At 42.3% G+C, this 57,671-nt stretch carries 42 protein-coding genes and 1 pseudogene (2 of these 43 running past the window's edge); 5 read left to right on the top strand and 38 right to left on the bottom strand.

Going from position 1 to position 57,671, the window contains the following annotated elements:
* The 8 genes from ATB74_RS09210 to ATB74_RS09245 all read right to left on the bottom strand — a co-directional run.
* A protein-coding gene (locus tag ATB74_RS09210) for a type II secretion system F family protein (protein WP_061018105.1) crosses the window boundary here: on the bottom strand, positions 1-605 show its 5' portion. Its footprint begins 298 nt before the window's first position; only the first 605 of its 903 coding nucleotides appear in the window; the start codon lies at positions 603-605; its stop codon lies beyond the left edge, outside the window.
* A gap of 1 nt (position 606) precedes the next feature.
* Complete coding sequence (locus tag ATB74_RS09215) at positions 607-1,878, bottom strand: CpaF family protein (protein ID WP_061018108.1); 1,272 nt, start codon at positions 1,876-1,878, stop codon at positions 607-609.
* A complete protein-coding gene (locus ATB74_RS09220) occupies positions 1,875-3,116 on the bottom strand; it encodes an AAA family ATPase (protein WP_061018110.1) in 1,242 nt (413 codons plus the stop codon). The genes ATB74_RS09215 and ATB74_RS09220 overlap by 4 nt, the downstream gene beginning before the upstream one ends.
* The gene (locus ATB74_RS09225) at positions 3,116-3,595 is read right to left on the bottom strand and encodes a hypothetical protein (protein ID WP_061018112.1); all 480 of its coding nucleotides are present in this window, start codon (positions 3,593-3,595) and stop codon (positions 3,116-3,118) included. Before ATB74_RS09225 ends, ATB74_RS09220 begins: the two co-directional genes overlap by 1 nt.
* Positions 3,592-4,962 carry a type II and III secretion system protein family protein gene (locus ATB74_RS09230; RefSeq protein WP_061018114.1) on the bottom strand — a complete coding sequence of 457 codons (1,371 nt, stop codon included), beginning with the start codon at positions 4,960-4,962 and terminating at the stop codon, positions 3,592-3,594. The genes ATB74_RS09225 and ATB74_RS09230 overlap by 4 nt, the downstream gene beginning before the upstream one ends.
* Positions 4,962-5,786 (bottom strand): Flp pilus assembly protein CpaB, encoded by an 825-nt coding sequence (gene cpaB / locus ATB74_RS09235; RefSeq protein WP_061018116.1) that lies wholly within the window; start codon positions 5,784-5,786, stop codon positions 4,962-4,964. The genes ATB74_RS09230 and cpaB overlap by 1 nt, the downstream gene beginning before the upstream one ends.
* Positions 5,787-5,808: 22 nt before the next feature.
* Entirely contained in the window at positions 5,809-6,234 is a 426-nt protein-coding gene (locus ATB74_RS09240) for a prepilin peptidase (protein ID WP_061018118.1), read from the bottom strand.
* 148 nt (positions 6,235-6,382) lie between these two features.
* On the bottom strand, positions 6,383-6,589 hold the full coding sequence (locus ATB74_RS09245) for a Flp family type IVb pilin (RefSeq protein ID WP_061018120.1): 207 nt from the start codon (positions 6,587-6,589) through the stop codon (positions 6,383-6,385).
* A gap of 427 nt (positions 6,590-7,016) precedes the next feature.
* On the opposite strand from ATB74_RS09245, the gene ATB74_RS09250 reads away from it, so the two are divergent.
* Both ATB74_RS09250 and ATB74_RS09255 read left to right on the top strand, forming a co-directional pair.
* Positions 7,017-7,910, top strand: a complete 894-nt coding sequence (locus ATB74_RS09250; protein WP_061018122.1) for a LysR family transcriptional regulator — start codon at positions 7,017-7,019, stop codon at positions 7,908-7,910.
* 587 nt (positions 7,911-8,497) lie between these two features.
* A complete protein-coding gene (locus ATB74_RS09255; protein ID WP_061018123.1) occupies positions 8,498-9,967 on the top strand; it encodes a hypothetical protein in 1,470 nt (489 codons plus the stop codon).
* A gap of 6 nt (positions 9,968-9,973) precedes the next feature.
* On the opposite strand, the gene ATB74_RS09260 is transcribed toward ATB74_RS09255, so the two are convergent.
* The 27 genes from ATB74_RS09260 to ATB74_RS09390 form a co-directional block, all read right to left on the bottom strand.
* A complete protein-coding gene (locus tag ATB74_RS09260) occupies positions 9,974-10,150 on the bottom strand; it encodes an AlpA family transcriptional regulator (RefSeq protein ID WP_060981908.1) in 177 nt (58 codons plus the stop codon).
* Positions 10,151-10,279: 129 nt separating this feature from the next.
* Complete coding sequence (csm6, locus tag ATB74_RS09265) at positions 10,280-11,410, bottom strand: CRISPR-associated ring nuclease Csm6 (RefSeq protein ID WP_061018125.1); 1,131 nt, start codon at positions 11,408-11,410, stop codon at positions 10,280-10,282.
* A 200-nt stretch (positions 11,411-11,610) separates the two neighbouring features.
* Positions 11,611-11,940, bottom strand: a complete 330-nt coding sequence (locus ATB74_RS09270) for a hypothetical protein (protein WP_061018127.1) — start codon at positions 11,938-11,940, stop codon at positions 11,611-11,613.
* 94 nt (positions 11,941-12,034) lie between these two features.
* Complete coding sequence (locus ATB74_RS09275; protein WP_061018129.1) at positions 12,035-12,463, bottom strand: hypothetical protein; 429 nt, start codon at positions 12,461-12,463, stop codon at positions 12,035-12,037.
* An 8-nt stretch (positions 12,464-12,471) separates the two neighbouring features.
* Positions 12,472-13,398, bottom strand: a complete 927-nt coding sequence (locus tag ATB74_RS09280; RefSeq protein WP_061018131.1) for a DUF726 domain-containing protein — start codon at positions 13,396-13,398, stop codon at positions 12,472-12,474.
* A gap of 107 nt (positions 13,399-13,505) precedes the next feature.
* Positions 13,506-14,315, bottom strand: a complete 810-nt coding sequence (locus tag ATB74_RS09285; protein WP_061018133.1) for an EcsC family protein — start codon at positions 14,313-14,315, stop codon at positions 13,506-13,508.
* 163 nt (positions 14,316-14,478) lie between these two features.
* Positions 14,479-20,679: a DEAD/DEAH box helicase gene (locus tag ATB74_RS09290; RefSeq protein WP_061018134.1), complete on the bottom strand. Its 6,201-nt coding sequence runs from the start codon at positions 20,677-20,679 to the stop codon at positions 14,479-14,481.
* Positions 20,680-20,695: 16 nt separating this feature from the next.
* Positions 20,696-24,064, bottom strand: a complete 3,369-nt coding sequence (locus tag ATB74_RS09295; protein ID WP_061018136.1) for an STY4851/ECs_5259 family protein — start codon at positions 24,062-24,064, stop codon at positions 20,696-20,698.
* A gap of 103 nt (positions 24,065-24,167) precedes the next feature.
* On the bottom strand, positions 24,168-25,505 hold the full coding sequence (locus tag ATB74_RS09300; RefSeq protein WP_061018137.1) for an McrC family protein: 1,338 nt from the start codon (positions 25,503-25,505) through the stop codon (positions 24,168-24,170).
* Positions 25,502-28,114, bottom strand: coding sequence for an AAA family ATPase (locus ATB74_RS09305; RefSeq protein WP_061018139.1), 2,613 nt, complete (start codon positions 28,112-28,114; stop codon positions 25,502-25,504). The genes ATB74_RS09300 and ATB74_RS09305 overlap by 4 nt, the downstream gene beginning before the upstream one ends.
* Before the next feature lie 49 nt (positions 28,115-28,163).
* Entirely contained in the window at positions 28,164-29,504 is a 1,341-nt protein-coding gene (locus ATB74_RS09310) for a restriction endonuclease subunit S (protein WP_061018141.1), read from the bottom strand.
* Complete coding sequence (locus ATB74_RS09315; protein ID WP_061018143.1) at positions 29,504-31,090, bottom strand: N-6 DNA methylase; 1,587 nt, start codon at positions 31,088-31,090, stop codon at positions 29,504-29,506. Before ATB74_RS09315 ends, ATB74_RS09310 begins: the two co-directional genes overlap by 1 nt.
* Before the next feature lie 177 nt (positions 31,091-31,267).
* Positions 31,268-34,831 (bottom strand): type I restriction-modification system endonuclease, encoded by a 3,564-nt coding sequence (gene hsdR / locus ATB74_RS09320; protein ID WP_061018145.1) that lies wholly within the window; start codon positions 34,829-34,831, stop codon positions 31,268-31,270.
* A 224-nt stretch (positions 34,832-35,055) separates the two neighbouring features.
* Complete coding sequence (locus ATB74_RS09325) at positions 35,056-35,397, bottom strand: hypothetical protein (RefSeq protein ID WP_061018147.1); 342 nt, start codon at positions 35,395-35,397, stop codon at positions 35,056-35,058.
* An 80-nt stretch (positions 35,398-35,477) separates the two neighbouring features.
* Positions 35,478-37,874, bottom strand: a complete 2,397-nt coding sequence (locus ATB74_RS09330) for an EH signature domain-containing protein (RefSeq protein ID WP_061018149.1) — start codon at positions 37,872-37,874, stop codon at positions 35,478-35,480.
* Positions 37,867-38,523 (bottom strand): OmpA/MotB family protein, encoded by a 657-nt coding sequence (locus tag ATB74_RS09335; RefSeq protein ID WP_061018150.1) that lies wholly within the window; start codon positions 38,521-38,523, stop codon positions 37,867-37,869. The genes ATB74_RS09330 and ATB74_RS09335 overlap by 8 nt, the downstream gene beginning before the upstream one ends.
* A complete protein-coding gene (locus tag ATB74_RS09340) occupies positions 38,523-41,111 on the bottom strand; it encodes a hypothetical protein (RefSeq protein ID WP_061018151.1) in 2,589 nt (862 codons plus the stop codon). Before ATB74_RS09340 ends, ATB74_RS09335 begins: the two co-directional genes overlap by 1 nt.
* 9 nt (positions 41,112-41,120) lie before the next feature.
* The gene (locus ATB74_RS09345; RefSeq protein ID WP_061018154.1) at positions 41,121-41,459 is read right to left on the bottom strand and encodes a hypothetical protein; all 339 of its coding nucleotides are present in this window, start codon (positions 41,457-41,459) and stop codon (positions 41,121-41,123) included.
* Between the two features lie 3 nt (positions 41,460-41,462).
* Positions 41,463-42,548 carry an HNH endonuclease gene (locus ATB74_RS09350; protein WP_061018156.1) on the bottom strand — a complete coding sequence of 362 codons (1,086 nt, stop codon included), beginning with the start codon at positions 42,546-42,548 and terminating at the stop codon, positions 41,463-41,465.
* Complete coding sequence (locus ATB74_RS09355; RefSeq protein WP_060467617.1) at positions 42,545-43,255, bottom strand: OmpA family protein; 711 nt, start codon at positions 43,253-43,255, stop codon at positions 42,545-42,547. Before ATB74_RS09355 ends, ATB74_RS09350 begins: the two co-directional genes overlap by 4 nt.
* A gap of 2 nt (positions 43,256-43,257) precedes the next feature.
* Positions 43,258-45,291 (bottom strand): apolipoprotein A1/A4/E domain-containing protein, encoded by a 2,034-nt coding sequence (locus ATB74_RS09360; RefSeq protein WP_061018157.1) that lies wholly within the window; start codon positions 45,289-45,291, stop codon positions 43,258-43,260.
* 264 nt (positions 45,292-45,555) lie between these two features.
* Positions 45,556-46,371 carry a hypothetical protein gene (locus tag ATB74_RS09365; RefSeq protein ID WP_061018159.1) on the bottom strand — a complete coding sequence of 272 codons (816 nt, stop codon included), beginning with the start codon at positions 46,369-46,371 and terminating at the stop codon, positions 45,556-45,558.
* A 108-nt stretch (positions 46,372-46,479) separates the two neighbouring features.
* Positions 46,480-47,442, bottom strand: a complete 963-nt coding sequence (locus tag ATB74_RS09370) for a hypothetical protein (protein WP_061018160.1) — start codon at positions 47,440-47,442, stop codon at positions 46,480-46,482.
* A 135-nt stretch (positions 47,443-47,577) separates the two neighbouring features.
* Entirely contained in the window at positions 47,578-47,868 is a 291-nt protein-coding gene (locus ATB74_RS09375; RefSeq protein ID WP_061018162.1) for a hypothetical protein, read from the bottom strand.
* Between the two features lie 137 nt (positions 47,869-48,005).
* Complete coding sequence (locus ATB74_RS09380) at positions 48,006-48,317, bottom strand: hypothetical protein (RefSeq protein WP_061018163.1); 312 nt, start codon at positions 48,315-48,317, stop codon at positions 48,006-48,008.
* A complete protein-coding gene (locus ATB74_RS09385) occupies positions 48,314-49,534 on the bottom strand; it encodes a site-specific integrase (RefSeq protein ID WP_061018165.1) in 1,221 nt (406 codons plus the stop codon). Before ATB74_RS09385 ends, ATB74_RS09380 begins: the two co-directional genes overlap by 4 nt.
* Positions 49,527-49,763 carry a hypothetical protein gene (locus ATB74_RS09390; RefSeq protein WP_017070423.1) on the bottom strand — a complete coding sequence of 79 codons (237 nt, stop codon included), beginning with the start codon at positions 49,761-49,763 and terminating at the stop codon, positions 49,527-49,529. Before ATB74_RS09390 ends, ATB74_RS09385 begins: the two co-directional genes overlap by 8 nt.
* Positions 49,764-49,874: 111 nt before the next feature.
* Here ATB74_RS09390 and ATB74_RS09395 point away from each other — a divergent pair, with 111 nt between their 5' ends.
* Entirely contained in the window at positions 49,875-50,096 is a 222-nt protein-coding gene (locus ATB74_RS09395; protein ID WP_061018166.1) for a helix-turn-helix domain-containing protein, read from the top strand.
* A gap of 1,437 nt (positions 50,097-51,533) precedes the next feature.
* On the opposite strand, the gene ATB74_RS09405 is transcribed toward ATB74_RS09395, so the two are convergent.
* The 3 genes and pseudogenes from ATB74_RS09405 to ATB74_RS09415 all read right to left on the bottom strand — a co-directional run.
* Positions 51,534-53,639, bottom strand: coding sequence for a hypothetical protein (locus ATB74_RS09405; RefSeq protein ID WP_061018169.1), 2,106 nt, complete (start codon positions 53,637-53,639; stop codon positions 51,534-51,536).
* A 308-nt stretch (positions 53,640-53,947) separates the two neighbouring features.
* A complete protein-coding gene (locus ATB74_RS24410) occupies positions 53,948-55,492 on the bottom strand; it encodes a ParB-like protein (RefSeq protein ID WP_244270919.1) in 1,545 nt (514 codons plus the stop codon).
* A gap of 103 nt (positions 55,493-55,595) precedes the next feature.
* Positions 55,596-55,852: pseudogene (locus ATB74_RS09415) on the bottom strand (alpha/beta fold hydrolase); the annotation flags it as partial.
* Between the two features lie 430 nt (positions 55,853-56,282).
* Here ATB74_RS09415 and ATB74_RS09420 point away from each other — a divergent pair.
* On the top strand, positions 56,283-57,509 hold the full coding sequence (locus ATB74_RS09420; RefSeq protein ID WP_061018173.1) for an ankyrin repeat domain-containing protein: 1,227 nt from the start codon (positions 56,283-56,285) through the stop codon (positions 57,507-57,509).
* Positions 57,506-57,671, top strand: the 5' end (the start) of a protein-coding gene (locus ATB74_RS09425; protein WP_061018174.1) for a hypothetical protein. Its footprint extends 416 nt past the window's final position; only the first 166 of its 582 coding nucleotides appear in the window; the start codon lies at positions 57,506-57,508; its stop codon lies beyond the right edge, outside the window. The genes ATB74_RS09420 and ATB74_RS09425 overlap by 4 nt, the downstream gene beginning before the upstream one ends.

A 57,671-nucleotide genomic window follows, 5' to 3' on the forward strand; every position in this document is an offset into this window, starting at 1 on the left:
GCCCTGATCGTCACGGTAAAGAACAGAAACTCTGGGTACGGGTAATTTTTACACGATCGTTGAAGTACAACTTCGGGAGATTCGCCTAACTTCAGTCGCTCTCCCATTAGCTTAAACTCGCGGCCAATTGGGTTGTGCATGACATCGCCGACATAACTGATGGCTTGCATTAAGCTGTCACCCGCGGTGACGGCACTCATTAGAATATTCAACGCGTCAGGGAACGTATTCTCAAAGTCTCGACGCCTTCTTGTTACCAGAAAACGATAGCCGAAAACGGTCAACATCAAAGACGAACCCAGTACCAACCAAGAATTTGTGATTGATAGTAGATCAGTAACGATGTACCAAGACGCGATAAGGCTGCCCGTTATATATAAGGCGATGTACAACGACGATCTCGGGCCCAACACCATTAATGTTGGTGAGATGGAATCTTTGAACTTTTGCCAGCCTTGCTTGCGTACCAATGACTTCACGTTAATCGCATTAAAGTTTTCAGCTTCTGCTTCTTCGATATTGAAAAATTGGTAGACCTTTTTGACCTTTGAATCTCGGATCAAAAGCAGCACAAACGCAAATAGGATTAATGAAATCCAAAGCATGCTATGCCCCCTTAAACGCGGCGATGAGCTCATCATAGAGCCCGAAAAATTGCGCTTTTTTCACAAGCTCAGATCGTTGCATAATGCCGTCGGTGACGAATTCGCCTTTAACAGTTTCTCCGTAATGCGCATCGTCATAACGAAAGCGATAAATCTCTTCCATCACTACGCTCTCGCCTTCAAGACCCACGATTTCAGAGATGCTCGTGATCTTACGAGACCCATCGCGCAATCTGTTGACTTGGACAATCATCTGAACGGCACTCACGATCGTTCTTCGAATCGCATCTAGAGGCTGATTCAAGTTCGCCATCATCACCATGGATTCAACACGGGCAATCGCATCGCGCGGCGTGTTGGCGTGCAACGTAGACATCGAGCCATCGTGCCCCGTATTCATGGCTTGCAGCATTTCAAACGCTTCAGAGCCACGACACTCGCCCAGAATAATGCGGTCTGGACGCATACGAAGCGCGTTGATAACCAACTCACGCTGCGTTACTGCTCCGGTTTGCTCAACACTTGAGGTGCGCGTTTCTAGTCGGACCAAGTTGGGTTGTTGCAGGCGCAGTTCAGCCGCATCTTCAATCGTCACGATACGTTCGTCTTCAGCAATGTATTGAGACAGCGCGTTGAGCAACGTGGTTTTCCCTGAGCCTGTGCCACCAGAAATCAATACATTGATGCGGCAGCGAGAAGCGATCATCAACACTCGCGCCATATCTGGAGACATCGAACCAAAGCCAATCAAATCTTCGAAGCCAATCTGCTGCTCTCTAAACTTACGAATAGAAATCGATGTGCCATCCAGTGAAATCGGCGGAATCACAATATTCACACGGCTGCCATCTTCAAGCCTGGCATCGACTGTTGGAGAAAGCTCATCCACTCGTCTTCCAACACGTGAAGCAATACGCTTTGCTATGGCTAGCAACTGCTCTTCATTCACAAACGAGACCTCGGACTTTTTAACCTTGCCGTGTCGTTCGAAAAAGATGTTGTTGGGCCCGTTCACCATGATGTCTGAGATAGACTGATCTTCGACCAAAGGCTGCAAAGGCCCCAAACCAAACAGTTCATCGATTAAGCTTTTCACCAAACCTGACTTCATCATCGAAGTGATCGGTCTTTGGTAGCTATTAGCGAGTAGATCAACCGCTGCTTGTATCTGAGATTCAAGGTCTCGGCGGCTCATTTTCTGAACCGCTTCTGCATCTAGGGCTTCAAATATTTGGCCACGAAACGCGAGGTATAAGTCTTTGTTAGAACTCATTTAGCACGCACCTTTTTCAACCAAGAATTCATGCCCTTCTGATCCATAGGTTGGCCATTAATCAGCTTCACTAGCTGCTCCATCGAGCGGCTAATGTGGCGGTCATGCTTATGGCCTCGTTTGCCATCGATGATGATGTGTGCCAACGCTTTGCAGTAGTCGACTTCGAGATCAACCTCTGCGCCTAAATACTTAGTCAGATCGGGCTTTTGTAAAACGTAAGCGTTTTCCGGTCGATGGTAGTTCACCACGGTAATCACACGTGTACGCGACGATAACGAAAGCTGTAAGTTGGACACTTTCTCAAACAATCGCTTCGCACTTCTTACCGAAGACACCGACGCATCTAAAACCAGTACCACCACATCAAAGTTTTCTACCAAGAGTTGAGGTTCAACTTTGAAATCCACACCACCTGAAAAGTCTTCAATAATGAAGTTAGCGTTACGCGCTAACAACTCACACAAAGTTTGGTTGTAATTAAGAACATCGGTTTGACTCATGTCGCCATCAATCGCCAACAGACGTAAATTCTTGCGAGCGTTAATTAAGTAACTCAGCGCTCCTTCTTCATCCATTTCATGCAATGGCGCAGTAAACTCATCAATGGTTCTCGGCTTAAAGTCTTTTAGCCCAAGCAAAACGTCAATATTGGTATCGGCATATTGATGGTCGACAAGAATCGTGTCCGAGCCTTGAGTCGACAACAGTGAACCCAACTCAGTAGTGATAAACGACGCACCTACGCCACCTTTAGCGCCGACAATCGCTACTCGCTTAGCTTTACGTTTTTGGCTCACACCAGAGAAAGTCTTAAGGTTCTTGCTCACGTGAGTTAAGAAGTCCGCAAACTCCTGCTTGTTCACCGGCCAGAAAACGTAGTAAAAACCCATGTCTTTGAGCGAACGCAGCGTAGAAATGGCGTCCTCTTTGCCAATCACCACGACCCCTTTGTGTGTAGGCAGTTTGCTAGCAAAAGATTTAGCATCTTCAACAACATTGGTTGATTCATTAAGTTCCAGAATAACGATATGACTACTCTGTTGTTCTGTTAGTTTGGTCAAGCCCGCTTTGGCTTTGACGCATGCAGGATCACTCCACCCTTCAAAACGGAATACTTCTTGAACAAGGTCTAAACACTCTTGAGATTGATAGAACAAAGTACACCCGGCAACGCCTGTTGTTGCTGTCGGAGTTGGCTTGGCCTTTGTTGTTAATGCTTTCGTCAGGTCAAACATTATTGTTCTCCTACCAATCTTGATTTGTAGGCCACTTGCTTCAAGCGCATCGACTCAGCAAAACAGTCTGGCTGCCTCAAACGAACATGGATCTGTGCTGGCGTGCATTCTTGAGTCTTCAAACGTGTTAGCGTCACCTGGATATTTAAGTCGCTAGGCAACAGCTGAGCACTTCGGTACACCACTCTTTGTGGTGCGATAACATGCGATGGATATTGCTTGAAAATATCTTGCAACATCGCTTTGCTACGAATTGATTTGTAATCCACGATATACGTAGCTTCTTTGTCCATGGATTCAATATCTTGAATTAACCCTTTAAGCTGCTTGGCCGTTTCGCCACGGTTTTTCATCGCAAACTCAAAGCTGTGATGCTCTTTGTACACCAAGGCTTCAGAACCATGCCCGACAAAGTATTGCTCCGAGGCGCAGCCCAAAAGTGAAGAGGTAAATAACGCCATCAATAATAATTTCTTCATTGGATAAACCCTCCTTGCGACAACAAACGAATCGTTGCATCAGAAGACGTCACCGCCTTGCCATCCCATTTGACATTGAGCCAACGCGCTAATGTAGAGGTCTTCTTGATGTAAGGCAGTTGAATGTCTTTCGGTTTCATCGGTTCCACAAGGTTCACGGTCGCAACAATGATCAATTCAGTGCGCTTTCTTTCTGTGGTTGCTTTTCGGAATGCAGCACCAAGTACTGGAATATCGCCAACAAAAGGGATTTTTTGCATTTTTTCCAAGTCAGCACTGCTCATCAAGCCACCAAGAACGAAACTGTCGCCATCGGCCAGTTCAACGGTTGTCATGGCACGTCGTGAAGCCAATTGTGGGACTTTGATTCCTGCAGCTTCGACATAGCCCTCAACTTCGCTCACTTCCGGCGCTAACTGCATGCGGATCTTATCTTGGCTCAGCACTTTGGCAGTAAGGTCGAGTTTGATGCCGAACTCTTTGAATGAAATGTTCACGTTACTGCTGGTAGAAACGATAACGGGTACTTCACCACCCACAAGGAAACTTGCAGATTCACCAGATAACACGGTTAAGTTAGGCTCAGCCAAAACTTCTGCAATCTGATCGTTACCTAACGCAGTGATTAATGTACTTAGGTTAGCTGCATCGAACTGGTCGAAAACAAACTCGCCAACACTCGAGCCCACTGAGCTCCAATCGACTCCAACGGTTTGACCAAAAGATTCTGTTACTTGAGCCACCGATATTTTGACGTTCACCTGCTGGGTGGTCGCGACTTCAATACGTTCGATGATCCCTTCCCATGTCATATTGCGGGCAAAGACCATGCTTTCCGGCTCTTCATAATCAGAGTTGTCGGATTTAAACTCTAGCTTCTCAGTTTTATCCCACTTCTCGGTCTTTTCTCGTCCTAGCAGAGTAGCAACTAAACGATAGATGTCGTCACGAGTTGCTTCCGAATCCACAAGGCCACTAACCGCGACTTGCTCTCCCACTGATTGAACCTTGACCTTGGCATCAGGGAAATGAAATCTGAGTTGACGCCTAATATCCGTCAGATTCAAATCAACAATGATGCGATCGGATAGCAATACCTCGTCGTCAATTCCGTAGACGATCAGGCGTGACTGCCCAATACCATTGGCGAACACGACTAGGGTGTTGTCATTGATTACCTTGTAGTCAACGATATCAGGGTTATTAATGAACACTTGGCCAATCGAGCTGTTGAATTTGATGTGCTGACCATCGTTGAGCGTAATGGAGCGATCGGCAGCAAAACTGTTTGTTATAAAAAGTAAGCCAATCAGCGGTGCTAAGATGGAAACACGCAGTGCTTGCTTGATTCGATGATGGATCATCATTACAACGCCTCTCTAGAGTTATTCTCATTGCCACGTAGCTCAGCAATACCGGTATAGTTATCGATAATGTTGCGTACCTCCACGACCTCAGGTTGCGTATAGGTTTGGCTTCGATAAATTTCGATGTGCATTGTGCGTTGTGCTAGCGCGAGTTTTGGTAATTCATCAGGCTTAACTTCGATGACCACCGTAGTCAAACCGTCCTCTTTGCTCGGCGCTCGAGCGGTAATTGAACTGTCACCAGTTTCGTCATTTCCGATGTTGAGAACTTTGACATTTTTAAGAAACATCGAGGCCTTCACCCCTCGAAAGCGCTTTGGCTTATCGATATTTCCAGCCAAATTGGCATTAGGAGAACTCACTGTGAGGATATCGATATACGAACCCGGTCGGATGTAATCGTTGATTAGGTTTTTGTCACTGACTTTAAGTGGGTATAGCGTCATGCCTTCCGTTATCAAAAGATCGACATATCCTGGCTGTCCTGGTGTCACTTGATATTCAGGCATTACCACCTCACTGGCGTTAAGGTTTCGATTTAACAAAGTGGAAGGTGCAAAGCTGATTTGAGCGTCTTCTCTAACACCCAGTGTTAATGCTTCACTCAAAGGAATCTGTTTCTTGACGACCCCTTGTGCATCGATCGCACGCCCTTTTTCGTAGGTTTTGGTGGTCATCCACACCGCAACATGTTCTTCATTTTTTTCAACGACCACTTCAGCCGCCACTTTCGGTTGGGGCTCACTCTTGAACAGGTCGATAACGCCTAGCGCACCCACGATTAAGGCAGCAATGGCCACAAGTAATACCAGTCGGGATCTCATAATGTGCTCATTTTTTGGAGGTTCATATATGTGGCGTAGATTGAGTTAAAATTACTAAGTAAAATCCAATGCTAATTGCTATTCCATATGGAATACCCTCTTGGTTATGGGCATTCCCTCTTATTAATTTTTTACTTATTAGATAAGTAAGTGCTAAAATACCACCAGCAAAAGCCGTCAGAATATACGCCAATAACAAGTCATTAACAGGGATGACAAGTGACAAAATAACGGCGTATTTAATATCACCCGCTCCAATCCAAATCAGCTTATAAAGAATAAGCCCTCCACCTAACATCAGTAAAAAACTCATAATTTGGATATCTAATGGGGATATGAAACACTGCAAGAAGAGTAGTACGAGCAAGGCGTAATTTTGTATCTTACGATAGAGAAAATCAGTAGCCGACACATATATACTCAATATTGCCAAAGTCACTAAATACAATTCATGACTAAAAATTGGAAATACCACCTAAGTTTGGTTAAAACAAAACTTATTTTACATCGTAAATTAACCAAGCCAGACCAATGTAAACACAGGTCTGGCATGAATATCTCTCGATATCTTCTACACTAGCCAATAAGGCTTGATGCTAGCTGCTAGCAGTATCAATAGCCGTAGCTACATCTTCAAAAGCACCTTCTAGCTTGCCTATGAAGCCATCAGCACCTACCGCTGTAGTCACTAACACAGCCATTGCAACAGCAATAAGACCATATTCAATCGCAGTTACGCCGCGCTCATCGTTCTTGAATTGTGATATAAACATGCTTGTTTTCACGTATAGCTTAGTAATCATTATTTGTTCCTATAAGGGCTATTGAAAATTCGTCGCCATTATAATTATCCCACCCACTCAGGGGAAAATACCCCCTATCGACTTTATCAATAGATAGAGCAAAAATTGATCAAAACAAAAAGATTAAAATTAAACAAAAATACAACAAACCCTTACTCAACAAAGAGTTACAATAAAAAACACTGTCCATTAACTATATTAATTTAAATTTATAAACTTTAAAAAGTAAGATATAGCTCAATCTTTTTACTTATATAAATCTTATATAAATCTTATATAACCTTTAGCTATAATCCCCTTTGAAATTTACCAAACTTTATTACTCATTATAAAACCTGTTGAAATACAATTATCATCACGCTATTGTTCTTCGAATCAACAAACAATAATAAATATAACTTCTTTGTGTCAAAAGGTTAGTCGAATCATGAAACTACATTTCGAAAATATTGTTTCGTTCATAGCAGTAGTTGAAGAAGGTTCATTTAGCTCTGCTGCACGCAAGCTTGGAAAATCACAGTCAACAGTTAGCACTGCTGTCCAAAATCTTGAGTCAGACTTAGGTTTCAATGTATTTAATAGAGAGCACTCTAAAGTCTGGTTAACAGAGAAAGGGGAACGCCTATTCCAATTATCTTTACCCGTGGTGTCAAAATATCGGGAATTAATAACCGTTGCCCAACAGATGAATATATCTGACCAGATAGTTTACCGAGTGGGTATCGATCCATTAGTGTTCAATAAAAACGTAAAGAAGACACTACTAGCATTCTCAGAAGCATTCCCGAATGTTGACCTACTTGTCGTGACGAAACCCAGCTTCGTGTTAGGTAACTATATAAACGAAGGGAAGATAGACCTAGCGCTAGGTAACCCGTATCACAAGACAAATTACGACTTCAACATCGAGGAACTATTCCACGTTAACTGTTGGTGGGTGGCTCATGAAGACTTAGTAACCTTAAAGTCCCAAGCACCATCACAGCGAGTTCTATTAATGGATGGTTGTGAAGAGCTACTTAACTTGTCAAACATCGCAGCATATAACCTATGGCGACTGGATGATTTAGGAACCATCATCGATTTATGTAAAGCTCAAAAAGGCATCGCCTTTCTGCCAGGGTTTCTCATCGAAGGTAACATCAAAGAACATAAGCTTAAGGTTATTACAGATCACCCTGACTTTTTTGGTAAACGAGTTATTGCATCCCTCTTCTGGCAAATACATTCTGATTTTAGCTTGTTTAATCAGTGGATCAAAAAGGAGCTACAAACCAGCACTCAATATAAACAAACATTTGTTGCTGATTTAGCTCAATAACGTTCTATTAAAATCTGGCAATCACGCTCTATTACACTCACCAATATCGGGCGTGATACATAATAAATCAACACATCTTGATATATCTCTGAAACGAACCATAGATAATAGATATAACTAACATCGTTATATTTTGTTTATTCTATAGCTCACCAATTAAAACTCAACGGTACCTATAACCTTTTATTGTTTCGATTTAATTGATAAAAATAACTTAAGAGTATTTATCGCCTTACTCGTCATTTACTGCGCGCTGGTTTATCCCCGTCTAGTCGATCTGGGGCGACTTAGCTTTCGCTTAACCTCATACAAACGATGTAGATGACTAGAAGAAAGGCTGATGATGGTAACTACACTCATCCCAGATTGCAGAGACACGCGAAGCCTCATTAAGTCTACAACGCCGACTGGCAAGACATACAGAGGCTCATCATAACTGGAAGGTTGTATCGGAATTACAGACACAAAAAAGCCCACATGACTTTCATTTGAACAACCACGGCTACCTTCAAGTACATATCAGACTCAATAAGTATCGATCCTTAAAAACTGGAAACAGTGCTCGCAACTTACCACTAGATTGCTTGATGCCTATTCACTGGCAAAAGAAGCTCATATCATTTATCGACAAATCTAAACTTAGCTCTCAAAAGACAAATGCTTTAATTTTTCAGGATCCTAAAAGACTAAAAAACGCATTTACATTACTTACTGTCGTCTTAAAAGAGATCACCCAAGACGATAAACTTAGGTTTCATCACTTACGGCACAGCTTTGCAAATTGGAATTGGTTATTAATCAATTTCAATCGCTACCCTACTAATAACCTCCCTCTGCCGTTGCAGCACAATTTCTTCTCGGCAGATAGGCAAAACCAGCTATTTCATCGCTTGGGTGTGTGCACTAATACAAGGAAAAAGGCATTTGTACTATCACGTTTACTTGGACATGGCACCATTGAAACGACATTCAGGTCTTATATACACCTAGCCGCCCTTCATATTTACTTATTAAATAGGAGTCGAAATGAGTCTCCCCTTCACTTATTGCAGTATAGTATTGATTACACAGTAAAACTCGATAACAAGAGTATGAGGCCAATCCGAAATGACAAACCGCTGGCTCTTTATCATGACGCACTACCAATGACTATGGTTGGAAAATCCAAACCCGACCTTGAACGATCTCTTGAGCTACTTATTAACAAAGAAGAGAGAAAACCTTCGTCGAACAGTGTTCCCATTGCTGACGTTTTTAAATGCACTTCCCTATTAAGTTATGGTTACTCTATAAAACAAGCCGCAGAATTAACAAAGATATCTGCACAGCTCATAACTCGGATTGCACTTAGGCTGGAATCACATCGCGAGATTTACACGAGAAGATCCAAAAACACCCTTCCTGAGTTTTGCGGCATAAACAGGCTAAATCAATATCAAATAGATCAACTCAACTTTTTTATGCAGCAATTTGATAAATCGTTGCAATCAGAGGCGCTACGTAATGTCAAGATCAACCTATCCCAAGTCACCAAAGCGCTTCACCATTGTGTAGGGGCTAAAGGACACTTAGTTCGAACGCATGATATAAAGACCGTCGCATTCTTACTCAAAACCATGAAAGTGATTGGCATTAAGGATGAGCACGTAAGAATTAAATGGCATTTTTCTCATAAACTAGCGTCCGATGAAATAACGATTGATAAAGTCATTTCTCATTACCGATATTGGGAACAGTTAGTGCAAAGCCGAGTTGGCTTTAATGCCACAACTATTGAAGCAGTTATCCCACATAGATATGATCGGTTATCTCAAAAAATGACAGCAATTGGTGTCGATATACACCGTTCGGATGAAGCTAAGTTTCTTGGCTATCATGAAAAAGGAAACATTAGCATCCACCTGCTTCAGACCAAAAAAGAGAACCGTGATTCACTCACAAAAGAATTTAGGAAACTGGTGCCGATGAGCCCACAGCGAAGCAGGTCATACATTACGTTTCTTCAATTACTGGATGTTTATTTGGATGTGATCCCGTTACCTTTAAACATCGACTAGCTGCAATCATCGCTGCTTTACACACTCTTTCATCCACTCTTCTACATCACTGTCGATCCAAGCAACGGCCCTCTCCCCTATAGGTACGGGCTTAGGAAATGAGCCCTCACTCATCTTTCGATAAATAGAAGACCTACTTAAAGCGGTCTTTGTCATGACTTCTTTTATTTTCAGAAATCTCATTGGTATACCTTACTTATACTGACTCACAAAGAAGATACACCATGCCATCAAAAATCCTATGATCACACCTGCGTTAACGCACTAATGTTAAATGGGTCCAAGGTTTTCAGACCAAACATTTGTTGAGCGTCAGACAACCAGCCCATCCACCTCAATAGTAATACCACTATTGACACTATAACTCGCACCGGCTTTGGCACCATCAGAGTGCACTTTGATTTTTTCCACGATATCTGGAACTAAACGCCCTTCTAACGTTTTATGGAATGCACTTAATGACTGACGTACGAAGTCTTTCGTCAATTTAGGTGTCAATTCAAAATCATTCTGACGCCACTGCCCCTCGTCTTCTAAACCCATGCTTTTGTACAAACGCACGTCGGCTTTCATTGAGTCTAATACTTCTAAATATTCACGCGTTTGGTCAACGTCTTCTTCAAATATTCGCCCCAACGTTTCCGTTCTCATGGCTTTTTTGACGAAGAATAAGTAAATCGCTAGCGCTTTAGCTGTAAGTTTTACAGGTACACCAGCCACATCTAATGTCTTATCCTTAGTCGAAATTTTTACTTTAATTTCCGAGCTATGTGCACTATTCAAAGCTGATACAGTTTTTGAAAACGAATGGCTTTGCATTTGGTTGTAAATTGACTCATCAACTTGACGACGCATTCTTACAAACGGGATTTCAGCCAGGGTGACATTAGCGTCCTTGGTGTTTACGACCTTTTTTTTATCTCTCCCGACGATGTACTTGTCGTAAGGAGTTGGGTAATAAAATTCACTCACAAACTCAAAATCATCGTCTACGAACACATGACTCAGCACATCTTGCTCACGGCCATACAAAGACATTGCGTAGCCCATGTAAAAAGCCATTGTCTTTCGTCCGCCAGCAATTGAAGCATGAATCGCAACATCGTCATTGCGAGTCAACTCCTCTACTTTCTGTGTAATAAAGTCAGCCATGACGACTTGGTCTGCTTCGGCCTTTGCATCATCTAACACATTGCCCTCTTCATCAGAGATCAACCAAATATTCTCAGAACTAAACTCAATGTCTGGAAGTTGATAATCTTCTATTAACTTGTTCCAATAACCATCTTGAAACAACCCTTCTTCTAACGTTAGCTTAGAGTTAGCGGTAGTAATCACAAATACTTCATCAGGCATTGTTTTACCTTGATGATTCAATGCAAACAGCGTTTCAGTTAGGACTTGAGGGCTTGCGCCTGTCACGGCTACCAAAATATTTTTCAAAATAGGCTCACTAAGTTATTTGGTCTTGTATGAAAAAGAAGGACTTAATAGTTATGCTATCGTCTAGATACCATAAAATTCGTCATCATCTGTTTGGTCTGTCTCCTGATTGATAATCTTTCCACAGCCTAAACAATCTGGGGTTAAGTCAGTTGGCATCATAATTATCAAACCACAGTGTGGGCATAGATCACCTTGTGTTAGCATTCACTTAGCTCCCCAAACGCTACAATATAGCTACCGCCCCAGCCAGTATTGTGCTCTATACAAACACCATTGCGAACTTTCAGCATGCTACAAAGCAGCTCTACCGTAAGTTCAACATCAGAAATATCAAAACCAACAGCTTGAGATAATTCATTGTTGATATAAACAAACTCACCAGCTTCTAAACAAAAACCGAATAGAAACGTCGGATCTTCCTCAAGCTTATCCCAACTCTGCACGCCCTCTCCTGCAATTTGAACTCCAGAAAACGGGGCGAACAGCGGTGTCTCATCACCTTGAATTTTTACCAATTGTATCGTCATATGCGCTAAACCCTTGTTTGTTCGAACGCTATGATAAAAGTTAGATAATTCAGATTGGTATTCTTAAGCTTATGAACTCGCCCATACACTGTAATTAATGTACTTCAAAACCCTCTGCCGCTGGCTCACCTTGATACAAGCTCTCAGATATCATTTTATCGAACTCATCGGCATCAACATCGAACAAGCTCCAAAATGTGTTGAACGACTCTCTAGAATAAGGAAATAGATACAGAGCACTCATTGTGGCGAGGTCACCGTCGTCCGTATGAGACAAGATTGACTTACAGACAGATAACTCTGAATTCAATAAGTTAATTTTTGTGTCATTTAAATCTGATTCATTAACACCTAACGAATAGTACATAGAGACTCGAGCTGTATAGTTAGTCGATGACACACTAATCCGGCGCTCCGTCATTGGGTTATCGAGTACCAGACCACCGTCATCACTTAATTCAGAGTTCAGAATGAAATGATTAAACTCTAAATGTTCAACTATAGATTGTACTTGTGGAATCATTTCGTGCCTCAATAACTGATATGTAGCATTGCTAACTTATCCTTTTCCAACAGGCTAAGTTCGCTTTTTAAGTATTGGCCGAGTTCTTTTTGTTTAAACTCTGTGTGGCCTTGAGCGTATTTTGTTACGTCTAGATTGAGCGTGTGACAGTGAAGATCCATCACAGGACTTAACCCTGCGGGCTCATGATCCCATAAAGTCCCTAATTTGTAGGAACTTTTTAAGACATAATCCTTTTGGGACGTGCAATTGATTAGCTTTAAGTTGTCATTCCTATCAAGAATAGCTTGCCACTGTTCATCTTCACTTGAGACAGCGCCAGCGAAAATATAAGCAACCGAAACTAGATTACGTGTCGTTAACTCATTTAGAGTATGCCTGACTATACGACCACCTAAAGAGTGTCCCATTAAAATACAGTTTTCAAACTCTGACTGCTGCTCTAGATAGTTCGCAAACCCTCTTCCGACATGGCGAGTTTCATGAAAGCACGTCTTCCAATGTCCCGCTACTTTATCGACAACAATTGCACCCACAGTACTCGCTATACCTAGAATGGTACTACGTGCAGCAACCATAGCAGCAAAACCAAGCTTTCCGTTACTTGATGCTGGTATATTTGGTACCGCACCTTTATCAAAAACCATATCGGTAAAGTTGCCTGCTTTCCAATCAACACGAATAACTTTATTGGTTGGATAAAGCTCATCAACCACTTCTAACCAATCTTTTGAGCATTTACTGTTTTCAGACAGAAATCCGTTGATAATAAAAACAGCAGGAAGCTTGCCTTCACGTACTTGAACAAGTTCACAAGATTCTTCATCTCGTGGTTCTAAGTCCTGTGCACTTGGCTCGGTTAATGAATCCTTGAGGCTTTTGAGCAGAGGGTTGATGTCAAAGCTAGGCAATGACGCTTTGAATTTGTTAAACATAGCTATTTACCCTTGATTACTTTACGCGCTTTGAACACGGTTGAAATAACGCCCACGAGGAACATAACGAATACAAACAGGACAAGAAGTTTGATCATCACTTAACCTTAAATCGAAAGTAGATCGTATTGTTGTTTTACTAACTCTTGTCCGTATTGGCGTTCAAGTCGGCGAACAATAAAGTGCCCTTTTGCCATGTCTTGGAAGTGGTCAATAAACATCGTATTGATAGCTGCGCCACCAACAGCACCAATGGCAGGAACTGCCTGAGCTGCTGCTTTTTGAGTAATCTGAACGCCAAAACGTTCCGCAATTAAAGTCATAAAGCGAACTAACACTGGTGCTGCTTCCTGAGCCAAACCATGTTTCGCAATATGTTCCACAGCTTCAGTAGTTGCTCGTGCTAGCATTGCACGAATAGCAAAGTAACCCGACTCTGCGCCATCATCATCTTTACTATTTCCACCTAATGCAAACACCTGTAAGCACGCAAGCTTTGTCTCGTCATCATTTATCGATTCACCTTGCTCTCGGGCAATATCACCAATAGAGCGCAGCATCAGCGTCGTTGAGACAGGCAATTCAATAGATAATGCTGCAATACCAAAGAAACCACCTATTGCCCCGCTGGTTGCCGCGCCAAGCTTATGCCAAATATTAGATGACTCTTCTCCGGGAGTATCTTTCATTGTATAGAGCGCTGCAGAAGCCGACTTATCAAGCGCTGTGTGTGTCACACGACCAATCTTCTTATTCCAATCTTCTGGAAGCTTTTCAATAAGAAGCTCTATTGGTGTTCCAACAAAGTCGGTAACTTTGGCGGCTAGGCCAGGGTTTTCTAAAAGAGATTTCGCAGTTTTGAGTTCAGAAAGGTGTTGAGAGCGAATTGTTTGTTGAGTAAAGTTTGATTGAGACATTATTTAACCTGTTAAATAGATTCACATATTCCATTCGTTCGTTAGACTTCCTTTCCCATTTCAATGAATTATAACAAGCCACATCCAACAAACAACACATCATTCCATTTATATAAAAAAGGAGAGCTAATCCAACGTGGGACTCACTCTCCATTCATTTCAATCAACTAAATGACACAAATACATCGGTTGGGAATGTACCGGACGAGATCTGAGCTTGCCCCTCAACAATGATATTTGCGTGTTCTTCATCATCAAGATGATATGGTAAGTGGTTCTCAGGTAAACGTTTATCAGCAAACCAGTAACCAAATCCTTGATCAAGCCATAACGTCACTTCCCTGCCGTTATCAAAAGATAAAACGAGCGTTCGCGAGTGAGGTAACTTATATTTCGAAGTCGTTTTAAAACTCATATTTGCTGTCGAGCTTTCAAATGCCAAACCAACTACCTTGTCACGTGAGTAATCATCGAAAAAATTGTCTTGTACTGTCGTTGGCTTGTAACCTCGACTTAACTCCCCTGTGTGAATCTCGACCTGGCAGCTTTTGTAATGCTCCCCTAAAAACTTCAAGGTATTAAAGCATAGAGAAACAGGTAAAGTTGCGGCCAGATAACGATCAGAATAAGTAGCAGATTCGATAACTTGGTCTTGCATCAACGCCATTAATGCTGGTGAGCGTTTAAACACAAGAGTCCAAAACTTGAATCCGAACTCAGAAGCTTTTCCGTCCAGTTCATTATCAATCACTATTTTTTCTACATCAGAACTTTGACGCAAACGCGTAGGATCAAAGTCCACCAACTCACCCAAAGAACCAATACCAACCACTAAAGTTTCAAGATCATCGATACGGTTTCCCCATTGGTAACAATATGACTCATTAGCCACCGATGCTAACACCTGATGATTAGCATGATCATTTAGTAGTTTACTCATTAGCTTCACATTTGGGTGGTTCTGATACCAAGACAACGTCACTTTTTGCTCAAGTGACAACTCTTGCACTTGAACCTCTGTCAATATCAAGTTTACCTTTCGCTCGGCAACCCAGCGACTAAATGCTTGATACAGTTGCCAATCGCCTAAGTCGCTTAATTGACTTATAGGAAGCTCAACATAGAGGTCTGAGTCCTCATGTTTAGCCAACGTTTTTTCTATTGCGATCATTAACGGACGTAGTTCACGCCTATTGTGATGGTCGAACAATTCATATTCCACTGGCAAGCTAAGATTGTTAAAAAAACCGTTACTCAAATAAGTAGCCACTTTCCTTCTATCAAGTAAATCAAGGACATGTTGAGTCGAATAATCCACTAAACAACGATGACAGGCCTTGTCACAGTGACAGCTGGATGCAACCTTCTTTGCTCCTTGCAATAACTCAACAACATACTCAGAAGCTTGAATTGAAAAACCTGCACCACCAGCTGCATTGTCAAACAAGACGATAGCTTGTACTTCTCGTCCCTCATGATTCACAGGCTTGGTTGTACAGCCAATTTCATCATTATTAATACCAAGCTTCTCCGCTAACTGGTTTCGCATCAACACCGCGACTGAACGAGCAATACTTCTCTCTACTAGCGGTTTACCCAGCTCATCAAATAACAATAATTCGAACACGTCCGTATAGGTACTATGACCCAACTTTAGCGGACCTTTTACAGTGAACTCCCTGTCGTTCCCGCCACACAAAACTTCGCTTGAGCTGGTTAAATGGCCCTTACCACCTCGTAAGCGAGTGTGCCCCATCAACACTTCTTTTGGTGACTTATCTCCACCTTCGGGCATAGCTTCCATACGACCACATTCTAAGCAAAGCGCATACCCTTGGTTAACGGGTCCTGCACTGTAATAATAAACATGGCCATTATGGCTTGAACGGTATGATGCTCCAGGGTTTACACTCACTTCATGCCACTCGGAACCATCTACCGTCACCCAAGGGTCATTGAAAGGTACATGATTCAGACGCGAGATATCGTTATGAGGTTCGTCTCTAATATCGACCGCAAAACTCGCTGGCTGAATGTAAGGGTGAATACGATCTTTTGTTTTCTCGTCACTAAAATTGAACTCATTCCCACAACATTCACACTGTTCAGGTCTTAACAACGAAGTATTACTGGCACCACACTTGTCGCAACGCCATGCCCACCTTAACGCTTGTATCTCTTTGACTTGATCAACAGTTGCAGGACTGTGCCAGTTCAACAACACGCCTTTCGACTGATAAACACGTCCATCAATCACAACATCATTACCCGGTGCATAATCGCGAATAGCGACTGAAAGATCTCGGGACGGAAAGCCAGCAGCGCTATATAGGTTATCTTTACGAGATGTTTTATCGTTGATTTGGTCTTGTTTCATCTTGATGTAGCGTTTTCGCCTTTCGATCACTTTGACATGATCTGTATTTAAAGACACCACATCAGTAGGGAACCCGTATCCGGGTAAGAAACCTTTACGTGCTAACTCGGAAAGTAAGAACTCCCCCTCTAAGCGTTGAATTTGGCTTTCTACTGCAGCTTGCGCTGTTGATAGCGAGTTAGGGTTCTCTTCTAAGCTTTTAGATTGTTCTTTTAGCAATTGATGCTCAACGGACCAACGCTCGACAATGCGCTTCATATGCTTAGCAGACGCATCTAGAATTTCGATACGTGATGTTGCATCAAGAGAGGTTCGACGTAACAAAGTATCCAACCCGTCTTGTACAAAATCTAACGCTCCGTTTACACACCAGTCAACAAATTGGTCAGCTTGAGAAGCCGCCGATTCATGATCAGATTTGAAGAAGTTACCGCAATTCAATTTCAACGAATTCTCTGACTTCACAACATGATTTAAAAATGTTGAAAGTAGTAACGAATTCACATGGCGACGAACAATGTAGTCACTCGATAACGATACGTTCGGTACTTTAATTTCCGTATCAAACGCCCAACGAGTATTCGAGAAAATATGCTCTCCATGCGGAGTAGATTTACATAACGTAAGCGCAATCGACTTAGTTTCTCCACGACGGCCTGCGCGACCTGCACGTTGCAAGTAGTTCGCAGGGTTAGGTGGAGCATTATTCATCGCGACTACCGATATACCACCAATATCTACACCCATTTCCATCGTCGTAGAGCAGCTTAAAACGTTTATTTTCCCTTCTTTGAATTCTTTTTCATACTCACGTAGCTGGCTTGCCTTAAGCTGCGCAGAGTGCTCTGCGACTCTAAAGTAAGGAGTGCGTTCTACAACACGGTCAGCAATATCTGACCACGCGTTTTCTTTGCGTACATCAATTAAGTCTGGTTGCTCTTGCCAATCCCTAACTTTGTTTAGATCAACCGTTTCTCCACTTTCAGGATCGCGGCCAAATGGGAACGGATAACTTGGGGTAGATATTTGTTTACACAAATGTTCGGTACGGTCCCCAGATAAATTCAAATATGGGGTCACCCCTAGCAATGGTTTATCTATGATTTTTTGGGTATGAGGACATTGATGCTTATCTGCAATCAAAGAGAAACTCACTTGTTGCTCAAGCTCTAAACGATAGCCATCACCACTCGGAGTCAACACTGACGACTGCAGAGCCATCCACGCTTGGCGTAAAATTTCGTTAATATCTGCACGTGTATCAGAATCCTCTAACTCTATATTTAGAGCCGTCGCAAGCAACCTAACTAACCTTGGTTGTCGTGGCCCATTACGCCTAATTTTTGGCCATGCCTCTACATTCCAAATATGGGTAGGTTCATCTTGACCTACTAAGAAAGCTGGCGAATATTTAGCCCCAATCCAGTTAATTTGCTCATCCGTCAACCTCACGGCTTTCATGCTTCGTACATGAAAATTCACACAAACAGTTAGGAAATTAACCCACTCTTCACGCCCTTTTTCAGCACTATCAAAATGTCTCATCCATTCACTAGGGGCTGAACTCTCCTTTTGGGCTAAACCTGGATATTCCATGCAGACCAAGCCCATGGTTTCGAGTGTGTTCTGTCTTTTAGGACGGCTATTGAACTCTCGCAACAATAATAAGCGCGCAAGTAATTTCGGATTTGCAACCATGTCCATGCGGTCATCGAAGTGTTCGTAAAACTTTTTGATCCACAGTTTTACTTCTTTCTGTTCTGCTAAAAAATCTTCAACTTCTTGCCAAGTTACTGCAACCGACTTTGAGCTTCCACCAACCAAAGAGGCGATTTGACCTTCAACAAACTCGATCATGTCCTCTTCACCGCTCATTTTAGCCATCTTGAGCATTTTCTGAAATTTCTCGAGCTCAGCAGTATCTTCAGAGCTTGAACCAGTCTCTCGGATCGCTTTATCCAAGATCAAATGATAAATAGTCGAACGCAAAAACTGCCTTTCAGAATCTTGTTGTGACTTGGCAGAAAAACGAGCGGTACCTTGACGGCTATCGGTGAAAGTAATCATGCGACGGCCGTTCCAAGGACCTTTCAACTGCTCTTTCTTACCATCTTGGCAATACTCTAGTAATGTAGGAATGACCGTCGACAGCATAAATGGCGCACCATTTCTGAAGTGACGGTAGAACTCGAAATTCTTGATTTTAGTATGCTGGCAGCAAGGGCAACGCACCGACAAAGCACCGTCACTTTTACGATACCCTTCGACTCGATGGATTAAATGTGCCCCTGGAACTTTAGCGGTTTTTACATCTCTCTGGTTATTAATCCAGTATTCACCGGTTTCTTCAAAACTTAACGGAGAGATAAGAGCAAAGCGATCATACTCCTCGGAAGTTTCTTCATCATCTTCGATGGTGAGATCTTCTTCTCCAACAAGGTCCAAGGCAAAGTCATCAATCGATGAGTCTGGCTTCGTTAAGTGCAGTTGTGAATGACTGGTCTCTGAATCCGTTTTTTCAGTCGCAGCCAATAAGCTAGTTCCGCAACCATTACAGCTAACCATTTCAAATATCGGTGAACCACACGAGCACTTCTCACGACGTGACATATGAACCATACCAAATCGCCAATCAATCGACTCTAAAGGCGTACCTACCTTTGCCGAGCAATCTGAATTTGAGCAAGCCCAAAGCCCACCAGCAACCCTGTGGAACAGGTGAAGTCTAAACGGAATAAATGCATCGCCATCTGCGTTCTTTGTCGAAGCACAGATATCAAGCCATTGAAGTGAGTCTTGTTCAGATAACGGTTCCTCAGTTGCAGACAATAGCTTCCCTATTTCGCTCAACGTCATTCTGTTATCGGTTGAACTCAGGTGCTGCCTTAACGTTCTTAACGGCGGTAAGCTTTGTAATACATCGTAACGTTCTATTTCGTTCGTTATGCTTGAAACACTATCAAGGTTCATCGCCTTTATTTGCTCTAGTTCCATCAGCGGTTTGATTTCACGCTCACCCTTCACTAAATGAACTTGAGTGATATCGACACCAGCGACGTCAGCCAAAAACGCTTTTAGATCCGCGTCAGAGTCCTTTCCACCAATCGTTGCGGAAGTCGCGACAAATCTCACTTGATCTGGCGTGACACCAAAACCATGCATTACACGTCGAAGCAACAGGGACAATTCAGCAGCTTGAGAACCAATATAGGTATGCGCTTCATCTAAAACGATCCAACGCAATTTGCCTTTAGAACGGTTCAAAATATTCGCGTCTTTTTGGCGAACCAACATGTACTCCAACATCGTAGAGTTGGTCACCAATATTTGAGCTGGGTTTTCTCTCAGCTCCTTACGAGAAAGCTGTTCATTTGGGTGCTTTTTTCGTTCTGCAACACTTACTGATTCGGGCGTATCACCATTAAACAGGCTGAATTTAACTTGATCACCCAATTGGTGAGTCCACGCCGTTAAACGCTCTCTCTGACTGTTGATTAATGCATTGAGTGGATATAAAAACAAAGCCTCGACGCCATCTGGCTTACTGTTACGTTCAACAATGTCATTTAGAATTGGCACTAAGAAACACTCTGTCTTACCAGAACCCGTACCACTACTCACAATTACAGACTTAGGAGATGGCTCCAATAGATGAGACCATGCTTCATGTTGATGAGAGTACGGGTACCAACTGCTATCAAAAAGGTAGTCTTCTTTAAGCTCTTTCGGTGGATTTGCCATTGCGTTTACAATCGAGCTGTTTAACAACCCACCCGATAGGTCTCGCATGCTTTGAGTATGCGGTTTCCAGCCAAAGGTGGCTTCAAACACAGGGTCAGCAAGAAACGCCCCCTCTTTACCTGGGGATTGAGAAAACGACTGCCACAAAAATTCACGTAAAGGCTTAGATCGCAAACCAAATTGCCCTAAAGTAGCGCGCGCTGCTCGTTTAGTCAGTTGGTCAACTAAAGACTCAAAATATTGCATGGTTGGTTTACCTTATTTAGCTATTCACTAGGCCGAAAATCATTTTATGTGTAAGAGCGAACACTTGTTCAAAGTAGTCAGGGTCGAAGCTGTTGTATTGTCTCATCGCATGTACCACCTCTGGTGTCATTCTCAGTGATGCAGATCCACAAGTAGATAAAGCAAGCAATACGGGCGCATTCATCACGTTATTGCGGTACAGGTCCTTAGTGGTGAAGCACACCTCTGCTAATTGTGGTTTAACGGCCCTAATTGAACTTTTCAATATATGGTCCGAAAATTCGCAAGGCCAGTGAGATTCGTTGTATTGGTTATTCAATGTATTTCGCAGGTCAAACAATTGCTGAATATAGGCGGCAGGATTAAGGGAAGGTTTCTCTCGATTGGCATCGATTTTATGCATTAAAAGGTTCTTGAGGCTTTGTAAGCCTTGGTATCGAGTTACTAATTCGTCTAATTTTGATTCAATTTTACCGCAGATAATGTCCGAAAAGTCGTTGCCGTAAACCTCGATACGTGAAGCATAGAAAGCGCTCACTACCGCGATCGCATCTCGAGCTTTAATTGAGTGCCATAAGAAAGGAAACTGCTGACTAAACTGCCAAATACGCTCGGCTTCTTTCTTATTTGCGCTTAACAACATAGCGAGCATAAATTCAGGTTTATTAATTGCACCTCGCCACAGATCGAATGTGGTAAGCGGAACACTATCAAAGGCCAACAAGGCTTTAATGTATGCCCATTCTGGCGCACTAAATTCTGTCGCCAACTGACCGCAAACCACCGAAAACTTATCTAGACGATCCTTACGGGCCCCGATAGATGCCGCTTGTTCTAGTCGATTACTCGACGACGACAACAACTCAAGGTCTTTACTCCACATCAAAGGTCTTACACCCTGCTCGGCTTCGTCAGCATAGATAAGCCAAGCACCAGGCGAAGCGTCTTCTTCAGGGAAGTACCACTGTTCGTCATTCTTGATTAAAGTAATCGGCGCATAAGTTGGGTTATCCAAAGGCACCATCGAAAGTGTGGCCATGAAGCTATCGTTGCTATCGTTGTCGATTTCAATCGTGCCTTGTGCTCTGTTTGGAATAAGAGCATTGCTGTATGCATTAACACTGAAATTGAAAATGGTATGTGCATTGTCCAGCACCGATACCTTAACGGCTGCATCTAATGAAGATGATAGAGCCAGCAAGGACTCAATATCCTCTTTGAACGTTGCTAAGGAAAATCCGGTAGATAAAACGTCACCTTTTGGCAAAATTCGCTTCACGTAAGCGGATTTAGAAAAAGCGCCATAAATATCTCTAGCGAGAAGCTTGAATTCCACCTCTAGCGAATCACTGACGCCATAGCCGAATAACTCATAACGATTAAGCGTATCGACTAAAATTGCTTCAGCATTACGAACCGCTTCTCCCCCAGAGCTAATTAGACAAATACCTTTAGCGGGGAATGGCAATGTTATTGACAATGACTTTGCTTGGTCTTGCCACCATATCGCTACGTCAACTTGTGCTGGTGGGTGAGCTTGATGACTGAGCATATCCAAAGTGCGTTTAGCTTCGTTCGGGTCTTGCTGAGAATGAGATAGAACCGAGCTCGGCAGAACATCGAGTTGTTCTGCATCCTTTAACGCAATAGATGGTAGTGGTTTATTAGAATAAAAGCCGATCTGACCAATTTGTACCGTGTGGCTCGGTTGCAGTCCAATAGAAAAATCGTCCGGTAACAAACCTACAGTAAAACGCTTAACCGGTTTGTTATTCTCAAACAAAGCGATATCGACCTTACCAAAAGGTACCGTATTCATTGACTGCCATTGTTCAAGCATTGTATCGCGCCAACGAAGCTGAGTATTTGGAATTTCTGATTGCTGACCATTTTCATCAATGGCGACTAAGCTAGGAACACCAATAAAGCACTTACTTGGATTAGCTTGATAAGGAACTGGCTGGCCAACCAAATTGAATTCAAGAGGTTGCACACCTTCTCGGTCAAGTGACACACAATAGGCGTCAAAATAAAATTCCGTATCCACTTGAGTATTAACATCATAAAGAACACGTCCACTGATGTGACCTACCGTAGCAAGTGTAGGATGCGATAAGCGCTCCGGTACTGAAACTAAAACGTTCGCCTCTGCACATTCGACACTTCCAGCACCTTTGAGCAGCCATTCATCGTTATGTTGTGTGAATACCCAAGGTTCATTGGCATCAACTCCCGCACCACCAAGCACTGGGGCGAACCATTCATTACCAGCGTCATCCGTTGCTTTCAATTGAATATCGCAGTCGAACCACTCTGCAGGAAGAGACTTAGTATAAACATCGAGTAAATAGTGCTCAGAGTCCGCACCACGTTTAAATGCCTTTGCCAATAAAAGGCTCTTACTTCCAACCGCAAACAGGTTTATGCGGTCTGGAAAATTCACGCTACTAAACAGTTGCTGTAAGAACTTGGCATTAAGACGAGACTTGAGTGTGATATCAATTTGGTTCCGCCACTGATAATCGTCATCCGATGCCGAGATATCCATCATTGAGGCATAATGAGAATAAGATTTACGTAGAGAACGAAGAATCTTAATAGAGTTTGGTAAACGACGTTGAACTTCAACAGCAAGACCAAGCGCATTACCCAATAAAGTTCGTGCGGCTTCAGGCTCCATGTTCAATGGTAAAGCTTGCGACCAATTTGCATCGACCGTATTCAAGTAATGAAGCGGGTCGCTTTGCTCGTCTAGCCCGTGCTTATCGACCAGATAATAAATGGATTCAGCAACTTGGGCGACAATGCTATAAACCGTCTCATCACGATATGATGCTGCAATATAGTGCGCGTGTGCTTTAGCAACAGATACTGCGCTTAACCGTGAGTTAGCAAATTGCCCATAATCTTGAATCACTTGTTCGAAGTAATGGGCAAGCCTGCTATTTGGATCTTGGATAAGCGTTTGTGGCAAGCCACCTTCAACGGCCACAGTGCCAAGTAACATGCGTCCCTTAGTGTTGCTTAATACCTTTCGCCCCCAAAAGCTTAAACCCTTAGCAACAATCTCACTTCTTTGAGTTGGTGAAATTGCGTTGGCCTGTAAGCCCAGAGACTCCAATACAGGTTCCCAAGCCCAAACGCCGCCTTGAAAAGATGTACGCCACCACTCCGCCGCATACAATACAAAACACCCTGCCCATTCCCTTGTTGGCTTATTCGAATAGGTGTGAATGCCATTACTCTCTAAGCTTGCAATCAACGACTGCTTAAGTAACTCAAATTCCAATGCCGTCACTTTATAACTATATACAGGTTGAGCATTTGGTTTGGTCAACTCTCTCGCATTTAGAATTGAAGAGAGGACATTTCTGTATGTTTGCATGATGAACCCTGACGTTGTGTGGCGCCTTTAAATGCGCTCGATTCGAACCTATTTTATAATTGGTAATTTACGTTATTTAGTGGGATAAGTGGTGTACGTAAGCTTACAAAATTGACTCATGTTTCGAAAACTCCTCTGGCCATTCAACCTTAGAATCACCAGTTAACGAAATACTAAACGGGACAACCCATAACCTAAGCTTAGAGGGCGATTCTTCATTAAAATCAAAACTGTGCTCAATCGCCTTTTCAAAACCATCATGGGCTGGGTACACCAAAAACAGATCCCCTTCGCCCCCTAAGTGTTTATGGCCGTAGGCAAACATTTGATACATGTCAGATTGCGATATGCCGTAATTAGATGCGGTGAGATCAATAAGCTTCCATTTGGTGTCTAGAACCACAGTGGTATCACATGCTTCTTGTAACGTCGCTGGCTTAATTAACATTAAATCGGGACGTAGTTGGAACTGGCGATGACCATTGTGGTGAACTAAATATTTAGACTTAGCTTGCGTGCTAAGAGTCACGTCATCAGCTAAATTCGCACGTAGCACAGACGCAACATAACTTTCAAACACCGACTCCATTGGGAAAAGTAAAGACTGCGCATCCGCTGCACCTTTCATGCTAAGAGGTGAAAGCCCTTCAAGGATCAACCTAGACCACGCAAGCGGTGACTGGTAATAGTCCATACCTCGGTCTAGTTTTACACGAGCAAAATCTTGCTTCACATTGGTACTTGCCGGTATGCCATCAAACGCAAAATCTAACTCACGAAGTAACCTTTGGTTTTGGTTCCTTCGGGTGTACGCCGCGACGTTTTTTAAGGCGGCGCGTATTAACCGATTGGCAGGCCTGTCTTGCAAAAACTCATCAAACTCACAATAAAATTTGTGTTTGTTCACTGAGTTATAGCGCACCTGTTTAGCCACCAGTAACTTGCCTTTTTTAAAGCCTAAGTTGTCTTGCTGTTTTACGTAGTCACTGCGTAAACCTCGCTTCACCAGTTGGTTAACACTGTGCAAAAACTGCTGAATAAACACTTCAAGCAGCGGCATTTTCAAGGTATCAACGTTTGCCGAGCGAGTAGCAATATGCCTAAATTCACCAAGGTGTTTAAGCATCATCAGCAAGAGTTTTCGCGACTCGTCGATGGCCTCTGTTGAGTTATCTGTTTTTTTCGCTACTTTGGGTAATACTTCAATGTGTTCACCATTGGGCGTAAACAATACGCCCACGTAGTTTCTTACTTGCAGCAACTTGTCGCCGTAACGGCTGCACAATTTTAAAAAACGCCCTACATTGCCTTTGTTTTCATTTAAACAGAGCCGCTCCAAATATTGAAACGCATTGCCTGAAATAAGCGTGTAACCATTGGCTTGCGCAGCTTGTTCATCGCAAGTTAAGTAGCCAAATTCAAAAACAATGGAAGTGTTCATTTTTTATCGTTAACTTCTGATGATTCTGATCCAGTGCTATCTGTCTGAACATCACTGGGTTTGGTTGCTTTCACGCTTTTAGGGTTGTAAATGCCAATATAAGCGTCAGCGTTTGTCCATACATGGTTATCTGTCTCTTTTAATGAATACTGCTGATAGTCTTCACCAAATTGATCCAACGTATGTTTGTCGCCAAATAGCGCTTTTAGACTGCTTTGATTCATCGATTTTTGAGTAACGAATTGCAAATCTTCTGGTTTTTGATTGTCGGCTAACACTAGACGGATCTTGTCCCAGTCTTCAAAGAAGTATTCTTCCAAAAGAGGAATGATCTTGTTTTTAAACGCCAATTCAAGCTCTTTAAATGCCTCTTCTTCCGTTTTGGCATTAAAAGCAGGAAACAAAAACGCATGGCCAAGTGTGTGTTCTCGGTCATATAGAATTTCAATGCGTTCATTTAAGGTTTCAAGTAACTGGGTAAGGTCAATTCCCCGCACCTTTTTATTTCCAAATAACTCTGGCTTTGGCATCATTTCGACGAAATCAAAACGACGGCGCAGTGCCGTATCCATCATAGCTAACGAGCGATCAGCCGTATTCATGGTGCCGATTAGGTACAAGTTATCTGGTACGGAAAACAGCGGCGTACTGTGCGGCAGGCTAATTTCTAAGCATTCGTCAGTCGGTTTTCTTTCTGCTGGCATTCGCTTGCTTGGCTCAATTAGAGTAATCAATTCACCAAATATTTTAGAAATATTGCCGCGGTTGATTTCGTCGATAATAAGTACGTAGTTTTCTACTTCTGCTGTCCCGTTACTTTTACTACGAATATCAACATTATTATCAGAAAGGTGTTTCAGTGTACCAGCGACAGTTAAACGAGATAACGGGTAACAAGTAGGCAAGTTGAAACGTTTATTTCCATTTAATGCATGGAAATCCACAGAAAAGTCCAAAGCTAACCACTTTACTGGAAGTTGGTGAGCGTACCCATTTCCGTTTATTCCAGACTCTATATATTTATAGTCACCATCAATGACACCAACTGCCTCGACGGACGTATTGCTATTTATACAAAGTACTAGGTCTCCTTTCTCCATTTCTTGAGAAAAGTAATCCAAGGAATTTTGATCATTTCGACCTAACTCATTGAAATATGAATTGCGTTTTTGTTCGCGCAAATCACCCGCGTCATCCCAACCAATCGCTGCAAGATTGTTTTCAAAACAATACGTTTTGCGTGCATTTTGGTATGTACCCTCTATAGAAATTTTCCAAACTTTCCCTTCAGGATTTATTCCTGGATCCTCTGTCTGCGATGACAATTGCGCTGCTGCACATATCGTCTTAAACACCCCAGGGGTGATTGTATAACTGATAACGCCTGCCTCGGTATTGGCTGTTATCCCCTCAACAAACTCTTCATACCCATAGCTTTGGTGAAAGGTAACAAAACGAATTCGTTTGGCTTTCACCAGTTCATCATATTCGGCTTTTAATGCTGTACGAGTTTCCCAAGAGAACTCTGGCTTAGCGGCTTTTACGGCCGCTTCAATGGTGTGGTAGGTTTTGCCGGTTCCCGGTGGGCCATAGAGAATTTGGTTTAAGCTCGGCATCGTCATTTCGCTATCTCCATTGTTACTTTTCGCTGTATCCGTTGATGAGTTGTTAGGAGCGTAATCGACTGGCCAATACCCTTCTCTCTCTACCAAGTACTGTTCAGCAAACTTGTCTTTATCTCCTTCGCATGTAGCAAGGTACTCAAGGCTATATTTAGAATCACCGAGTTTAATTTTTGATTTTTGAACAGTTACAAGTTTAAACGCAGCGTCCGATTTAGCACTGTCTAAGTCTTTACGGCCAATGCGGAACTGATTGTCGATATTTACCGGGTATATATCTAAGCCAGCGTCATTCGCCCACTCGGTTAACTCATAGAGCTGCTGTAGCTTAGTTTTGGAAAGGTTGTTGACAGCATCCATATTCATTCTTTCTATCAACTGTTCTATTTCTTGCTCCGACGCAGCTTGGTTGCTTGCCCAAACCTCAGCATAGTAATCAAAAAGTGGCGCATCATCAGGCATATTATCAAGCAGTTGGCTATATGCCTGTGCCATGCTTGCTTGACTGTTTTTTACCGCACGACGCAGCACTGAAGCTTTGTAAATATTAAGTACGCTAGGTTTAAACCTATTTTGATAGATAAATGCCACTTTCCATTTTAATGTCGGAGCAACATCAATTACCTCGATTGCATTTAAATCATTAGCCCTAACCGCTTTGATTACGTCTAAAATATTCTGCTTAATGTTAGCAAATGCAGCAGATGCATCCTCACCATGTTTAGAGTGCCAAGTGTAAGTGTCATCGTGGCTATAATTGTTGCGACCATTTCTTTTATTTGAATCGGCTCGCTTATAAATACCAAACTTCTCTGATGAACCGCCCTTAATGGAACCTAAATCTATCGCTTCGGTTTCAAGCCAATAAGTAAATGTACTTTTATCTTCAACTGAAACATATTCAGCTAATGTCATTGTTTCAATTCGTTCTACTGGCCATTCTGTTAAAAAGCGGTCCCAGAGCTGTTGTTTTTGATCGGTATTCATACTCTATCCATTAAAAAAGCACGCCTGAGCGTGCTTATAAAATTATCAATTAGCCTTTAGCGGCGGCCTTTTCTGCTTTCTTCTTCGCCGCTTCAGCTTTTTTGGCCGCCTTCGCTAGGGCTTCGGCCTCTTTGCGAGCCTCGGCAATGCGCTCTAGCACTTTGTCGGCTGGCTCGTCGTTTGGATCTTGCGTCACTAGCTCACCACGGAAGGCTTTGGCCAAAATGCTTTGGGTGAGGTTATCTACCCTCGCCTGCGCTTTTTTCACTTGCGCTTCGATGGTGTCAGCGAACGCGAAATATTGGTCAACGAGACGGACTATTTCCTTTTGTTCGATAACATCAGGGACCGGAATTGGATACTCACGAATTACCTTCATGTTAACTCTTGGCGCAGTGCTACCGATAGTTAGCTCTCTAACTATTCGTAGAATATGGTCTGAGTTAAGTACGATTGTTAAAAACTTAGATGTTACTTTTTCGTTAGCTCTAATAACAACCATTCTTTGTCCAAGACAGAGTTCAACGCCTGTAGGGATTTGGCATGCAATACCTACGGTTCCTTCCCTGCTATATAAAATATCTCCAGCTTCAGGCTTCAAACGAGAAGTTCGTTGTGCAAACACCTCATCATTGACATAGCCTTGCTCTGAAAGATCGAGGTAAAACGGGTTAAATGCGGTTGTGCGAACACAATAACGTCCTTCATCAGACCATTTAGGCGTTGAATGGGGGCAATCTACCACATGGCTTGTTACTTCATTTAAACTAAGCGATCGCCATTGCTTAAGACTTTTTTCCTCACGCCACTCTTCAGTCAACTTCCCCGACACCGCAGAAGCAAGTACCGATTGGCGGAAGCGTTTTAGCAAATCAGGGATGCCATCTAGGCGGGTTTTGATGGTGTCGACCTGTGCCAACACCTCATCGAGTTTTTCGACGATACGTTTTTGCTCGGCTAGTGGGGCGACATTTACTTTCAGCTCTTTTAAAAACTGTCCGCTAATAGCTTTGAACGTAGAGCCTGTTCCTTGTTGAGACATCCATGGTTCGATTGCTCTGAAATAATGCAGCAAGTAGTTTTCTTCTTGCTCAAAAGCACGAATAGCGGCTAACCCTCTACCAATCACACACTCTTCACTTGCCAGATTTGTTGGGCCTACAGGGGCTCTTACTGATAGCAAGATGTCATTTTTCTTTGCTAATTTTTTAGGCTTCGTACAGAATTTTCTAACTTCTGGGTATAGTTTTCTAAATTCAGTTTTTCCTTGAAAAAAAGGAAGCCCTTCACCAATGTCGTTACAATCAGAACTAGCAGGCGATTGACCCATAACGAGTTCCGCAAATTCGGGAAGTTTTACTTCTACCCACCCTTTCGGCAATTCACTCATTACTCTGCCTCCGGCTTTTCTGCTAAGCCAAACGCTTCTTCAAGTAACTGCTTTTGCCCTTCCGCTTCATCGTTAGCGCCAAGTGCTTGCATCAGTTGGTAAATTTCAGACATAGCTTCTGTTAGCTCGGCCATCGCTTCACCTGCTAATACTTCTGGTTCCGGCAGGTTTTCCGCGCTGGTCGCCTCTAGATCTTTTAACCAAGCGATATCTAGGCTGTCGCCTTTTTGGTCACGAATGTAGTCACGGCTGAATTTGCGGAAACGAGCGTTTTCGATGATGTGTTCAACACTGTCCTGACCTTCAGCGAAGATGTTGCCAAGAGTCTCGTAAACACCTTCTTCACGATGTGATTGGCCGTTTTTGTCTGCACCGTAAGCAGTCATAAAGGCTTCAAAGTGCTTTTCAGTCAGCGGGCGGCGCTTACCAAAGGTGTTCATGTTGGTGCGCATATCGAACACCCATGTCTCTTTAGTACAGCCTTTATCTTGGCTCTTATTCTCTGGCGTGCCTTTTTGGAAGAAGAGGACATTGGTCTTTACGCCCTGAGCGTAAAAGATACCTGTCGGCAAACGTAAGATGGTGTGTAGGTTACACTTGTCCATCAGGTCACGACGAATATCAGTACCCTTACCGCCTTCGAATAACACGTTATCTGGAATTACTACTGCTGCACGGCCACCTGGTTCTAGCGCATCATAGATATGCTGCATAAAACAGAGCTGTTTGTTACCGGTTGGGTGAACAAAGGTGCGAGTAATGTTGGTGCTTGCTGCGCTACCAAACGGAGGGTTAGTTAAAATCACATTCGCTTGTGGAAGCGTTTCACCTGCACTGCCCAACGTGTTGCCAAGGCGAATTGCTCCCTCTTCTGCATCGCCTTCAATGTCGTGCAATAGGCAGTTCATTAGTGCTAGACGGCGCGTTTCTGGTACCAACTCCAAACCGACGAAGGCTTTGGTCATTTGGAACTCTTGATCGTCATCGTCTAGGTCATCTAAATCGTTGGTTTGTGATTTGATGTATTTATCGGCCTCGATTAAGAAGCCAGCTGTACCCGCAGCTGGATCTTGGATCACTTCACGTGGCTGAGGCTGCATTACTTTAATGATGGTGCTAATAAGTGAACGTGGCGTAAAGTACTGGCCCGCACCCGATTTAGTTTCGTTCGCGTTCTTTTGAAGTAGACCTTCGTACATGTCACCGAAGTCGTCGCGGCTCTTGCCTTTTTCACCGTCAAACCAACCTAAGCTATCCATGTTGGAAACTAACTCCGTTAATTGAGCTGGCTGAGTAATGGTGGTATTTACATTTTGGAAAATTGCACGAACAATCGGTTGATTAGACTCGCCTAGTTCAACTAATAGTTTGCGATAAAAACGATGCTGATCTTGTCCCAATTTTTGCTTGAGATCCGCCCAACGATAACCTTGTGGAAGTAACTTTACATCCTGCTCTGTCTCTTCGCACATTTTAAGAAACAGTAGCGATGCCAATTCGTTTACGTAGTTTTGGTAAGACACACCACCATCACGTAGGTTGTCACACAGTTTCCACAGTTTGGCGACCAGATCATTATTGTTCATGCTTGTTCTCTTGTTTGTTCTGACTCGCGCCAGATAGATAATTCGTTTAAAACAAGTGCTAGCCAGAGATTCCAGATAGTTCGTTCCTCACTTCTGGAATGACGATGCTTCACGCACTTGTTAATCCGCACACTCATTACTGAGTGTGCATTTTATATTTGGTTCGATTGTACTGAGTTACGCTGGCTCGTCCCACATAAACTCGTTGAATTGGGTGAGTATGCTGTCTAATTCATCATTAAAGACGTTCATAAGCTTACGTTTGCCACCCTTACGCTTGTAGTTGCCGGTTTTAAAGGTGTCGTCGTCGAGTACCACTTTGTCTTTAATGGATGACGCTAGGCGATCGAGCCAGTTAAGTTGCTCATCACTCCACTCTTTTTGGGCTTTGATTTTATCTAACGCTTGATCCACTCGATTTTCGAACGGCAGCAAGGCATCACCAATCGCCGCTTGCCGAATGTGACCAATTAAGCGCGCTGCTACATCTTGGTTTTTGGTCTCTTTCCACGCTTTTTTAAGGGTTGGTTCATTGAAGTTTTGCGCATCGAACCACTCTTGCAGCTCTAGCAACCCTTTACGAGTTAAATCTCGTGGGCGGTTGATGATCACATCTAACGCTTCTTGTTGGTTGGATGATTTGTCCACCAGAGCATCAAAGGCTTCTAAGAAATCTTGTGCGGTTTCATGCTCGCCATACACGGTTTCTACTCGAAGCAGTGAATCATCCACATCGGTAAAGATTGGCATATCACGTAAGTCGTTAATCTCTTGCTTAAGCTGCTCTAAACGACCGACCATATTGGTCACCTTGTTGAACACTTCTGCCGACCATTTGGGGCCTTTTTGTTTGAGTGTTTTCGCAAGGCTCGCAAAGTTACAACCTGCTGAGTCTTGGCAAATTTCATCAAAGCGTTTGATTTGGCTGTCTATCTCGCGTGATTTAAGACGGCTAAACTCAGCATGGCTTGAGATACGTTGTAGCTTGGCAACCAACTGTTCGTGACTGTGCTCTGCAAAGCTTCGACCGTCCGCCTCAATCACTTTATAGGTTTCAGAATCCGTAATTTCGTTAACCAAGGTTTGCAGCTCTACCTTTGGGCGAACCACGACTGGCCGCATGGTATCGACACTTTGCAATGTGGAATACAGGTCAACCGCATCGAAAATTTTGAATGATGTTTTACCTACTGCCGGGCATAAGCGCGTCGCACGGCCTTTCATTTGCTCATACAAGATACGGCTGCGTACTTTACGCATAAACACTAAGTTACAGATACTTGGTATATCGATACCCGTTGTAAGTAGATCCACCGTTACCACGATGTTCGGCAAGCGCTCTTTGTTAAAGCGTGTGATCATCGACTGCACTTTGGTGGAGTCTTTGTCTGAATCGCCGGTAATTTTAATGATCGCGTCGTGTTCAAGCTCAGGGTACTTAGCCTTAAACGCGGTTCGCAACTCTTCTACCACAGAGTCGGCATGAGTGTTGTTCACGCAGAAGACTAAGGTCTTTTGTGGGCTGGTTGGGTCGATATGATTAACCAACTCTTCACACACCACTTTATTGAAGTTTGAAGCGATGAGCGCACGGTTGAAATCCGCGACTTCAAAGCCTTGCTCGTCATCTAAGGTGTCATTGATTAACTCACCTTGATTAGAGAGTCGCTGAACCTCGCTACCTTGAGATAAATACAACCCAGACTCACTAAGCTTGGTGATGATGCGGATTGGTGGCTCTTGATCGGTTAGGTAACCGTCGATTACCGCTTTTCGGTAGCTATAACGGTAAACGGGCTTCTTCTGCTCGCCGCCAAAAATATCAATAGTGTGCAGCGCAGGTGTTGCCGTTAACGCGACTTTCACCGCATCGAAGTGATCGATGATACGGCGATACGAAGAGATAAAGTCTTGTTCGCTTCTGAACTTCTCTTCCCCTTCGGTTTGCTCTTTATCAAGAATGTAGCCACGGTGAGCTTCATCGACAATAATGCAGTCGTAACGCCCTACTGGCATAACTTCATCACTTTGCAGCGTGCGCTTAACGAGAGACTGAACAGTGGCAACGTGGATCTTGGTGCTGTCTTCTGGGAAGCGGTCCGTTAACCCTTTCACATTGAAGATAGAGTTAAAGGTGTCCCCTTTGATATTAGTATCTTCAAACGAATCTAACGCCTGCTTACCCAGTGAGGTTCTATCAACTAAGAACAATATACGCTTAAAACGCTGAGACTGAATAAGGCGATACATCAAGGCAATCGCAGTACGTGTTTTACCAGTACCTGTCGCCATGGCTAACAAGATATCTTGCTGGCCATTAACAATGGCTTGCTCGGTCGCTTGCACTGCTTCTTCTTGGTAGTAACGCAAACCGAGGTCGCTCATGTCTGCATTTCGGCTAAACCAGTTGTTGGTTAGCTGGTCGTCACTTTCTAGCTTGGCTACCAACTCTTCAGGTCGGTGCCATTCAGGCAATGCTTTGGGCATATTGGTAGCATGACGGACATCGCGATACCAGATACCACTTTTGGTCTTCGCCGCCGCTTTATAGCCGCGACCATTGGCAGAAAAACAGAATGGGATTTTAAATTCTTGCGTTCTAAGCGCAGAGGAGCCTTGAGAGTCTGCCCACGAAGGTAAGTACGTAGGTAACGCTTCAGCAACTTGATCGAGTTCATCTTGGCCGTTCGCGGCTTGCTGTAATTCTGAACGCAGGAAGTCATTGTCAAAATACTTACTGTAACGGTAAGCTTCTGTCAGCTTAGCTGAAACATCTTTGTTGTTTTTTTTCGCTTCAATAACACCCATTGGCTTTAGACCGACAAACAATACGTAATCGGCAAAGCCTGTTTTACCTGTTTCATCTTTGCCTGTTGGCCACTCTGCGATGGCAATATTGCGACCAACTTGTGGCCTTGTACCATTGGCAAAATTTAGCTTTTTGGTGTCTGCATCCCAGCCAGCCTTGCGCAGCTGGTTATCAATTAGATAGCGGGTTTCGTCTTCACTTAGATTTAGAGGGCGTGACTTCGCCTCTTCGATGATCTGCTTCTTATAAGCTTTACGTTCGACTTCTGTCTTCTTAGATAGCTCGACTTCTTGCTCTTTGAGTTTCGCTTCTAGTGCGCTAATGCGAGCTTGAGACTGTTCGTGTGTTTCTTCTTGCTTACTCTCTAAAACGGAGATGTAGCCATTCAGAGCTGTCAGTTTCGCCTGTTGCGCTTCTAGCTCGGCTTTCGACTGTTCTTTCGCTTGGCTTTCGCTTTGACGAGCTAATACCAATTCATACTTCAGCGACAACACTTCTTGTTCAAACTGTTCACCGCTATCTGAGCTTGGTAAAACAAACTGAGGGACAGGAAAGTCATAGTTTTTGGTAACAAGTCGGTAGTACCAAACTGCTAAGCGAAAAGCAAAACGCAGGCACATTTCAGCATCTTGGAGATCGTCATGGTATTCATGGACGGCTTGGTTACCAATTTTACGCAACTTATGGAAGACGTTGAGAATACTGTCATCGACAAAAGGAATTTTGCCTAGTTCACGTAAGAGTTCGTGCTGGTTTTCAGGAACTTCGATATCTAGCAGCTTAGCTAAGTGTTTGGCCGTTGCTTCACCAAAGATACGCAATTTAACTAGCGTGGTGTTTGGATCATCTGGATAGTTTTTTTCTGCTGCGCGAGCAATAGCGTACAAGAAATCGTTAACGCCTTTGAGGAATTCGAAGTTTGATTTTTGCATTAAATACCAACCGACTCGTCGTAATTAAGAATGTAATTTTTATCGAATAAACCGTATCTTACAATAAAAACCTTATATAAAACGGTGAAATAGGCCGCACACGACCTATTAGTCTTTTACAAGATGTGACCATCGCTCACATAACATCCATTTATTCACACAATTGCACAGTTAGCGCTCAGGCTAGCGTGCAATAACGTCCATAATGCCAAACATCTCCCAGACTAGTAAAATGGGTCGAATAAGAAGCTCAACAGCTCATTAAGTTCTTTTTCTGTTTTTATCTTAGCGCGGATAGCCGCATCACCACGCTTTAAACCTGGAGAGGCGTATGTATTACTGTGCCTACCCTTTTCTTCTGGGTAGACAACTTTTTCACAAGAAAGCTCTTTCAATGTGTCCATGTTGTGAGGCAGCCAAACCAATGCATGTTCACTGGTGCTAGGCTGATCGATTTGCACAACAACACCAAAGCCAGATGTGATGTCCCATGCCAGTGCTTTTTTAGTTTCTCGCGTTGGCACGCCCAACTTTTCTGAAAGTGCTGCTATTGTTTTGTTCTTCACTGTTTTATCTCATTGGATTTTATCATGTGCGAATTCTACGGCGTACGTAGAAATCTGTGAGTTTTGTAAGCTTGTGAAAGCTAACGCAATAGCTTCGAAGCTTTGTCATGTCCTTTCCTTGCTGCAGAACGCATAAGGTCCATACCGGACTGGCGCTCTCCCACATCGTCCGATTTTAAAAGGTGCGCAGCTAATTGATAGGTCGCTTCCAACTCTCCAATGCCAGATAAGTAATGTAGCGTTGTCTTATAATTCGATTCAGCATTTTTATGCCTTGCCTTTTCAACCGTTTCCCACAAGACCGTTTTAGCCTCTGGACTTCCCTCTTCATGCGCTTGCCAAAGAAGGGTTAAGCCTTCATTAATATCTACAGACACATCTCTAACTAACTGCTTCCCTAGTTCTAATAATGCAGAATTATCCCCACCTTGAACTAACAATTTCAGTATTTCGCAGGCCATATCTATGCTGTTAGAATTCAGTGCGAGATCATACGCCTCCCAAAGTCTAGGCTTACATTCCGAAGGTGCTTGATTAGAAGCTTTAGTCAGGTATTCGAGTCCTTTGCGTTTATCAAATTCACGTCTAGAAGGAATTAGCGTATTGCCATATAAACACATTGCTAAAATATCGCCCTTATCAGCTTTCTCCCGAAGTGATGCGTCTTGATTTAACGGTTTTACTTTTTCTTTCAACTTGTCGTGAGTTGCTGGTTTAGGGGCAAAACCTGGCAGTCTAAACTTCTTAACAAACTCTTGGGCTGCGATATGGCCTAAATTAGCTGCGTTGACGATCCACTCTTCCCCGCTTTGCTTCAATTTACGATCAGAACGACTTGACTTAAGGACAGAGATCCCTGTTCTATACATCGCATCTGGGTTGCCTTGATTTGCAGCTTTGCGGATCAAATGTTCATAGTCTTCCTTATTCCCTAGTTGTTCGGCCTCCAACGCTTGCATATGATAAACTTGGCTACGTTTAGCCAAGCCACGAATCTCACCAAATTTTCCGGTCGCATATTCTGCTTCCCAAAATTTTTCTATCCATGCTTGCATGGCTTTTTGTCTAACTGAAAGCATTTCCGAGGTTAGCTTTGCTAAGCCAAAATCATCCCAATATCGGCCTAAATCGACAGAAAGCCCCCTAAACTGAGTAGTACCGCTATTTGGTAATACAGATAATTTTTCGCGCAAAAGTTTTTCACAGAAATGCTGCCAATAATCCAAATGATCATGTACCTCAAGCTGCGACATAGATCTAATAGCATTAACAGAGATCGAAGGTGAATCGAACAATTGCTGTACGTTTATACTCGTCTTCTTAAAGAATCTTGTATCTGTTGTCTCCCCCCTTAGGAATTCAACAGCAAGTACCCCATCGAGCTCAAACACATAGGTTTCCACATTACTTTGTTTTTCTTCCGCAAAGCGGTGGATAAAATCTGGCAACTCAACGTCATTGTGAGCAAGATAGTCATGAGTTTGAACTGGTAGTAGCACTCTTACGCGACTAAATCGGGAACTATAGTTTGACCAAAATAATGATCGGTCCTTTATTTGCTCAACTTCGTATTCCGTTAAACCTAATGCTTCAGAGGTTTCATTTGAATAGAGTATTGAAGATATAGTTTGTAAGTCGTAGTAACAAGTCAGGTCATATTTTTGCTTTAGAATGACCTTAGCGTCATGAGGTAACTGATTCCAATAGCTGTTTTGACTAAATGGAAGGCAATTTGCTTCGACAATCTGGTGACAGCTTTCTCCATAATTATAATGGCCTACTTCAAGAATTAAGTTTCTACAAAAATCCATGCGATGAGCAGATACTTTATAACTGTAGAAGTAGCTAGCCAGCCATTGATCGTCTTGTTTGTCTAAGTTTGCGACATCGAGGCACCCAAATAGGAATTCGGATATGTTATTGCTGTAGCCATTTGAAAGTGGCAGTTGATAATTTGTCAACATATCTTCTGCGGTACAACCCGACTCATAGCAATAACGAGCAAGCGTGGCTAAGTCAGAACTTTGCAGTGCAAGTAGCCAACGCGCTTTTATTGCATCATGCCGACTTAACATTTGAGTACGGTTTTTGACAATTTCCAGCGAGTTGATTATGCCAGGGACAATATCACTCTTCTTTCCATCTAAGGCTAACGCAATTTTGAAGAATGTGATTTCACTGAGCTTCTGGCTTGCTGTAATCCCTTTCCAAACACTAGGTAGCACGCTCGAGAGTGTAGCCTGGTCTAATTCTGCCCACTGACCTTCATCCTGCAGAACATCAAGCCACTCAAAGATGTGAATGTCCTGATATCTTTCTTGTTGGACCAACTCAACTATTTCCAACAGGCCCTTAGCAGGAAAGCTAGGTAAAGGCATATCCACAAGCCTCTGTTCAACTAAACTTTGTGGTTGCTCAATTAAGCTGACTCGTTTAGGTAGCTCTGGTTGAGAAAAGCTATAGCCGTTACTAGTCAACTTTCTTCACCTCTGAAAAATGTCCCAAAAACTCATCATCTTTGAACTGAAATCTAAACTTAACTTTTCGGTCTGCTGCTTTTGCTTCATTTTGATCTGCTTCAATGGGTCCACGACCCGAAATTACAGCTTTTTCAAAAAATTGATGTTTATGGTCAAATTTCATTGAATTTACAAATGCAATCACACTGTTTGCACGTAATACACTCAATTCCATATTTCTATCAAAAGCCCCTTCTGAACTTGAATGTCCTTCAATAACAATGCGGCTTACTTCATCGGCTGTAGCATCCGACTGAAAAATAACATTTGAATAAACAGGGATAAACTTTTCGAGGAACTCTTGTCCTGATAGCTTCAGCTCGTGGTCATTTAGGTCGAAAAGAATCGAATCCGTGATTGATATATCACCCGTTTCTCCATCAGCTTTAACTTCAATACCTGCTGACGTTAACGCATCATTAATGCCTTTGATTATAACCACTCGAGTATTCTGGCTCTCTTCGTATACTTCCGAAATTTGTACTAAAGCACTGATCAATAACAAAGCAAATATCATCAGTAGGACAGACATTAGGTCACCAATAGATAACCAAACCCCTGATTCATCAGTGTCACCTGCGTCAGAAGAGTTTCTAAGCGCACGCATTATGCTTCTGCCTTATCTTGAACGACTTCTTGACGTACCTCTTGAGCACTGACCAAATAGTTCGCTGCTTGCGCTAAACGGTTATGGATCTTACTTGAGGCATGATCAAAGTCGTTGAAGAATGTTTCAAAGCTTTTAGTCGCACGTGCGTAGTAATCGTCCATTGCTTTTGGTAGTTCTTCTGTCACTTGAGTGAAGGCTGCCGATGCAGTCGTGTATTCTTTCTTCAACGAGCTTATTTCTTGGCTCATTGTCGTGGCTGCGTTTTGAAGTTCTGCCATTTTTGATGAATCGTGCAGGCCGATAGCTTTAGCAACACGCTCTAATGTCCCTGCTGACTTCTCTAAATTCTGGTACTGAGCCGTTAGTTCTTTAAGTAAGGTGTGGCGAGTTTGATACTCTTCCTCAAAAACTTTACGGAAGTTATCTACAACACCATTTAAACCATCACGCTGCTTACCTAAGCTGCTATCAAGCAGATCATTTTGTTCTTTGAAGTATCGAGTTAGATTTTGTTGATACTGTTCACGGAACACTTCTAGTTCTGATTGGACGGTTCTAGACATAGACAACACTTTATCATCGATATCACCTAACCCTTGTTCTAACTCTTCACGAGCTGAAATCATTAGTTTACTTGCTTCAGCGCCAGTCTCTTTTAAGGTAGTTGTTTGCTGTTGGAAAATACCTTGAGACTCCGTCAGTAGCTGTGAGATTCGATTCTCCATTTCAGTGAATAGTTGTTTTTCACCTTCACGACGGCTTTCAACTGACTTCTCAAAATCGGATTGGGCTTGGCTCATTAATTGTTGAGCAGACTCACCGACTTCTTTGATAGTATCTGACTGTTGTGTAAATGCAGTTTGGGTGCTCTCAAGCAAATTGCCTATTCTCACCTCTACTTCGCTAAACAACTGCTTTTCACCTTCGCGGCGGCTTTCAACTGACTTCTCAAAATCAGATTGAGCTTGGCTCATTAATTGCTGAGCAGACTCACCAACTTCTTTGATTGTGTCTGACTGTTGTGTAAATGCAGTTTGAGTACTCTCAAGCAAATTGCCTATTCTCATCTCTACTTCGCTAAACAACTGCTTTTCACCTTCGCGGCGGCTTTCAACTGACTTCTCGAAATCGTTCTGAGCTTGTGTCATTAAACCACTAGCTACTTCACCCGTTTTAGTTATGACTTGCGTTTGATTATCGAAAGAATCTGAAACTTCACTTAGCAATGTATTGATTCGACTAGTCACGCTCTCAAACATGGCCTTTTCAGCCGATTGACGTTCGCTCAGCGCACCGTCCATTGACTCTTTAATGCCCTGGAATGCTGAAGCTGCTGTTTGAGAACTTTGCTCAAAGGCAATTCTCTGCTTTTCCATACCGTCTGTTGCATCACCAAGCATTTCTTTTACTTCCGAGGCGATTGTTCCCATAGCTCCTTGGGTTTCTTCACTGAAGCTCGTTAAGATTGTTTTTAATGACTCAGCAAATTCTTGAAGCTTCACCATGGTTTCTTTTTGGAAATCGTTAATCGTACTGACAGTGGCAGCCGTACTTGTTACGACTTTTTCTACATTGCGGTTCAATTCTGCGGTCACTTCATTACTTCCTAGCACCGCCTCACTTGTTTTTTGAAGTTCAACTGTAACAGGTTCGATTAGTTCAGATTTCATCTCTTTCACAAGTAAACTTACTAGCTCTTGCTGAGACTGTTCCTTGATATCTTTTAAGGTACTTAGCTCGGATTTAATTGCATCTAGCGCTGGAACCATTTGGGTTTCAATTGCTCCAGTCATGGCTTCTGATACTTTACTCGCGATTACATCACCATTGAATGAGTCACCAACACCCCCAAAACTAGATAAGGCATCAGCGATATTTGCCCCCATCAACTCAATGGTATCCGCGGAGCGCAACTGTGCATTAATAGCATCTCGCTGACTTTCGCTTCCCATGTCTTTCAGGTAATAGACGGCGCTAGCCTCAAAGTACTCTTTTGATATATTAACTAGAAAACGTTGCTGAGCATTTGAAATAGAGCTTGATGACCACTTAAGTAATGCCATGAAAATAGCTGATGTGCTTAAGCCAGCTAAAGAGGTATAAAATGCCGTTTTTAATCCTTCAAGTAACTCTGCCGCAGAGGATAATAATGCTTTCGAGTCACCTGCCATACTAAAGTGACTCAAACCGATAGTAATACCTAAGAAAGTACCAGTTATACCGATACTCGTTAGTAATGCAGGCACCAACTTATATCGGTTAGTGTCACAGCTAGGAACCATGAGTGAAATTGGCGATTTACTTAACCATTGCTTACCGTCGGCTTCAATTTTAAAACCATCGTCCACTTGTGAATAAATCAGATGCTCGGTCACCCAGGTCAACTGCACTGGCGTTAGCTGTTCTGGTTTAAGTACTAGTGCATCGCTCAATTCCTTGATTTTAATAATGCTTCGTAACTTTGCTTTCGTGCTGTAGGTAGACACAAGTGCTCGAATGAAGAAAAAAGCAAACAAAATGAGGGTTGCAGTAATGATTAGATCGGTTATCCAATCTCCAGAAATATAAGCAAAATGATCAAACATGGGTAACCTTTAAGTTCTTAAGTATTTTGTAATTTCTTGTTCAGTAAAAATTTGTTGCGCAATTCTGGCGGGTAAGTGTTCAGCATCGATTCTTGGAACACCATTAATCTGCACCTCGCGATTTAGCCGCACACTATACATAATCTCATCGTGCTGTTCTGAATCACTCGCAATTTTCAAATAGACTTCGTCAGGAAAATCACGAATAAGCGTGGCTTGTAAAGAGGATTTAGTATCACGAAATGAATTGGTCGCAGCAAAATCGCGCCCAAACTCGTCTCGTGATAGTTTCCACGCATGATTAACGGCAATAATCCTTTCCAGGATAGTCTCTAGTGTAATTTCCATCGATTATGCTCTTAAATGATGTGCTTGCGTACGATAATTTTGCAAGAAGTCATTGACCGATACGACCTCCCACCCGGCTTCTTGTGCGTCTTCAATATCATTCTCTGAAATCGCAACTCCAAATTTGTTTTTAGGCCAAGCTAACTCAAGTCTTGCAGCAAAATCACCAAACCTATCAATTATAAAGTGATTTATCTCAGGTCGATTCAAGCAAGCTTGCTTGCACGCGTGAAGTACACCATGAACCCCTGGGTCCGAATAATCAAATAGTTCTTGCCAACCACTTAGATCATCCAATAACCCTTGTTCTTGACGCAAATTGTTGATCAACTGCCTTTCTGCATGGCTAAGAGCCATGTGGGAATGCATAGGTTGTTTGCTATGGCAATCAATACAGAGTGCTTTTAGATTTTTGGGGCGGTTATCAGATTTAACTCCACTGATATGATGGACATGAAGTAAATTTCGGTGTGCTCTAAGCTTCAAATGACACTGCTGACAAGTAAAGTCTTGCTCAACACGATAGTGTGAAGAGACTTTCGCCCAGTCTTCTGTGTAACCTGTTTCTGCGGTTTCAGCGAGCCTAGAAGGTAAATGAGGGAAGAATGAACTGTAGGTTGCAAAAAATTGAGCCATGTCGAATTGTTGAACAATTGAACTTATCGGTGTCCCCGTATTGCAGCCTTTGTAATTCAATTGTCTTAGACAGTTTTGACAAACTTTAAGCTTAGCCTTCGTCTCTCCATAACCGGAAGCTACAATAAACTCACCTGATGTATCATTAGTAACGACATAGCGCTCAAAGCGACCGTTCGCCCTCATGCTCTGTAACGTTTTACAGTCAGCCACGTGGAAACGCGCACTGCTGCCGTTTGCTTTGATATAGAGAGAAACGTTTCGTCCCTTGTAACTCAATAAGCCCGAATCTACATCAACGTCTTTTAATTCGACATCTTTGCCTTCGGCAAGCTCTATATCAAGCTTTTCCATTTGCGTCTCATGTAGCACAAGCTTGAATTCGCCTTTTTGTTCCGGCTCCATCAAGTTGATAGCATTTTTCAAACTGCCAAAACTTATACTCAACTTCATGAAGCACCCAAAATCTTACGGATCTGTTCTTCAGCATTAGTGATGACGCGGAATGACACGCGTCTAGAACGATCTTCGTCTTCAAGGCCTTCTTCATTCGTTGCCAGCTTAGAAGATGAATAGCCTACTGCTGCTACGTTAGCTTTTACCCAGCTATAATGCTGTTCAGCAACGTTAGGCAACAACATTACATAGCCTAAAACTGCGCGGGTTCGCGATTGAGACAAGCGCATATTATTGAAATAGGCTTCATAGTCCGTAGAATCATGATTCCACTTACTTGATGTATGCCCTTCAATTTTTATCTCTTGAATAATAGGCTTGTAGCTGTCGAGCACTTTCAAATAACGTGGAAAGAAATCGTCTAAGATAGTTTGAAAGTTACCTGTAAGGTTCGCTTTACCATTAGCAAACAAAACGTCAGGAGCTGTGAAGTTGACGCTCAATGTATCGCGGTCAATCTCAGCCCCCCACTTTTTTAAATCAACCTCGAACTCTTTAAAAAGAGCAACATAGATAGCTTCTTGTGTTTGCTGATAAGTCTCTGCAACTTCTTTAATCTTATCTCTCTCAACCATTGCGTCTCGCATAAGCGCTACAGAGATAAAAAGAAAGACCATCATTAAACCAGCCATCAAATCTGAAACTGACATCCAATGTTCACCGCTATCACTAGGGCGTTTTGAAGAACCAAATAGCTTTTCCATAATTACGCTACTCGACTGCTAACTACGTTATTCATTTCACGCACAAGATCTTTGTAATCGCGAGTGAACTGTTGAGTAACAGTCGCTAGAGCTTCACCCATTTCGCTTATTGTACGGTTCAGTTCTTGTTGCATCTGTAAATCAAGAACTTCAACCTGCTTCTCTACCGCGCTGCCAGTCTTACCCACTGATTCTGTGATTTGATCTTCTAAGCTATCGAATGTGCGTCTTACCGCTTGGGCTTGAACTTGGAAAACATCTTCTAATGTGGTTTCCAATCGATCATGCAGCTTGGAGATAGCTGAGGTGGTTTCTACCTGAAGTTCTTTAGTACTTGAAATTAGCTCTTGATTAGCCTCTTTAAGTACGCGGCCAGTTTCTTTTGAATCATCTTTAATATCTGCAACTAAAACTCGTAGCTGACCATTCAATTCTGTAATCGAATCTTCAAGGTGTTGGCGGATTTGTTCTGTTGTATCAGTTAAGTGACTTGTTACATTACTTAGACCACCAGTCGCCGTGCCTACTTGCTCCTGAATATCAGATGAAGCTTCTGCAAGTTTGCCGCCGATATCTTGCGCGCTTTCTCTTAACTGAGTAGAGATATCCTGAGCACCCGATTCCAGATTAGTTCTCATGGTGTTCATACTTTCTTCAGTCGTTGCCGTGAACTGCTGAGAAGAAGCACTCAATGTTGTTGAGATTTCTTTCGTTGTTGTGTCGAGATCTTCAGCAATTTTCTTCACACCAGCTTCAAAGCTCTCTTTAATGTCTTCGACGCCTTCTTCAGTAACTTGTGTAAAGTCTTCGCTTGCATCTGCCAGTTGAGTACTAATTTTCTCTGCACTTGTTGTAAGTTCCTGAGCTAATTTAGTTGCGCCCTCTTCCAAGTTAGTACGCATAACATCAACACTCTGGTTTGCGGTAGAGCTAAAGTTGTCGATGATTGTCTGTGATTCATTAAGCATTGATTCATAATGAGTAGAAGCTGCTTTAACTGAATCACCAATAACATTCATTGTTGTATCCATTTGCTCGCGGATTTGTGGCATTGCTTCAACAGCTTTGTCACGTAGATCTTTAAATGCTTCCAAACGTTGTTCAAGCTCAGTCACTTGACCATGGCCAAGCTCCATTACCTGATGCAGTTTTTCCATGGTTACAGGGATTGCTTCCGCTCGCTCATTAATGTGCGCCACAGATTTCTCGGTAGATGAAATTGCATCAACGCCTAGCTGGTATTTAGTCGCCATATCTTCAAGCTGATGACGGTAGTTCTCTTGCCAATCCACTAATTTCTTAACCGATTCATCCAAACGCTTAAAGTTCTCACCAAATTGCTCCGTCAACTTCTCGTTGAAATCGACAATTACTTCTTTTAGCGCATTGATTACTTGTTCTGTTGCTGACTTAGACAGAAGTTCACCGAACTCATCCATTTTCTTCCATAGTGTGCTTTGGAATTCAGCATTACGCTCTGTCGTTTGCTTGAACTGTTCATTTAATGTTCTTTGACCATCATTAATGTCAGTTCTGAGGTTCTTAATTTGGGAGGTCAATGATGAGTCTTCATCACCTTTAATCGCTGATAGCAACTCGTTTGAAGCGTTCAGCTGTTCGGTCGATGCCTGCAGCTGTTGAGACATAACAGAGAATATTTCTTCTGGACCCACTGATTTTGATTCTTCTAGTTCTTTTTGAGGAATCAAACCTAATGCAGCTTTGTAAAAAATAGAGCCAGCCATACCCGCTAAACTTGTCAGGAACGCCGTTTTTAGACCACCAAGCAGTGATTCGATACTGCCATCAATGTTTTGTGGATCGAAGTCCATCAGACCAACAACGATCCCTGCAAACGTACCAAGAATACCTAACGACGTTAAAATATTAGTCGTGCTTGCAGTAAATCGAGGAGCCTTCCCCAATACAGCCAACAAGATCGAACTAACCAGTAACAACAAAATTAGATAAATAAAGCTGTTTGAAATGGACTCTGCAGAAAATGAAGCAATAAATGAAGCTAATAGTTCGGTCATATAAGTAATTCAGTAGTATGTAATAAGACGACGGCATTCTATATTAACAGAACACCGTTCACAAACCTCACAATGGAAGCTTGATAAATTATTTATCTAAGTAATGATTCAAATCAAATTTATAAATACCATATTTGCAGTGGTTATTGATTTGTGAGTGCTGCGTAATTTGCGTGTAAAATAGCCGATACCAATCATGATTCAACTGATCATTTGTCAAAAACTATTAATGAGATTGATATCAAAAAACATAAGGTCCTTGGTTCAAGTCCTTTTTATCAAGCTAACTAGTTCTTCAAACATCGACTCTGGAATGCCAGGCATCGCAGCCTTAAAAAACTCTTTCTCAGCAACTGTATAGCAAACTAAATATCGCTCTGTTTTTTTATCTAACGAATTCAATTTATTAGTAAAGGTGTCTTCATCAATGTCCTTAGCTAACCATTGGTTCATTAAGTCACTTTTAGCTTTTTCTAAGTCTCTTCGTAGTTCTCGTGGCTCTTGCTCTAAATTGCTTCTAAATGTTAGGTAGCCTTCTCTGATGAAGTCGAGGTTATCTACAACAAAACGACAACTCATAATGTTACAAAATATCGAATCAAGAGCTTTACCATTTAACGCCAAACTTTTTGATACATGATCACTTGAGTTAACTGGGAGGTCTTCAATATCGATAGTTTTCTCAAGTGGATAACATAGAGGCACTGTAAACCGAAATGTTTTAAGATCAGCAAGCTCTAAGTGCCCAACATGTACTTGATCTGCTTCATCCAAAAAAGATACTTCATAAAACTGATAACGACGTCTAGCTACCCAAAGTAAAAGCTCCGAGATATCCAATTTGTGGATATAACAAGTTTGGTAACTTAGAACTAGCCAGCGGGAACCAACTGCTGTCGGTCTAACCGTGTTGATGATCCCCTCTCCTGCTTGCTCATGAAAAATCAGATTCGCGCGAACCAAAAAATTCATGTTTATATCATATTGAAGGCAAACTTCATCAAGCTGGAGATATTGCTCAGCTTCTTTTTGAGCTTTGTCTTTTTCTAGCGCACCAAAATAATCTTGGGTCAAACACACAATTCGGTTCTCTTATATTTAAGGTAAAACGATGAGCAGCAGCTCACCGTCTAAGTTCTTACCGCTAATACCAAGCAGCTAACGGTAATAAGTTAATTGGGTTCCGTTCTAAGCTGCTTCCAAACGAGAAATAATGGCTTCTAAAGGCAAGTCTTTATCACGGATTAACTCAACGACAGCTTCGATATCTTGTTCGCGGTTCAAAGCTAACGCATGATTTAAATCATCAATGAGTGTCAGCGCCTGTACTTTGGTTAAGCGTCGTAACATGCACACGCGATTATCCGTAGACATCTCCATAAGCTCTGAAGCTGAATCTTTAGTTTGTTTGACGGTGCGGGAATTCGTGCGCACTTTAGAGGTAACCAAGCTCTCAGTATTCGGAACATCTCTTGAAGGCGAATCTATGTTCACCACAGTAGTAGCTCGAAACTCTCGAACATCAGACTCATTCATCACAGTTTCTGCAGGTAAAGGTTCAAGATTCTTCTGATGATATTTATTTTTATTTACCAGGAGTTCTGAGTAGTAAGCCATTGTTGGTAGCATGAAATTTAAATGCTTTAGAATTGCTTGCTCAAGCTCTTTCATTTCATTTCGTTTGATATAGACGCCATCTTTTCGCGCTTGCAGTGCGAATGAGATGGAATGCTTTACCGCGTCTAAGCGATTCGGGGTGATATCGTCTAGCTCTTGAGTCTCTAAAACACGAGACTCTTCTTGAGATTTCAACACCGGTAGGCGTGTGCGCAAAGATTTAATACAACCCTGAATTAGCTTATCGTTAGAGGCTTTTACGGGATTAGGTAATTCAGGGGTAGGTTTCGAATCATCCACTTCAGCTTTACTCGCTCTAATTTCACGCTTTACTTCAGCCATAAAGTTATTGATTGATTTACAATCTGATGGCGTAGACCCAGTAAAAATGGGCTTTGGTACACCATCTATAAGTACTTTTAGGTGATTTGTCTGAGTTCTTTCGTAAGAGAAAGGCGTAGCTGTACCAAGTTGGTCATTTAAAAATTTGATTACACGCTTTTGGTATTTGCTGTAGCTAGATTGTTTACACATGACAGGCCTCTCAAACTAAGTCGTTTCGTTGAGAAGCATAATATTTGAAAGGGGTTTCGAAATGAGGTTTATAAGCTTGTGAAAAACGTATCTACCAAGATGAGGTTCATGAATGTCGCTAAAGCGAAGCCTTAGTTAGCTTTGATTATCGTGGTATTCAATATCCACTTTCATAACTAAACCTTTTACCATCGCATCCCATAACGCAGGAGCATACGTTTTAAGAATAACTACACCTGAGTTTCGCTCATTACTGGAATCATAGGCTCTATCAATTTCCAACCATTCTTCGATAGAATATACGTCTGCACCTTGATAAAGCCAATCTCCAACGTTGCGTCGAATAAAGTCTTCAGTTCCGGTTTTTATATAGATATGTCGACCTTCTCCTGTCGCTATATAATCGATCACTCCAACTTTAAGCATATTAACCCCTTTTAAATCTCATTTATTTTTAGTGACAACCGCAACGAACATTCGTGCAGAAGTAACAATAATATTTTAGCCCCTAGATTCGAGCGAACATCGACTTTCTAGGAGCTATGAGCAATAAAGCTAAGCATTCAATTTACATATCGTTTTATTGACTTATCAATTGATGCTTCAATAACTTCAAGTACCCAATCAGAATCCCGCTTTATAGGCTCATTCAAGCAGTGATGAAGCACCGTTACTACAACTTCCGCCACCTCACTCACAAACTTATGCTCTCTTACATAATGCATTGGGTGTAATGACGTTCTTTCTCTTACCAAACAATAGACTTCTTGATAGCTTTCATCGATATCCTGATGTGACATGGCTTTGAAATGTTGCCCTTGAATCACATCGAAGCACAAACTAGTGCAATGGATTGTCAAAGGAGAATACTTCATTTATCACCTCCTAACCCACCACTATTAGCTTTTTTCAATAGACGTTCAAATGCACTTCCATCATTCCGCGTTAAATTAGGTACGAAACGGCTGTATGTCTGAAAAAGCATCTTGGTCGTCGTATGCCCCATTTGCCTAGCTATCCACTCAGGGGCTTCACCAGCGGCAAGCATCAGAGTGGCATAAGTATGGCGCGTTTCGTATGGACGACGATACTTCAACCCCATCTCTTTTAACGCAGGCTTCCAAATTCGGTCACGGACATTCCCTTTGTCCAAAGGGTTCCCTGAAGCATTTGTAAAGACGAACTCTCCTTCCCCTGTTAACTTGAATTGCTTTTCCAAAGCCTCATAAACATGAGAGTTCATTTGAATATCTCTAGCAGAACCTGTCGTCTTAACTGTATCCATTCTCCCATGTACATAAGTTTCACGAACAGAAATTGTCTTCAAATTGAAATCCACGTATTGCCACTTCAAACCATCAATCTCTGAAGTCCGCATCCCAGTAAAGAAGCGTGTGGTGAAATACGTCTTGTAATCATCCCTAATTTTATCGAGAAAATGCATTACTTCCTCAATACTAAACGGCTGAACGTCTCTTCTATCAATTCTCAGCGCTTTAATGTTTTCAAACGGAGTTCTAAACTCATAACGATCTGCAGCTTCTGACAGCATCATCCTTAATGGCGTCATCACGTGATTAATAAACTCTGCTGATAGTTTCTTACCCGATTTTGGTTTAGCTAATTCGGCTCTGAACTTCAAAATATCTGGCCTAGAGATCTGATCAATAGAAGTACTTCCAAAGTGTGGAACAAGGTATCTGTAAAGGTATAAACGAATACTCTCCTTATAGCTTTCTTTCCATCGACTCTCGTTTTCTTCATACCACTCAGCGGCAAAGTCTTCCAATGAAATAAGAGAAGTACCTTGTGCTTCGTGTATTGCACTTTTATAACTCCCCAACATTTCTTGCTTTACCTTTTCGGCCTTACAGTCCTCCTCAAGAAATCGAGCAGCTCTACTTGAGCTCGGAAAGTAATCCCTGTAGACGAAAGATCCCAGTCTTATGTCTGCATCTATCTGATTAAGCAGCTTTTGCAACTTCCTGGTATTTTGAATGGTATTAGGTAAGGTTGTCTGTTCTCTGCATCGGATATCGTTGTACCTAAAATCCAGAAATAGTTTTCCATTTCGTTCTCGTACTTTACCCATAACAGATACGCCCTCCTGCCATTGGAATTATATTTTGATTTCGAGATGCAGATTGATACAAATCCCGCTCAATAGCTTCCCAAATGTAGAGAATTTTGCGACCATTGAAAGGTCGGATGTAATGCTTACCTTCGATGAAAAGAGAGTCTCGCAATGTCGCGTTAATATAGTTGGCGCTAAATTTGATACGACTTGCGAGCTCTTTTGCAGTCAATAATGTTTGGTCCATAATGACCTCCTTATTTGCTAGCCAAGAATAACTTTCGTCCTGACAAGACAAACTATAGAGCCATTAATTCGTCCCATCAAGACGATTTATATACCAAATAATTATATATAAATGATTAGATATAAGATTAAAGAATTAGTAGAGATTAAATCGTTACGCGAAAAACGTAAGATTACTTTATCTGAAGTTGCCGAAGCCGTTGGAGTTCAAAGCTCCGCGATGTCAAAGCTTGCTAATAACAAAGGTTATACAACCACAACGACCACTTTGAATGAATTGTGTAAATTCTTCGAATGCAAGATCGAAGAGCTTATAGAGTACATACCAGAATAAGAGCCAAGTTAGATACGTATCTAGATCATAGCGATCTCTCAACTATCCCACTTCAATTTCCCCTTCCAGATGCTCTATTGTTTGGAATAGGCCTCTGCTCTAAAAGCACAGTTGCTGCTAGCTTATTGAATACAGCTAGTCGCTAACTTAGTTTTGCCCCATTCCGTGTTAGGAGCAGTTAATAACAAATACGTGTTCAATACAAAGATCACGCCCAACAGTACTGTGACTAAACACAGCATTGATGTAACCGTCCTACATTCAACAGGATCTATGGCAACTGTCGGTAGATCATAATGTGCAACTTATCTGATAATGAGCTAGATCACTGATTTTTATCACTAACACGCATAGCATCGTTGCATTAAGAGTATGTTGGAAGGCGGTAACGTGGGTGAGATCTGCGGTGTTGTGCCGTTGATAAAGCGTTAAATTACAACAATAAACATCAGTGAGGTAAAAGGTGGCATTGTTAATATTATTCTCGTTAGTTTTACTTTGGGGACTTCTTGGGTGGCTAAGCGATGATTTTGTATTGTTTGGACTTGTCGCTCCGATTTTGGTTTTGATCGTATCAACACTGTATGGTTCGTACATGTGGCTTAAAACTGGATCCTGGGGAAGTTTTGACGTTTTAACTGTATTCTGCGCAATCAAAAAAGAGTGTTTTGATATTTATAGTTTTAGCTCATATGTCGGTTTTGCAAAACTTAACAATTGGTACTTGAGTACAAACGTAGCGTGGACAGCCGCTTTAGTCCCAATGTTTGGCAATATATTTTGTACAATTGTTCTTGATAATATTGAGCCTCTGCAACGACTACAAAAATACCTTATGACTTGCAATAGCCCGACAGAACACCATTAGTTAATTGTACTAGAGATGGCTTTGAGCATGTAATTTAACAAACGTTTAAGACATCAAGATACTGTTTCTCATCAGAGGTGAGCGCGTTAGATCTGGCTCTCTAACGCGCTTCTGTCCAGTTCCGTGCCAGTATCTCATCCTGGCACGAAAGTGGTTGGTTAGTGACTTATACGTTGACAACTGAAATGCATAAGGAAAGGAAAACTAGTTCAAATTTCACGCTGACAAGAGTTTGTTACCTACGTCATTGCTAGTCAATCATCCTCAAATAGAGTATCCAACTCGTCCCTGCCAGATAGTTCTGTAGATTTAAGTTTTAATCTAGATCTCAAACCATAGAAAGTCTGTGTAGCATTCAAAATTTCTCTAAAACTCCAGTAAACCAGCCACTCTCAATCTTTAAGAGGCGTGCGCCCTTAAACCTACGGGGCGGTTATTAATGCCACTTCTTTAACCTCATTCGTGACACTTAGATTCAAACGTTTAACTCGACACTAATGATGGCCCTCAATTATCTTCGGGCGTTAAAGGCTAGGGATAGATAAAACTAAGTCTCAATACCGAGCTCCTTAGGTGCTCTTTTCCAACCCGCGAATCATTTGCTCTAAAAACTTATTTTTGTCTAACTTATAGCGAGATAACCAGCCGCCGAGCTCATAAATGCGTGTTCCGTTTTTCCTTACAAACGTTACAGGATCATCAGTAGCGGTCAGGATGTACATCTGACAGTCCATTTGGTTGACCTTAGAGCCTTTCTCTTTATAGTGCTTGTCATTATATAATCGGCTGATCTCACCTGACAATTTTATGTCCGCACCTTTCATAAGTCCTACCATCAGGTCTTGGTCGAGGATGAGCTTATTAGGGACACTTTGAGGGTCTAGATACCAACTCACTAGCTGAGCATTATGATTCCATACCACAGCCACATTTCTAGTACAGTGCAGTATATCAACGATTTCATCTACCGACTTATCACCCGTTTTTTTACCAACGCCCTTTATCTTTGAAACTGCTTCATCTTTCCTAACTTTCTTGGATTTTAGTTTGGATAGCGTTTGCTCGCTCTTGGTTGAGAAATAAGTCTTTATATTGTGGACCGAGGCTATAGGACGCGATCGCTTCTGATTTGGGCCCCTTTGGCGACTTGTTTCTGCCTTCACTTGACTCTCGAGACGACTATCTTCAAAGGGCGTCAATTCATCAATACTCTCCCTAATAAGGGCCACCGTCTTTGTAATCGACCGATTCGGTTCCTGGCGTACATAATTTTGAACGATCTCTGTTAGCCGACCAAATTCCATCTTTGTTGCTAACCCTCCCCCATCTCTTGTATTGAGGTTGATATAACGATTCTGCTTGGCCCAATGCCTTGATTCAGCAATAGACTTAATCTCTAGGGCTTCAGCCTCTTCCCTTTTCATATCTGACTTGACAAGAATAATATCGACCCCTTCAATCTTGTGAAGTTTAGTTTTAGGCCTCATTTCAGCAATCACACTTATAATGTGGTTGTAATGAGCCGCCCGATCTTTTGAGCTTGAGATTAAGCCATCCTCAAATCGCGCAAGATAATGTTTATTTGTCACGCCATAATACTCAGCATAATCCACCTCTTCGAGTTTCAAAGGTTTTAACCCTTTATCTGATGCAGTTTGATTTGCACGAAGAAGGAGTTCCTTACTAAATTCAACCCGATATACCGAATACCCCCAGGTGCAAGGATACCTAAATCTACCTTTGACCTTATTAAATAGGTCCTCTTCCGTAATGTACTCAGTTGTATTGTTCTTATAATGAGGCAGTAGGGCATTGAAAAATTTACGACAAAACTGTTTCTTCGAATCAAAAGATTCAAGATCGTAAGGACGCTCGACCCCTTCATTTTCTCTTAACAGTCTTTCCACCAACTCAATCGTTTTATTAATAGCTTCATCGGAATGGATGGTGATTGGTATGATAGGCAGATGCTCGCTCGCCAGAGGCTCTGAGTTTGAAGCTGGATCTTTTTCTCCGCGAACTAGAATAATCTTCGCGCGAGTACATTCCTCACAGCCTCTTACCGTCTTTAATTTTGATGAATGACGTTTTATGAGAGCGCCACAAGCGCATCGCAGTTCCGCATCAGTACCACTAACATCTAATAAAGTTGCGTAACCATAGCCTTGAGGCTTGCCTAAACGTAATGGCCACTGGATCTGCGTGGAACCCAAATGGAGCCCCATTAACTTGCTTACCACACAATTGTGAGTATTAGGGGACTGAGGTGCACAAAAGGATTTGTCACCAGCCAGACTACTCACTTTTCGCTTCTTACATTTGGTATTTCCTGGGCAATTGCACCCGAGCGTTTTAGTGTATAACCCACCTTTTCCTTCAAGTAAAAGTCGAAATTTTACGAGCGAGTTTTGCATCTCCCCATTTAAAATCCGATTGTCACCTAGTGACAAAGTTAAACTCTTCGCAGCTCGATCTATTTCACTAACATGCAAGGTAAAGGTGTTTGGGATAGTTTCCATTGCTTGTTCGGAAAACGACTTTGATTGAATATGCCGCTCAATAGCGTTACGCAAGGCATTAAGGAAAGGTAGATCTTCGCTATTGGGATTTTTTAAGGACTGCGTTACCGCCCTTTGTAGTAACGCAATAAAGACAACTCTGATATCTAGTGACATATAGCTTGTTTTTTTGACTGTTCGCTCATAATCTAACATATTGTTTTAATAGCTAAAACCCTGCATTGGATGTCAGTCAACCTATCTTCCCATTGACTTTGCTATTCCGTATCATTGAAGGTTGCCACATAAAGAGTCACGAGCAACCCATACAATTAACTTTCCACACATAGTGATATCGCAGCTCACATTTGTCCAAAAGCTTCATAAACCCAGTATATGTCGCTACATTTCCACAGCTCCAAGGAAAAAGCCCTCATTGCAACGCAACAAGAGCTTAAGTCCAATTCCAATAATCAAACCGCAGTTTAATTCACAGCGTAGTGTTTTCTTGCCGCCTCAAGGATCTTGTTGGCTTCCACATCATCGCCCCAGCCTTGCAGTTCCATGCCACCGTCTGGGCCTTTGTAGTTTTCAAACCAAAGGCCAACAATGTCTTGAACACCTGGGTAGGTATTGTTTAGCTCGTTTAGAGAAGAAACATCTTTAAATGGTGAATCGTTAGTGAGAACGGCCACGAGTTTGTCGTCTTGCTCGCCATCATCTAGCATTTTCATCACACCGATCAAACGTACAGGAACAACTTCACCACGTGGTACAGACTGACCAAGAACAATCACATCTAATGGGTCGCCATCACCACCAAACTCTTTTGGTAGTGCAGTGCGTGGGATAGAGCCGTAGTTACCTGGGTAACCAAGGTAGTTAACCACGCGTGGAGCGCCTTTTTTGTGTTCCCAGATAACTTGCTTGTCATTGTCTTTGCTTAGTTCCCACTTAGCGGAAGTACCTGTTGGGATCTCTACAATTGCATTGACGATGCCATCAGCAGAAGCTGCCGGGTAATCATTAAAGCTTGAGTTTGCTTCAAGGGTAAATGAGTCTAATTGTTTTAGTGCAGGAGCTGACGCCGCTGCTAAGTCATAGCTTAAACCGTTGGCGGTCGATGTAGTTTTGTAACGCAGCATGTAGTCAACCTTACCACGCTCTTTGAACAGTTTATCGAAGCCTTTTTGGTTGTATGCGCTAAACTGCCCCATCTGTTTAACCGAAAGATTTGAGCCACCAACGTTGTCCGTATCCATAGATAGGATATAGTTGCTGACCGCATTGACTGCCTTTGCGTAACCTTCGGTAGAATTTAGATCAAAGTCTGCTGCATCAATCGCTTTACGTACTTCTTTAGACCAGTAGAACTCTAAGAACGGGACTGGCTGACTTGGCTTGTTCCAGCCCACACCACGAGAAAAGTACATCAGTGAGCGGTATTGATCGTTAGCGAAGTTGGTTAGCCCAAGAGAGGTTGGAAGTTGTTGATAGCTAATCGTTTCACCGTTGTTATCAAACAGCCATGTATTGCCGTCTTTTGCCATTTGGTTCCAGAACGCGTCCATGTTTTTGATGTTGCGGTAATCTTTATCAACCACCACATTCACATTGAACGATGCACCACCTTGCGGCATGCGGTAGAACACATTGAACGTATGGTGACCGTCTGTCAGGTAGTATTCACCGCTGGGTGCGATAACCACAGTCTTCATGTCTTTTTTACGTGCACCTGTTTCCATTTCACAGGTGAAAGTCGAAGGAATATTCGGGTGGGCTTGGTCTTTGATGCTCACTACGCCTTTTTGGCCGCTGGCTTCACAGATTTCATCAAACATCTTTTCTTGATCAAATTGGTAACGACCCAGCTTGTACATAATTTGATCATAACCCACAGATGGTTGAGTTGGTTTTAACTCATGGAGACCAAGATTAATAACATCGCCTTCAGAGACATTACTTGCGTGAGTTGGTAAAGCGAAGATAGCCAGAGCGCCAATCATGGCAAAAATCCCAATTTTTTTCATAAGTCCTTCTATATACGGAATAAAAATTCATACGCTAAATTAATATGCTACCGTGACATTAATATTTCACTTTAATAAAGATGATGTTGCACTCGTTCTGTGGGCGGTTGAACGATGAGTTGCCGTGGCCTGCTAAACCCTTAAACCACTCACTTGGTTTTGCCAAAGCCTGCTGTCTAAGCTCCAACCGTGAATGAAGATCAGCGCCATCCCCCCACTCCCACTTTTGCCATACGCAATTTGCTCACCATCGTGAGATATCGCAATACCATACTTAACCATTGAAGCATGAGCCATGGCATCCATACTGCCAAGAGCCATGAATACCAAGAGTGTGATGTTTAGAATTAAGCGTTTCATAGAGTCTCTCTTACTTACTTTGGAGGGACACAGAAAGCGCCCCTCTCAATCAATATAGTCACTATAAAGTGTGAAGTTGTAGACAGGTCAAGAGCTATCCGAAGATCCTATCTCCATGATAATAGGCTCCACTTAGAGAACTAATAAGCCAACGATACAAGTAACCCAATAACTATCAATCGCACCATCTTGATATCACTTTTAGTAAAGTCACATGAAGAAATACAAAACATCAAACTGTAAAATGATATTTATCAAATCTCTTAAGTACACGCTTTGATATAATCAACTTTATTAATCTTACTTATCAATTCACCTCCAAGAGTACTAAACATTTGCGCTGAACTATATGTAATGCAATACCAGATACAACTTTGATAGTGCATCTGTTCTTTATTTAGATAGAGCGTGTTTCAACTAAGACTTAACAATGACTGATCAACTAATTAGCGCGCTAAAGGCTGGTGATAAAGAAGCCTTGATGGAAATATTACAAGACTCGCCAGAACACATAAATGCGATTCTTACCGAGCATAAAGCAACTCCATTTGAGGTTGCTTTAGACTATGGTTTTACTGCAATTGCAGAAATGCTCATCAAGTTGCCAGGTTTTGATTTAAACCACAATGGCCATAACCCTTTGAGGCTTTCGATCGATTTAGGTTACTTAGATATCGCCAAACAGTTACTTGAAATTGGGGCAAACCCTAACTATCGCCCACAACAGATGAGTAGTGCATTGTTGCTTTGTTTAGACAATGAGTATTTTCAGCTCGCTGAGTTGATGGTCGAAAAAGGTGCTGAAGTTAACATCCGTAACGACAACGGCTGGACACCATTGATCTGGGCATCAATGAAAGGTCGAATTAAAGCAGTTGAGTTTCTGCTTAAGCACGGTGCTGCCGTTGATGTTTGTAATAATGATGGTTGGAATGCGGTCACGGGTGCTTATTTTAAACAACGCATAGAGATAGTAGATAAGCTACTCGCTAAAGGTGCGGTATTCAGCGCCAAGTATTCAGAAGCCGCCATGCTGTCAGCGTATCAAAATGGGCACATTAACATCGCCAAGAAGCTACTGGCTGATAATGTTAATCCAGACGTTGAAAACGAAGATAAAGAAACGATGCTGATTATCGCCATTACTAAAGGTGATGATGGAATGATCAAAGCGCTCATTGCTGCTGGGGCGAATCCGAACGCGAGAAATAAAGATTCATGTCCAGCGTTATCGTTGTTATCTCAAAATGGCAAAAATGAACTCATTGCATTGCTGATTGATAAAGGTGCAGATATCAACCTTCAGAGTAAATCTGGAAGAACCGCTGTTTATTGTGCTGCTAGTTATAACCAAGTCTCAACATTGGAATTTCTCCATAGTAAAGGTGCCAATATTGATCTGAGAAATGAAGATGGTTGGTCGCCATTGATGGTTGCAGCAAGTAGTGGTTACCTTGAATCTGTAATTCAGCTAGTTGAGCTTGGAGCAAACGCCGAGTTTGAAACCCAAAAGGGAAATACGGCCCGAGATATAGCTAAATCAAATGCTCCAAAACATGGGGATAGAAGAAGCATCAATGGTCACTATGTTTATCCACTACTTAGCTCAAGTTACAAAGAAGTAGTCGATTATCTAACTGGAACGCGCCAGCAGTGATTACTCAAAACTCCGTTTTTGATGCAGTACGTCGAGGCTATAACGAGTTAGAACTCGCAAGCAACGACGGTATTCTTGATTACTTTGCTGATGTTAACCCCGACGCTATGTCGGGGCATATCAGCAACATCAAAGGCATCGTCTTTGAGCAAGAAGTTGTTA

The sequence above is a fragment of the Vibrio splendidus genome (assembly GCF_001557875.1).
Lineage (GTDB): Bacteria > Pseudomonadota > Gammaproteobacteria > Enterobacterales > Vibrionaceae > Vibrio > Vibrio splendidus_F.

What these genes read in the sequence shown, in the direction of transcription:
- ATB74_RS09215 (WP_061018108.1), bottom strand. Translation starts at nt 1,878, where the DNA reads ATGAGTTCTAACAAAGACTTATACCTCGCGTTTCGTGGCCAAATATTT.
- ATB74_RS09220 (WP_061018110.1), bottom strand. Translation starts at nt 3,116, where the DNA reads ATGTTTGACCTGACGAAAGCATTAACAACAAAGGCCAAGCCAACTCCG.
- ATB74_RS09225 (WP_061018112.1), bottom strand. Translation starts at nt 3,595, where the DNA reads ATGAAGAAATTATTATTGATGGCGTTATTTACCTCTTCACTTTTGGGC.
- ATB74_RS09230 (WP_061018114.1), bottom strand. Translation starts at nt 4,962, where the DNA reads ATGATGATCCATCATCGAATCAAGCAAGCACTGCGTGTTTCCATCTTA.
- cpaB (WP_061018116.1), bottom strand. Translation starts at nt 5,786, where the DNA reads ATGAGATCCCGACTGGTATTACTTGTGGCCATTGCTGCCTTAATCGTG.
- ATB74_RS09245 (WP_061018120.1), bottom strand. Translation starts at nt 6,589, where the DNA reads ATGATTACTAAGCTATACGTGAAAACAAGCATGTTTATATCACAATTC.
- ATB74_RS09250 (WP_061018122.1), top strand. Translation starts at nt 7,017, where the DNA reads ATGAAACTACATTTCGAAAATATTGTTTCGTTCATAGCAGTAGTTGAA.
- ATB74_RS09255 (WP_061018123.1), top strand. Translation starts at nt 8,498, where the DNA reads ATGCCTATTCACTGGCAAAAGAAGCTCATATCATTTATCGACAAATCT.
- ATB74_RS09260 (WP_060981908.1), bottom strand. Translation starts at nt 10,150, where the DNA reads ATGAGATTTCTGAAAATAAAAGAAGTCATGACAAAGACCGCTTTAAGT.
- ATB74_RS09270 (WP_061018127.1), bottom strand. Translation starts at nt 11,940, where the DNA reads ATGACGATACAATTGGTAAAAATTCAAGGTGATGAGACACCGCTGTTC.
- ATB74_RS09275 (WP_061018129.1), bottom strand. Translation starts at nt 12,463, where the DNA reads ATGATTCCACAAGTACAATCTATAGTTGAACATTTAGAGTTTAATCAT.
- ATB74_RS09280 (WP_061018131.1), bottom strand. Translation starts at nt 13,398, where the DNA reads ATGTTTAACAAATTCAAAGCGTCATTGCCTAGCTTTGACATCAACCCT.
- ATB74_RS09285 (WP_061018133.1), bottom strand. Translation starts at nt 14,315, where the DNA reads ATGTCTCAATCAAACTTTACTCAACAAACAATTCGCTCTCAACACCTT.
- ATB74_RS09290 (WP_061018134.1), bottom strand. Translation starts at nt 20,679, where the DNA reads ATGCAATATTTTGAGTCTTTAGTTGACCAACTGACTAAACGAGCAGCG.
- ATB74_RS09295 (WP_061018136.1), bottom strand. Translation starts at nt 24,064, where the DNA reads ATGCAAACATACAGAAATGTCCTCTCTTCAATTCTAAATGCGAGAGAG.
- ATB74_RS09300 (WP_061018137.1), bottom strand. Translation starts at nt 25,505, where the DNA reads ATGAACACTTCCATTGTTTTTGAATTTGGCTACTTAACTTGCGATGAA.
- ATB74_RS09305 (WP_061018139.1), bottom strand. Translation starts at nt 28,114, where the DNA reads ATGAATACCGATCAAAAACAACAGCTCTGGGACCGCTTTTTAACAGAA.
- ATB74_RS09310 (WP_061018141.1), bottom strand. Translation starts at nt 29,504, where the DNA reads ATGAGTGAATTGCCGAAAGGGTGGGTAGAAGTAAAACTTCCCGAATTT.
- ATB74_RS09315 (WP_061018143.1), bottom strand. Translation starts at nt 31,090, where the DNA reads ATGAACAATAATGATCTGGTCGCCAAACTGTGGAAACTGTGTGACAAC.
- hsdR (WP_061018145.1), bottom strand. Translation starts at nt 34,831, where the DNA reads ATGCAAAAATCAAACTTCGAATTCCTCAAAGGCGTTAACGATTTCTTG.
- ATB74_RS09335 (WP_061018150.1), bottom strand. Translation starts at nt 38,523, where the DNA reads ATGCGTGCGCTTAGAAACTCTTCTGACGCAGGTGACACTGATGAATCA.
- ATB74_RS09340 (WP_061018151.1), bottom strand. Translation starts at nt 41,111, where the DNA reads ATGTTTGATCATTTTGCTTATATTTCTGGAGATTGGATAACCGATCTA.
- ATB74_RS09345 (WP_061018154.1), bottom strand. Translation starts at nt 41,459, where the DNA reads ATGGAAATTACACTAGAGACTATCCTGGAAAGGATTATTGCCGTTAAT.
- ATB74_RS09350 (WP_061018156.1), bottom strand. Translation starts at nt 42,548, where the DNA reads ATGAAGTTGAGTATAAGTTTTGGCAGTTTGAAAAATGCTATCAACTTG.
- ATB74_RS09355 (WP_060467617.1), bottom strand. Translation starts at nt 43,255, where the DNA reads ATGGAAAAGCTATTTGGTTCTTCAAAACGCCCTAGTGATAGCGGTGAA.
- ATB74_RS09360 (WP_061018157.1), bottom strand. Translation starts at nt 45,291, where the DNA reads ATGACCGAACTATTAGCTTCATTTATTGCTTCATTTTCTGCAGAGTCC.
- ATB74_RS09370 (WP_061018160.1), bottom strand. Translation starts at nt 47,442, where the DNA reads ATGTGTAAACAATCTAGCTACAGCAAATACCAAAAGCGTGTAATCAAA.
- ATB74_RS09375 (WP_061018162.1), bottom strand. Translation starts at nt 47,868, where the DNA reads ATGCTTAAAGTTGGAGTGATCGATTATATAGCGACAGGAGAAGGTCGA.
- ATB74_RS09380 (WP_061018163.1), bottom strand. Translation starts at nt 48,317, where the DNA reads ATGAAGTATTCTCCTTTGACAATCCATTGCACTAGTTTGTGCTTCGAT.
- ATB74_RS09385 (WP_061018165.1), bottom strand. Translation starts at nt 49,534, where the DNA reads ATGGGTAAAGTACGAGAACGAAATGGAAAACTATTTCTGGATTTTAGG.
- ATB74_RS09390 (WP_017070423.1), bottom strand. Translation starts at nt 49,763, where the DNA reads ATGGACCAAACATTATTGACTGCAAAAGAGCTCGCAAGTCGTATCAAA.
- ATB74_RS09395 (WP_061018166.1), top strand. Translation starts at nt 49,875, where the DNA reads ATGATTAGATATAAGATTAAAGAATTAGTAGAGATTAAATCGTTACGC.
- ATB74_RS09405 (WP_061018169.1), bottom strand. Translation starts at nt 53,639, where the DNA reads ATGTCACTAGATATCAGAGTTGTCTTTATTGCGTTACTACAAAGGGCG.
- ATB74_RS24410 (WP_244270919.1), bottom strand. Translation starts at nt 55,492, where the DNA reads ATGAAAAAAATTGGGATTTTTGCCATGATTGGCGCTCTGGCTATCTTC.
- ATB74_RS09420 (WP_061018173.1), top strand. Translation starts at nt 56,283, where the DNA reads ATGACTGATCAACTAATTAGCGCGCTAAAGGCTGGTGATAAAGAAGCC.